The organism is Streptomyces sp. NPDC054961 (assembly GCF_053609145.1).
Genome location: NZ_JBSGWY010000025.1, coordinates 66,956 through 112,092, shown reverse-complemented (window position 1 = coordinate 112,092; position 45,137 = coordinate 66,956). Strand labels below are relative to the sequence as shown.

Below are 45,137 nucleotides of genomic sequence, written 5' to 3'. Positions count from 1 at the left end.
GGCCTCGCCTCCCCCGGCCGGGGCAGCGCGGAACTGAGCACCTGGCGCACCGCCATGGCCGCCGGGGGGGCCGGGCCCCCCCCCCCCGCCAGCCCCCCCGCCCGGCGGTCCCGCGCCCCCCCCCCCCAGGCGGGGGGCCCCCCGCGCGCGCCGCCCGCGCCCCCCCCCTTTCGCGTACGCGAAGCCGCGCGCCCGGACCTCAGAGCCCGGCGGTGTCCCGGCGGACCGACGGCCGGCGGCTCGCGATCACCCTGGCGGCGAGCGAGCGCGGGCTGGTCAGGAAGCCGTAGCCCCAGCACACGTGCATGGTGGCCAGGGCGACGGGGATCCGCAGCCGGGCCGCGAGCGAGAGGCCCTTGCCGGCCGGGACCGACCCGACGGTGATCGCCGCGAGGTAGCCGGCCGGGAGGACGAAGGCCCACGGGGTGACGGCCGCACCGACGACCACCCCGGCCGCGATGGCGCAGACGGCGGCCGGCGCCGCGAGGTAGCGCAGGTTGATGGAGCCCGCGTGGTAGCGGGCCACCACGTGGCGCCAGCGCCCGTAGTCCTTGTACTGCTTGGCGAGCGCCCGCACGGAGGGCCTCGGGCGGTACTGGACCTTGAGCTCGGGCGAGAACCAGATGAGCCCGCCGGCCTCGCGGATGCGGAAGTTCAGCTCCCAGTCCTGGGCGCGGATGAACTCCACGTTGTAGCCGCCGGCCTTCTCCAGCGCCTCGCGCCGGAACACCCCGAGGTACACGGTGTCCGCGGGGCCGGCCTTGCCTCCGGTGTGGAAGGCCGCGTTGCCGACGCCGATCCTCGAGGTCATCGCGGCGGCGACGGCGTCCTCCCAGGGGTTCTCGCCCTCGGCGTGCATGATGCCGCCGACGTTCTGCGCCCCGGTCTCCTCCAGGAGGCGGACCGCGGTGGCGATGTAATTGGGGGAGAGCATGCCGTGGCCGTCCACGCGCACCACGATCGGATGGCGCGAGGCCTTGATGGCGGCGTTGAGGGCCGCGGGCGTACGGCCGGTGGGATTCGGCACGGTACGGACGCGGGCTCGTGCGTGGGAGGCGGTTTCGCGCACGAGTTCGGCGGCGATCTCGTCGGTGCGGTCCGTGGACGGCCCGAGCGCGATCACCACCTCCATTTCGCCTGCGTACTCCTGTCCGAGGATGTGGCGGACCGAGTCACGCAGATAGCGCTCCTCGTTGAGCACCGGCATGATCACCGAGACTGCGGGCTGCTGGGCGGGCATGTGGTCCTTCAAGGTCGGGTATCGGTGTCACGTTACCGCGTACGGGGGAACCCGGTGCGCGCCGGATGAGCGGTAAGGACAGAGGTTGATCGTATGGACCTACTGTTCTGACGAATCAGCCGAATGTGGCACCTCCCCGATCCGTCCCGACCCGCTGCCCCCGCGGAGGTTTCCCCCGTGCCCCAGCCGCACCGTCCCACCCGGCCCGCCCGGCCGACGCAGCGCGCGCAGCGGGCCGGAAGACCGGCAGGAAACCGCGAGGGCTCCCCGCGGCCGCCCGACAAGCCCCGCTGGGGGGTCCGCATCGCGGCCGGGCTGTCGGTGGTGGTGCTCGGCTCCGGGGCCGTCGGGCACGCCGTGATGACCGGTCTGGACACCGGGATCCAGCGGGTCGACCCCTTCAAGGACATGAAGAACCGCCCGCAGGCCGGGCACGGGGTGAACTTCCTGCTCGTCGGCACCGACGGCCGGGAGAAGATCAGCAAGGACGAGAAGCGCGACTACCGGCTCGGCGGGGCCCCCTGCCACTGCACCGACACCGTCATGCTGGTCCACCTCTCGGCGGACCGGACCCGGGCGAGCGTGGTCAGCCTCCCCCGTGACAGCTACGTGGAACTGCCCGCGCACCTGGACGAGGCCGGCGGCAAGCAGCACGGTTCCCACCCGGTGAAGCTCAACGCCGCCTACGCCGAGGGCGGGCCCAACCTGACCGTGCGCACCGTGGAGAACATGACCCGGGTGAAGATCGACCACTACCTGGAGGTCGACTTCACCAGCTTCATGCGGACGGTGGACGCCATGGGCGGCGTGGACATCTGCACCGCGAAGACCATGCGCGATCCCAACACCGGCCTCGACCTGCTCCCCGGCACCCACCGGCTCAACGGTGGCCAGGCACTGCAGTACGTGCGCTCGCGCCATGTGGACGGGGCCTCGGACCTCGGCCGGATGCAGCGCCAGCAGCGGTTCATCGCCGCGCTGATCAGGCAGGCCACCCGGGGCGGGGTGCTGCTCAACCCGGTCAAGTTCAAGGAGGTCAGCTCCACCCTGCTCGGGTCCGTGCGGGCCGACAGGGACTTCGGCTCGGAGCAGATGCTGGCCCTGGGGCAGGCGATGCGCGATTTCACCCCGTCCTCCTCGGAGTTCGCCTCCGTACCCGTCGGCAACCCCTCCTTCCCGGTCAAGGGCCTCGGCTCCACCGTGAAGTGGGACGAGACCAAGGCCGCGAAGCTCTTCGAGGCACTGCGCGAAGACCGTCCGCTGGCCCCGGCGCCCACCCCCGGCCGGCCGGTGCACAAGCAGCCCGCGGTGGCCGTGGACGTGGCTCCGCAGCAGGTCCGGGTGCAGGTGGAGAACGGCACCCGCATCGACGGGCTGGGCACCCGGGTGGACTCGGCGCTGCGCGCCACGGGTTTCGACACCACCCGGGCTCCGGGGAACGGCTCGAGCCGCGAGGTCAAGCGCACGGTGATCACGTACGACCCGCGCTGGGACCGTTCGGCCCGTACGGTGTCCACCGCGCTGCCCGGGAGCGAGATGCGGGCCGTACCGGGCCAGGGGCGGACGGTCGTGGTCATCGCCGGGGCCGACTACCGCAAGGTGGTGGAGGTGCGTGCGGAGGACCCGTACCAAGGTGAATTCGGCGTGGTCACGGGCGATCAGGTGGTCTGCGGGACATAACCCTCCGGCCCCGGCCCGGCCCCCCGGTGGGGCGGCCGGGGCGGCGGGCGCCGGGTGGAGAGGCCCGGCGGAGAGGCCCGGCGGAGGGCCGGCGGGGGCCCGGGGGCGTCAGAGTCCCTCGGAACCCGTCAGAGCTCGTCGAAGCCCTGGGCGGCGCGCTGCTCGCGCAGCTCCATGATCGCCCGGCGGCGGGCGAGGCGGTGGGTGCGGCGGATCTGGGCCTCCTGGTAGCGCCGCTCGTCCTGCTCGCTCTCCGGGACGACCGGCGGGACCTGGCGGGGCTTGCCGTCGGAGTCCACGGCGGTGAAGACGAGGTAGGCGCTGCCGACCTGGGTGGCGGGGGTGGACTCGTTCCACCGCTCCGCGAGGACCCGTACGCCGATCTCCATGGAGGAGCGGCCGGTCCAGTTGCACTGGGCCTTCACGTGGACGAGGTCGCCGACGCGCACGGGGGCCAGGAAGGCCATCTCGTCCATGGAGGCGGTGACCGCGGGACCGCCGGAGTGCCGGCCCGCCACGGCGCCGGCCGCGTCGTCCACCAGCTTCATGATCACGCCGCCGTGCACGGTACCGAGGAGGTTGGTGTCGTTGGCGGTCATGATGTGGCTGAGGGTGGTGCGGGAGGCCGAGACCGGCTTCCGGGGCAGCTCGCCCGGTATCTCTGTCATGGAGCCACTCTAAGTGCGGTGCGCGGGCATCAGCTCTGCAACAGCAGCGGTACGAACCCGCCCCCGGGCTGTTCCGCGGCCCGCTCGGCCAGGCATTCTGTGCACATGAGTGACTGGGACGGGTGGAGCGGCGAGCGCGACGAGCGCGGCCGCCGCGATGACGGGTACGGACGCGGCAGCGGCCAGGCGGAGTCCGAGGGTGCGCGGCGGATGCGGCACGTCCAGCGGCCGGCCCCGCCCGCCCAGGCGGCGCAGCCCGCGTACCCGCCGCGCAGGCCCGCGCAGCCGCCCGTCGGGCCCGGCGGCCCGGCCCGCACCCCGTACGTGCCCCCGCAGCAGGGCGGCTCGTACAGCGGCAGCGGGGCCGGCGGCTCCGGTTCCGGTGAGGGCGGGTTCGACAGCGGTTACAACACGGGCCAGGTCTACGGTGGCGGCAGCCAGCAGCCTCCGGCCGGGCCCGGCAGACGCGACCGGGGCGGTCCGGCGGGTCCCGCGGGTCCGGCCCCGGACTGGCGCAAGCGGATCAAGATCGGCTCGATCGTGCTGGTCTCGGGCCTGCTCGTGACGGGCATCGGCACCTACTTCTGGGCCGATTCGAACGTGCGCCGCGAGGTCGACCTCTCCAAGGTCATCGAGCGCCCGAAGGAGGGCGACTGCACGACCTACCTGATCGTGGGCTCCGACAGCCGCGAGGGCATGTCCGCCGAGGAGAAGAAGAAGCTGCACACGGGCTCGGCCGAGGGCAAGCGGACCGACTCGATGATGATCCTGGCGAAGTGCTCCAGCGGGAACACGATGGTCTCGCTGCCGCGCGACTCGGACGTGGAGATCCCCTCCTTCGTCGGCTCGGAGTCGGGCAAGAAGTTCGCCGGCACGGGCAAGCGGACCAAGCTGAACGCGGCGTACGCCGAGGACGGCCCGGAGCTGCTGGTCCGGACGGTGGAGTTCAACACCGGCCTGCGCATCGACCACTACGCGGAGATCGGCTTCGCCGGCTTCGCGAACATCGTGGACGCGCTGGGCGGGGTGGAGCTGAACATCGAGAAGGGGTTCAAGGACGAGAAGTCCGGGGCCGACTTCAAGGAGGGCACGCAGACGCTGAACGGCGAGCAGTCGCTGGCCTACGTGCGCACCCGCTACGCCTTCGCCGAGTCGGACCTCCAGCGGACGAAGAACCAGCAGAAGTTCCTGTCGGCGCTGGCGAGCCAGGCGGCGACGCCGTCCACGGTCCTCAACCCGTTCACGCTGTACCCGGTGCTGGGCGCCGGCCTGGACACGCTGATCGTGGACAAGGACATGTCCCTGTGGGACATGGGCCAGATGTTCTTCGCGATGAAGGGCATCAGCAGCGGCGACGGGGTCTCGATGAACATGCCGATCTCCGGACAGCGCGGCGGGAACCTCGTCTGGGACAAGGCGCAGGTCCAGCAGCTCGTCCAGCAGATCCAGAAGGACCAGAAGGTCACCGTCCGCGGCAACTAGTGCCGTGACCGGAAGGGTCCGCGAGCGGCGGCGGGGCCGCACGGCACCCGCCGTCGGTCAGCGGTCCGAGGAGAAGCGGACCGCGCCGGCGGGGACCTCCGCCTCGCACCACACCCGTACCCCGGCGCGCAGCTCGTTGTCGGCGCCGACCACGGCCCCGTCGCCGATGACGGCGCGGTCCAGCACGGTGCGCGGGCCGACCGAGGCGCGCGCGCCGACCAGGCTGGCGTCCACCCGGGTGTCCGGTCCCACGACCGCGCCGTCGAGCACGATGGAGCCCCGGACGACGGCTCCCGCGCCGATGCGGGCGCCGGCTCCGACCACGGTCCCGCCCGAGAGCACCGCTCCGTCGGCCACCTCGGCGCCCGGGAGCACCAGGGATTCGCCGCGGGGGCCGGGGACCGCCGGGGAGGAGACGATCCCGCGCACGAGATCGGCCGAGGCCTGGACGAAGGCCTCGGGCTTGCCGAGGTCCAGCCAGTAGGTGCTGTCGGTGAATCCGCGCAGCCTGGCGCCGGAGGCGAGCAGGCCGGGGAAGGTCTCGCGTTCCACGGAGACGGCGCGGCCGGCCGGGATGGAGTCGATCACGCTGCGGCGGAAGACGTAGCAGCCGGCGTTGATCTGGTCGGTGGTGATCTCTTCGGGGGTCTTCGGCTTCTCGGTGAAGTCCAGCACCCGTCCCTCGGAGTCGGTGGGGACCAGCCCGAAGGCGCGGGGGTCCGCGACCCGTACGAGGTGCAGGGAGACGTCGGCGTCGGTCTTCAGGTGGGACTCGACCAGGCCGGCGATGTCCAGTCCGGTGAGGATGTCCCCGTTGAAGACGAGGACCGGGGAGTCCGGGCCGCCGGTCAGGCGTGCGGCGGCGTTGCGGATGGCTCCGCCGGTGCCCAGGGGCTCGTCCTCGACCACGTACTCGAGGCTGAGGCCGAAGGCGGATCCGTCGCCGAAGTAGGGCTCGAAGACCTCGGCGAGGTAGCAGGTGGCCATCACGACGCGGGTGACGCCGGCGGCGGCGGCCCTGGCTATCTGATGGGCGAGGAAGGGAACACCAGCCGCCGGAACCATCGGTTTGGGGGTGTTCACCGTGACGGGGCGCAGCCGCGTCCCCTGCCCGCCGACCAGCAGGATCGCTTCCGTCATGTGCCTTCTCCCCCAACCGGTCGGGCGTTCGAGACCCCAAGCTAGCCCATCGCGGGGACCGAGCCGTCCGGGGCGCCCCTCGTCGGGGGCGCCGGGGCCAGGGCCGGCCCGTACGAAAGGCCCCCGGCAGCGTGCCGGGGGCCTCCTCGTCCGCACCCGGACGCCTCCGGGCCCGTGCTGACCTGCGAAAATCCTGCTACGGCAGGTTCCTCGCCATGACGATCCGCTGGACCTGATTCGTGCCTTCATAAATCTGGGTGATCTTCGCGTCGCGCATCATGCGCTCCACCGGGTAGTCCCGCGTGTAGCCGTAGCCACCGAGGAGCTGGACCGCGTCGGTGGTGACCTCCATGGCCACGTCGGAGGCGAAGCACTTGGCCGCGGCGCCGAAGAAGGTGAGGTCCTCGTGGGGACCGCCGCCGGAGACGCGCTCCGAGCGGGCCGCCGCCGAGTAGGTCAGCTGGCGGGCCGCCTCGATCTTCATGGCCATGTCCGCGAGCATGAACTGCACGCCCTGGAAGTCGCCGATCGGCTTGCCGAACTGCTTGCGCTCCTGGACGTAGCCCTTGGCGTAGTCCAGGGCGCCCTGCGCGATGCCGAGGGCCTGGGCCGCGATCGTGATGCGGGTGTGGTCCAGGGTCTTCATCGCGGTGGCGAAGCCGGTGCCCTCGGCGCCGATCATGCGGTCGGCGGGGATCCGCACGTTGTCGAGGTAGACCTCGCGGGTCGGCGAGCCCTTGATGCCGAGCTTCTTCTCCGGGGCGCCGAAGGAGACGCCCTCGTCGCCCTTCTCGACCACGAAGGCCGAGATGCCCTTGGAGCGCTTCTCCGGGTCGGTGACGGCCATGACCGTGTAGTACTCGGAGACGCCCGCGTTGGTGATCCAGCGCTTGACGCCGTTGAGGACCCAGAAGTCGCCGTCGCGCACCGCGCGGGTCTTCATGCCGGCCGCGTCGGAGCCCGCGTCGGGCTCGGAGAGCGCGTACGAGAACATCGCGTCGCCCTTGGCGAGCGGGCCCAGGTACTTGGCCTTGAGCTCCTCGGAGCCGGAGAGGATCACCGGGAGCGAGCCGAGCTTGTTGACGGCCGGGATGAGCGAGGAGGACGCGCAGACGCGGGCCACTTCCTCGATCACGATCACGGTGGCGAGGGCGTCGGCGCCCGCACCGCCGTAGGTCTCGGGTACGTGCACGGCGTGGAGGTCGCTGGCCACGAGGGCGTCGAGGGCCTCCTGCGGGAAGCGGGACTCCTCGTCGACCGCCGCGGCGAAGGGCATGATCTTCGCCTCGGCGAGCGCGCGGACGGACTCGCGGAGCATGTCGTGCTCCTCGGCCGGACGGTACAGGTCGAAGTCGGCAGAACCCGCCAAGATTTCTCACTCCCCAGGTGGTGCGATGCTAACTACCGTTAAGTAACCCAATCTTAGTGTCCGGTAGCCGAGAGCGACACGGGCGTCGCACGTGAGCTGCGTGACAGCGGGTGCGACGGGTTGACGGCCCGGGGTCGTCGTCGGCGACGCGGGCGGAATGCGGACCCGGCGGATCGCGCGACTATGCTCGGTTGCCGCAAACGGCCCCGCACCTCCAGGAGCACGCATGGCCCCCCTGAAGATCACTGTGATCGGCACCGGATACCTCGGCGCAACGCACGCCGCGGCGATGGCGGAGCTGGGGTTCGACGTGCTCGGGCTGGACGTGGTCCCGGAGAAGATCGAGCTGCTGGCCTCCGGCCGCGTACCGATGTACGAGCCGGGACTGGAGGAGCTGCTGGCCTCGCACGTGGCGGGGCTGCCGGGCTCCACGGGCCGGCTGCGGTTCACCACCTCCTGGGAGGAGGTCGGCGCCTTCGACGGCGACGTCCACTTCGTCTGCGTGAACACCCCGCAGAAGCACGGCGAGTACGCGTGCGACATGAGTTACGTCGACGCCGCCGTGGAGTCGCTCGCCCCGCAGCTGACCCGGCCCACCCTGGTCGTCGGCAAGTCCACCGTGCCCGTCGGCTCCGCCGAGCGCCTCTCCGCGAAGCTGGCCGCCCTCGCCCCCGCGGGCGAGGAGGTCTCCCTCGCGTGGAACCCCGAGTTCCTGCGCGAGGGCTTCGCCGTCCAGGACACCCTGCACCCCGACCGGATCGTCATCGGCGTCCACGGGGAGCACGCGGAACGCGCCGAGAAGCTGCTGCGGGAGGTCTACGCGGCCCCCATGGGCGAGGGCACCCCGCTGGTCGTCACCGACTTCCCCACCGCCGAGCTCGTCAAGACCGCCGCCAACTCCTTCCTCGCCACGAAGATCTCCTTCATCAACGCGATGGCCGAGGTCTGCGAGGCCGCCGGCGGCGACGTGGTGAAGCTGGCCGAGGCCATCGGCCACGACGAACGCATCGGGAAGAAGTTCCTGCGCGCCGGCATCGGCTTCGGCGGCGGCTGCCTCCCCAAGGACATCCGCGCCTTCATGGCCCGCGCCGGCGAGCTGGGCGCCGACCAGGCCCTCACCTTCCTGCGCGAGGTCGACTCCATCAACATGCGCCGCCGCGGCCACATGGTCGAGCTGGCCCGCGAGGCCGTCGGCGGCTCCTTCCTCGGCAAGCGCGTCGCGGTCCTGGGCGCCACCTTCAAGCCGGACTCCGACGACGTCCGCGACTCCCCCGCCCTGAACGTCGCCGGGCAGATCCACCTCCAGGGCGGCCAGGTCACCGTCTACGACCCCAAGGGCATGGACAACGCCCGCCGGGTCTTCCCCACCCTCGGCTACGCCGACTCCGCGCTGGGCGCGGCGCGCGGCGCCGAGGTGGTCCTGCACCTCACCGAATGGCGCGAGTTCCGCGACCTCGACCCGGCCGCGCTCGGCGAGGTCGTCACCGACCGGCTCGTCCTCGACGGCCGCAACGCCCTCGACCCCGAGCGCTGGCGCGCGGCCGGCTGGACGTACCGCGCCATGGGCCGGCCCCGCGCCTGACCGGCGGCCTGACCCGCAGCTGACCCGCAGCTGGCCCGTGTCTGACCCGCGCCCGGGGCGGGCCCGGACCGGGCCCGGCCGGGTCTCGGGCCGCAAGTGATCCACTTCGTTGCGGAATGGGCGGTTTCGCATCTCGTCACCGGATTGTTGGACGGAGCCGCCGGGGGTCACAGAATGGATCGCTAGACTCACGGCCGATGACCAGTACGAGCACGAGAAGCCCTGTCCGCCCCACCGCAGGCGCGCCGGGGCCGGCCCCGCGTACCGGTCGGGGACCCTTCGACACCTTCCTGCGGAAGCGCGCCGGCCACATGGCCATGGCGGGTTTCTGGCTGGCCACCCGCGCCCTGATGGTGGTCCTCCTCGTGGTGAACCTGCACGGCACCTCCTCGGTGCGCGTGGAGATCACCGAGACCTACAACAACTGGTACGACGTCCTCGTCACCGGGACGATGCCGCACAACGACGTCATGTGGCAGTACCCGCCGGCGGCCGCGGCCGTCTTCCTCTCGCCCGACCTGCTGCCCTTCCTCAGCTACTTCCAGGCGTTCGTCGCGCTGACCGTCGTCTGCGACGCCCTGATCGCCGTCGGCCTGGTCCGCGCCGCCCGCCGCCCCGACGGCAGCATGGCCGGCGCCGTGCTGTGGCTGACCACGCTGCCGCTGCTGCTGTCGCTGCCCTTCGGGCGCTACGACCTCCAGGTCACCCTGCTCGCCGTCGGCTCGCTGCTGTGCCTGCGCTTCCGCCGCAAGCTCGGCGGGGTCCTCGCCGGTATCGGCGCCCTGGTGAAGGTGTGGCCGCTGCTCACCCTGATCGGCACCCCGCGCGGCCGGACCACCCGCGACGCGATCGTCTCGGCCGCGGCCGCCGCGGCCGTCCTGCTCGCGGTCCTCGCGCTGTTCTTCCGCGACACCCTCGGCTTCCTGGGCAACCAGGGCAACCGCGGCATCCAGGTGGAGTCGCTGGGCGGCTCGGCCCTGATGCTCGGCAAGCTCGTCGGCGCCTGGTCCGGGAAGACCGAGGTCCGCTACGGCGCCTACGAGTACCTGGGCCCGTACGTCTCCAGCGTCGCCGTGCTCTCCGTCGCGCTCACGGTCCTCGGATTCGGCTGGCTGCTGCTGTGGCGCGTCAAGGCCCGCCGCTGGTCGACCGCGACGCCGCTCGACGCGGCGCTGTGCGCCATCCTCGTCTTCACCATCACCAGCCGCGTGCTCAGCCCGCAGTACCTGATCTGGCTGGTCGGCCTCGCCGCGGTCTGCCTCACCTGCCGGCACACCACGCAGCGGCCGGTCGCCTGGCTGATCGTCGCCGCCACCGCGCTCAGCACGGCGATCTACCCGCTGACCTACGGCTCGGAGATCCTCCCGGGCACGGTCTTCGGAACGATCCTGCTCTGCGTCCGCAACGGCCTGCTCGCCTGGGCCGCCGTCTGGTCCTGCGTCCGCCTGTGGAGGGCCAGCGTCACCGCCGCCCCGGCGCCCGGGCCGGCGCCCGCCACGACGACCGCTGCCAAGCCCGGGGTTCCCGCGCGCGTCTGAGGCGCCCGGCGCGGTGGCCGGGAAGGTGCGCCGGTCACGGCACGGGCCGTCTAGGGGGTTCTACGGTGCTGCGCGGCGCGGGCGGTGAACTCCGCGTCGCGCAGCACCCGCTGGGCGTTGCCCCAGGTCAGCAAGGACAGGTCGGCCTCCGGCCAGCCCCGCTCCAGGAGCTCCGCGATCAGCCGCGGATAGCCGGAGGGGTCGGTCAGGCCCGACGGCCGGGGGATGCCCGGCTCGGCGCCGAAACCGGCGCCGAGGCCCACGCAGTGGGGGCCGGCGACGGCCCGTACGTGGTCCAGGTGGTCCGCGACCGCGTGCAGGGAGTCCCCGGTGCGCGCGCTGTCGAAGGTGACCATCGCCAGGCCGTTCGCGGCGCGCAGCGCGAGCAGCACCTCGTCCGTGACGTTGCCCGGGTGGGGATGGACCGCGGCCGCGGCGGTGTGCGAGATGATCACCGGCGCCTTGGAGGCCCCCGCGATCTGGCAGGCCGCGACCGGCGGGCAGCCGGTGAGGTCCAGCAGCATCGCCAGCCGGTTGGTCTCGCGCACCACTTCGTGGCCGAAGGCGGTGAGGCCGTCGGCGGCCCACGGGGCTCCGGCGGGCGCGAGGAGGCGTACCCCCAGGGCGTGGAAGGCGCGCAGCGCGCCGAGGGAGTCCGTCAGCGTGCGGCCGGGCACGGGGCCCAGGAACGAGGCGATGCGGCCGCGGTTGCGCGCGTCGGCCAGGGCGTCGGCGCTCAGGGCGAGGCAGAGGCTGTCGGGATAGCGGCGCATCAGGGCGAGCGCCACGTCGATCTGTTCGAGGGTGTCGGACACCACCTGGTCGGCGGGTCCGCTCTCGCGGGCCGGCCCGGACGCGGACGGCGTCATCAGGGACCAGAACTGGGCGCCCACGCCCCCGGCGCGCAGCCGCGGGATGTCGGTGTCGACGCCCGTGTCCGAGGTGTCGATGTCGTGGTACGGGCTCTGGCGCAGGGTCCATACGAGGGTGTTGCACCCGTCCGCGACGGGGTGGACGGCCAACAGCGCGGAAGCCCGGTCCAGGGCTCCCACCGGGGCGGCGGGGGTGTCCTCGGCCCCGAGGGGGCTCGGGCCCACGGGGGTCGCCGGGCTCGTGTGCGGTTCATCCTGCAGGTCGGCCATGGCATGCGCTCCGGTCTCGGCGGCAGCGGGAGAGAAGCAGGGAAGGTGGTGCCACCGTGACATGTGGGACGCGAAAGACGCCCGGCGGATGTGGCGTTCGGGTGAAACCGGCAGGTCACCGGGCCGGAGGGGCCGCCGGGCGGCGCTGCCGAGGGGCGGGCGGGCGCCGTGCGGACCGGGTGGGCACCCCGAGACCGGGCGGGCGGGCGCCGTGGAGACCGGGCACCCCGGAGACGGGTGCGGGCGGGCCCGGACCTCCGGACCCGCCCGCACCGCACCGCTCGAGCCCCTAGCTCTCCTGCCGCGCCGGGAGCACCGCGTTCGAGGGGCCCCGCGCGGCCGACTGCTCGCGCGCCACCGCTTCGGCGTCGCGCAGCACCCGTACCGCGTTCGACCAGGTCAGCTTCGCCAGGTCGGCCTTCGACCAGCCGCGGGTCAGCAGTTCGGCGACCAGGTTCGGGTACCCGGACACGTCCTCGAGCCCGGACGGGGTGAAGGCCGTGCCGTCGTAGTCCCCGCCGATGCCGATGTGGTCGACCCCGGCCACCTCGCGCATGTGGTCCAGGTGGTCGGCGACCGTGGCGGCCGTGGCCACCGGGCGGGGGCGCGCCTCCTCGAAGGCCCGGTGCAGCGCCATCGCCCCGGGGGTGGTGTCGAGGTGGTGGAAACCGTGCGCGCGCAGGTTCTCGTCCGCGGCCAGGGTCCACTCGACGGCCGTGGGGAGGATGAACTTGGGCACGAAGGTGGCCATCGCCACCCCGCCGTTGGCCGGCAGCAGCTCCAGCACGTCGTCGGGGATGTTGCGCACGTGGTCGCAGACGGCGCGGGCGGAGGAGTGCGAGAAGACCACCGGCGCCGCCGAGACCGCGAGCGCGTCGCGCATCGTCGTCGCGGCGACGTGCGAGAGGTCGACGAGCATGCCGACGCGGTTCATCTCGCGGACGACCTCGCGGCCGAAGTCGCTCAGGCCGCCGTGCCGGGGTTCGTCGGTCGCCGAGTCCGCCCAGTCGATGGTGTCGTTGTGCGTGAGCGTCATGTACCGCACGCCGAGCCGGTACAGGGCCCGGAGGGTGGCGAGCGAGTTGTTGATGGAGTGCCCGCCCTCGGCGCCCATCAGGGAGGCGATCCGGCCGTCCGCGCGGGCCGCTTCCATGTCGTCCGCCGTCAGGGCCCGTACCAGGTCGCGGGGGTAGCGCTCGATCAGCTGGGCGACGGCGTCGATCTGCTCCAGGGTGGCGCTGACCGCCTCGTCCCCCGTGTAGTCGGAGCGCACGTAGACGGACCAGAACTGCGCGCCGACCCCTCCGGCGCGCAGCCGGGGGATGTCGGTGTGCAGGTGCGCGGACTGGTCGGCGGCGATGTCCCGCCGGTCCAGGTCGTAGCGCACGGTCTCGCGCAGTGCCCAGGGCAGGTCGTTGTGCCCGTCGACGACCGGGAACTCGGCGAGCAGCTCGCGCGCCGCGTCCAGGTACCCGGCCGCGGCCGGGCCGTCGGCCGCGGCCGCCGCGCCCGCCGCGTTCACTTGCCGAACCCGAAGGACTCCTGGCCCGCGACCTTCGTACGCAGCCGCTTGCCCTTCTCGGTGGCCTGGTCGTTCAGCTCCTGCTGGAACTCGCGCATGCGGCCCAGCAGCTCCGGGTCGTGCGCGGCCAGCATCCGCACGGCCAGCAGCCCGGCGTTGCGGGCGCCGGCGATCGAGACGGTGGCGACGGGGACCCCGGCGGGCATCTGGACGATCGACATCAGCGAGTCCATGCCGTCGAGGTACCTCAGCGGGACGGGTACGCCGATGACCGGCAGCGGGGTGACGGAGGCGAGCATGCCGGGCAGGTGGGCGGCCCCGCCCGCGCCCGCGATGACCGCCTTCAGGCCGCGTCCGGCGGCCCGCTCCCCGTACGCGATCATCTCGCGCGGCATCCGGTGGGCGGAGACCACGTCGACCTCGTAGGGGATCTCGAACTCGTCGAGGGCCTGGGCGGCGGCCTCCATGACGGGCCAGTCGGAGTCCGAGCCCATGACGATGCCGATGACGGGAGCTGCTGCGGAGGTGCTCATTCGGTGATGGTTCCTCTGAGGTAGCCGGCTGCGTGACGTGCGCGCTCCAGCACATCGTCCAGGTCGTCGCCGTAGGTGTTGACGTGGCCGACCTTGCGGCCGTGTTTCACGTCCTTGCCGTACATGTGGATCTTCAGCTGGGGATCGTGGGCCATGCAGTGCAGGTACGCCGCGTACATGTCGGGGTAGTCCCCGCCGAGCACGTTCGCCATGACCGTCCAGCGGGCGCGCGGGCGCGGGTCGCCGAGGGGGAGGTCCAGGACGGCCCGGACGTGGTTGGCGAACTGGGAGGTGACGGCACCGTCCTGGGTCCAGTGGCCGCTGTTGTGCGGGCGCATGGCCAGTTCGTTGACCAGGATCCGGCCGTCGGAGGTCTCGAACAGCTCCACGGCCAGGTGGCCGGTCACGCCGAGCTCCTGGGCGATGCGCAGGGCCAGGGCCTGGGCCTCGCCCGCGAGCTCCTCGGAGAGGTGCGGAGCGGGGGCGATCACGGTGTCGCAGACGCCGTCCACCTGGACGGACTCCACGACCGGGTAGGCCACCGCCTGGCCGTGCGGGGAGCGGACGATGTTGGCCGCGAGCTCGCGGACGAAGTCCACCTTCTCCTCGGCCAGGACGGGGACGCCCGCCTTGAACGGGGCCTCCGCGTCCTGCGGCGTGCGGACGAACCACACGCCCTTTCCGTCGTACCCGCCGCGCACCGTCTTGAGGATGACGGGGAAGCCGCCGACCTCGTCCGCGAAGGCCGCCGCGTCCGCCGGATCGCTCACGATCCGGTGGCGGGGGCTGGGCACGCCGATCGCGTCGAGCTTGGCGCGCATCACCCCCTTGTCCGCGGCGTGCATCAGCGCGTCGGGACCCGGGCGGACGGGTACGCCGTCGGCTTCCAGGGCCCGCAGGTGCGCGATGGGCACGTGCTCGTGGTCGAAGGTGATCACGTCACAGCCGCGCGCGAAGGCGCGCAGGGTCTCCAGGTCGCGATAGTCGCCGATGACGACGTCGCTCACGACCTGGGCCGCCGAGTCCTGTGGTGTGTCACTGAGGAGCTTGAATCTGATGCCGAGGGGGATGCCCGCCTCGTGGGTCATGCGGGCGAGCTGTCCGCCGCCGACCATGCCGACTACCGGGAACGTCACTCCCCCAGGGTATCCGGCGGTATTGCGCCATATGGACGGGCCCTGGCCGGTACCGGCTCGCGGCGGGACGAAAGGGATGGGTGGGGTGGGGCGGGTGTGCCGTGGGTCGCACGGCTTCCCAAGGCGCAGACGTACGAGCGGGGCGACACTTAACATGTGGGGGCCGAAGACAAGTGTGATGCCTCATACGGGGGGCCCGAGGGACAGGACTGAAGCCTCTTATGAGCAAGCCGGAGAACGGATCTGCCCTCGACCGCGTGAGCTCGCTGCTCCGTGAGGTCGCCAGATTCGGCGCCGTCGGCGGGCTGGGCGTCCTGGTCAACCTCGGAGTCTTCAACCTGCTCCGCCAGGTGACCGACCTGCAGGTGGTGCGCGCGAGCGTGATAGCCACCCTGGTGGCCATCACCACGAACTACCTGGGCTTCCGCTACTTCGCCTACCGGGACCGCGCCGACCAGACCGGGGCGGGGCGTACCCGCGAGCTCGTCCTGTTCGTCGCCTTCAGCGCGATCGGCCTGGTCATCGAGAACGGCATCCTCTTCACGGCCACGTACGGCTTCCACTGGGACGGTCCGCTGGCCTCGAACTTCTTCAAGTTCACCGGCATCGGCATCGCCACCGTGTTCCGCTTCTGGTCCTACCGGAGCTGGGTCTTCAAGGCCCTGCCCGCGCCGGGCGCGTCCTCGCTGGTGGTCGAGCAGCGCGACGGGCAGGGCGAGGTCCCCTTGCGGACCCCGGAAGCCGCCGCGAACTAGGGTTCCCCTCCCCCGCGCCGCCCTTCAGCGGACCGTCTCCGCCGGCTCGGCGCGTTCCGGCGCGGTCCGGCTGAGAAACAGGGCGAACACCGGCGGCTGGGTCTGGAGCAGCTCCAGGCGGCCGCCGTCGGCCTCCGCGAGGTCCCGGGCGACCGCGAGGCCGATCCCGGTGGAGTTGCGGCCGCTGATGGCCCGCTCGAAGATCCGGTTGCCGAGGTCCGGCGGGACGCCCGGCCCTTCGTCGGTGACCTCGAGGACCGCCTGGTTCCCGATCACCCGGGTCCGCAGGGCCACGGTGCCGCCGCCGTGCATGAGGGAGTTCTCCACCAGGGTCGCCAGGACCTGCGAGACCGCGCCCGGGGTGCCCACGGCCCGCATGCCGGTCTTCCCCGAGCGCACGATGGCCCGTCCGGCGCTGCGGTAGGCCGGGCGCCACTCCTCCACCTGCTGTTTGACGACCTCGTCGAGGTCGAAGGGGACCGCGGAGCCCGTCCGGGGGTCCCGGGAGTTCGTGAGGAGCCGCTCCACCACGTCGGTGAGCCGCTCCACCTGGGTCAGGGCGATCGTCGCCTCCTCCCGCACGGTCTCCAGGTCCTCCGTGACGGTGATCTCCTCCAGCCGCATCGACAGGGCCGTCAGGGGGGTCCGCAGCTGGTGGGAGGCGTCCGCGGCCAGTCGCCGCTCGGCGGTCAGCATCCGTCCGATCCGTTCGGCGCTGGAGTCCAGTACGTCGGCGACCCGGTCCAGCTCGGGGACCCCGTACCGCTTGTGCCGGGGGCGCGGGTCGCCGGATCCGAGGCGCTCGGCCGTCTCGGCCAGGTCGGTGAGCGGGGAGGCGAGCCGGTTGGCCTGGCGTACGGCGAGCAGGACGGCCGCCACCACGGCGAGCAGGGCCACGGCGCCGACCACGGCCAGGGTCCGCCCGACCTCCCGGGTGACCGTGGAGCGGGACTCCTCGACGACGACGACCTCGCCCTGTTCGCCCCGGGCGGTGCCCCGGATGACGCTGCCCTCGATGCGCGACCCGACCTCGACGGGCGGCCGCCCCGGGAGCATGATCCGCGCGTAGCGGCCGGCGTCGAGCCGTGCGGCGACGGCCTCCGCGTCGACCGGCTTCTTCTCCAGGACGTCGCCCTCCATGCTGCCCACCAGTCTCAGGGCCTCGGACTCGATGCGGTCCTGGGCGCTGCTGGTGATGGTCCGGGTCTCCACGATGACGAGCGAGACGCCGAAGACGGCGATGACGACGAGCACCACGGCGAGCGTGGAGTTGATCAGGCGGCGGCGCATGGCTTAGAGGATGCCCTACGGCGGGCACGGGAAGCGGGCCGGCGGAAGCGGGCCGGCGGCGCCGCGGCCGCGCCCCGCGCCGGGTCGCCCGGCCGGTGCCGGGGCCCGTACGGCGGACCGCACCGCGGCTCGCCCGGCCGTACGGCGGACCGTACCGGGGCTCGCCCGGCCGTACGGCGGCTCGCCCGGGCCGTACCGCGGTCCCTCCGGCGGCCGGGCGGACCGGGGCGGCAGCGGCGGCCGCCGCTCGGCTCAGCTCTTCTCGAAGCGGAAGCCGACCCCGCGCACGGTGGCGATGTAGCGGGGGTTCGCCGCGTCGTCGCCGAGCTTCTTGCGCAGCCAGGAGATGTGCATGTCGAGGGTCTTGGTGGAGGACCACCAGGTGGTGTCCCAGACCTCGCGCATCAGCTGGTCGCGGGTGACGACCCGGCCGGCGTCGCGGACCAGGACGCGCAGCAGGTCGAACTCCTTCGCCGTGAGCTGGAGCTCCTCCTCGCCCATCCACGCGCGGTGCGACTCGACGTCGATCCGCACCCCGTGGGTGGCGGGGGTCTGGGAGGCCTCGTTGGCGCCGCGCCGCAGCAGGGCCCGGACCCGGGCGAGCAGCTCGGCGAGACGGAAGGGCTTGGTCACGTAGTCGTCGGCGCCGGCGTCCAGGCCGACGACCGTGTCGACCTCGTCGGCGCGGGCGGTCAGGACCAGGATCGGGAAGCCGTGGCCCTCGGCGCGCAGCCTGCGGGCCACCTCCAGGCCGTCCATGCCCGGCAGCCCCAGGTCCAGGACGACAAGATCGACGCCGCCCTGCAGTCCCGCGTCCAGGGCGGTGGGGCCGTCCTCCCGGACCTCGACCTCGTACCCCTCCCGGCGCAGGGCGCGGGCCAGGGGTTCCGAGATGGATGCGTCGTCCTCGGCGAGCAGTACACGCGTCATGTGGGTGATGGTAGTCCGCGGCGGGGGTCCGCAGAGGACCGCCCGCAAACCCCTGCCGATCTGCTCTTTCGATCTACTAACGACCTTAGAATGTAGCGCCGCGGTTCCTAGATCACCTGTGATCCATATCTCAAGTGCTTTCATATGCGCCGCTGTCGTGTCGTATGGTGTCGAGACGCCTGATGCACTACCTCAGAGACTTTCGCGCCAAACCAAGCCGGAAGTCTCCATTTCTGTCCAGACCGGACGGGCAGCCTTCTGGGAATGCCCGTCCAGGGCCTGGCCGCAGTCAATGACCTATGGGCCGGGCCCTGGCGCGATGGTGCGCCACAGGGCGTGGATCCCGGTTGTGGATGTCCTTCGCCTCCACCCTTACAGGAGCGAGACCCCAGGGCGTGGGGACGGGACACCGCCGCCGGTACCGGCCACCCTCACCGGGCGCTGATGAGCTCACGAAGCCAAGCGTCCCGAGCAAGCAAGGATCGACCATGGCTTCCAGCCTGACGAGGGACTCTGCGGATCCGTCCGCCGAGAAGACCTTCTTCGGCCACCCCCGTGGCCTGGCCACTCTGTTCATGACCGAGATGTGGGAGCGTTTCTCCTACTACGGCATGCGCGCCCTTCTCGTCCTGTACCTGGTCTCCGGTGGCGTCGACGCCGCGACCGGCAGCCAGGGCGGCGGTCTCGCCTTCACGATGGCCACGGCCACGGCGATCTACTCCGTGTACGTCGCGATGGTCTACCTCATGGCCATGCCCGGCGGCTGGTTCGGCGACCGCGTCTGGGGTGCCCGCAAGACGGTCGCCATCGCCAGCTTCGTGATCATGGCCGGCCACGTGTCGCTCGCCATCCCCGGCCAGGCGATGTTCTTCCTCGGCCTCATCCTGGTGGCGGTCGGCTCCGGTCTGCTGAAGGCCAACATCTCCACGATGGTCGGCCACCTCTACTCGGGCCCGGACGACCCGCGTCGTGACGGCGGCTTCACGCTGTTCTACGTCGGCATCAACCTCGGCGCCTTCGTCGCCCCGCTCGTCATCGGCAGCGTCGGCGAGACGGTGAACTGGCACCTCGGCTTCCTGCTGGCCGCGATCGGCATGGGGCTGGGCCTGGTCCAGTTCCTGCTCGGCAGCAAGCACCTGAGCGCCAAGAGCAGCCTGGTCCCCAACCCGCTGTCGGCGCAGGAGCGCAAGACCGTCATCACGAAGGTCCTCATCGGCGCGGGCATCGTCGCCGTCTTCTACGGCGTCGTCGCCGCCCTGGGCCTGTACACGCTGAACTGGGCGCTCGTCCCGATCACCGTCGCGGGTCTGGCCATCCCGGTGGCCGTGCTGATGAAGATCAAGCGCGACCGCGACCTCTCGGGCACCGAGCAGTCGAAGATGACCGCGTACATCTGGTTCTTCGTGGCCGCCGCCGCGTTCTGGATGATCTACGACCAGGGTGGTTCCACCCTGTCGCTGTTCGCCGCCTCCAAGACCGCGGACTCCGTCCTCGGCCTGGGCTTCCCGGCCACCTGGTACCAGTCGCTGAACCCGCTGTTCGTCATGGCGCTGGCCCCGGTCTTCGCCTGGCTGTGGCTCTGGCTCGCGCACCGGAACAAGGAGCCGAACACCATCGTGAAGTTCGCGATGGGTCTGGTCCTGATCGGCGCCTCGTTCTTCGTCTTCATCGTCCCGATGAACATGGCGGGCGACGGCACCAAGGTCTCCCCGATGTGGCTGGTCTCGATCTACATGATCCAGACCATCGGTGAGCTGTGCCTCTCCCCGGTCGGCCTCTCGCTCACCACGAAGATGGCTCCGCAGAAGTACGCCTCCCAGATGATGGGTGTCTGGTTCCTCGCCGTCACCGCGGGTGACTGCGTCACCGGTCTGCTCTCCATCGGTGGCGTGGACCTCAACGGCACCGGGGTGATCGCCCTGGAGGCGACGGCCGCCGTCGTCGCCGGTCTGGCGATCTACGCCTACCGCAAGAAGGTCCAGGCGCTGATGGGCACCGTCCACTAGCGGCGCTCCTTCGCAGGCAACGGCCCGGCACACCACTGGTGTGCCGGGCCGTTGCGTTTCCTACGCTCCCGTGGTTCAGCCGCGGCCGCGCAGGCGCCGCCACGGCGTGAAGGTGAACACGGCGGCACCGAGCAGGATCACCGTGCCGGCGACCAGGGCCAGGGCCCTGATGCCGCCGTCGTCCGCGGCGCCGGTCTCGGCGAGGTTGCCCGAGGAGGCGTTGCCCGCGGTGCCGGGCGAGCCCGTGCCGCCCTCCTGCGCGGTGACGTCCAGCTGCAAGGAGACCCCGGTGGTGGTCGCGGTGCAGGGCACCACGATCGGTTTGCCGCCCGGGACCATGAAGACCTCGATGGTCATCGCGTCGGGGCTCAGCGTCGCCTTGCCCGTCTTGCCCGGCTTGTAGGTGCCGGTCATATCGCTCAGCGTGACCGGATCGCCCGCGCCGATGGCCGTGGTGTTCGCGGGGCCGGAGACCTTGACCGTGCCGCTGTCACCGCCGCCGATCTTGATGTTCATCGAGGGCTTGAGGGCGCCCGCCGGCAGCGGTGCCGGGCTCTTCATCGCCCCCTCGGCCGTCTTGACGGTCAGGTCGTAGACGCCGCCGTTCTTCTTGGCGTTGACCGTGACCGGGGTCTTGATGCCCCCCTCGACGAAGTCGCCGCAGGTGTAGGCGACCTCGACGGCCTTGCCCGGGAAGTCGGTCTGGCCGCCGCTCCCGCCGGTGGTGCTGCCGCTGGTGGTGCTGCCGGTGGTGCCCGGGGCACCGGTGGTGGCCCCGGTGGTCCCGGTGGTCCCGCCGCCGCCCTCGGTGACCTTGATGGTGACGCCGACCCCGACCGACTCCTGCGGGGTGCAGTGGGTGAGCAGGCCGCTGAAGTCCACGTCGTACTTGCCCGGCGACACGGTGACGTCCCCGGCCTTGGTCAGCTTGAGCTTGGCCTTCATGTCGGAGATGGTCATGGGCGACTTCTTGGGGATCGGCGGATTGCTCCGCGCCCCCTCCATCTTCAGCTCGCCGCTCTGCGCCCCGCCGACCTTCGCGTAGCCGATCGGCTTGATGCTGTCCTTGGGCAGGTCCATCAGGTCGGTGTTGTTCGAAGCCGGTTTGACGGTCTTCCAGACCACCTCGACCTCGTCACCCACCTTCGCGGTGGCGGGGGCGGTGACCGAGGCGGTGGTCGTGCCCTGGACCGGGCCGCCACCGCCCGCGGGCGGAACGCACTCCACCTTGTAGGAGACGTCGGCCGCCTGGGCGGGGCTAGCCGCCAGCAGGATGCCCGCGCCGCCGAACAGCAGCGCGACCGCGGCCGCGCTCACCCTCCGTTGGGTCCTCACGATTGTCCCTTCGTCGTCGGACTGTTCTCAGACGGTGCGGACGTCTGTGGTGCCTTTGATTCCTGTGATTCCTGTGGTGCCTGTGGTGCCTGTGGTGCCTTTGGTGCTGGTCGTCCGGATGGAGCGTCCGTCCCCGGCGCGCTGTCCGGGGTGAACCACGGCAGTACCGCCGTGGTCGTCTGTGGGGGTTCGTCCGCCGCCTCGGCGCGGACGGGCGCGAGGCCGCGTACGGGTCCGCGCGCGGAGCCCCGTACCGCCGGGATCCTCGGCAGCCGGGCGGTCACGGCGGCCGCCGGCTCGGGCGGGCGGGGGCCCCGGTGGCGGCCGGCCGCCTCGCGGGGGCGGACCTTGTCGACGACGGCCATGCCGACGCGGAAGACCGCGGCCGGGATGACCACGAGGAGCAGGCCCCAGAACAGCAGCACCCCGTACGGGCGGTCCACGCCCCAGGGCTGGGTGGCCACGACCGTCTCCCCGTACTTGAGCGAGAGCGTGTAGTCGCCGTGGGCACCCGCCGACAGCGCGGCGTGGAGGGAGACCTCGGCCTTGCCGCCGGGCGGGATGGTGCCCTTCCAGCGGACTTCCTCCCACAGGGGCGCGAACACCCCGTGCGCGGTGCCGAGCTGGAAGACCGGGTCCTTGACCGGGGCGGAGCCGAGATTGCCCACGGTGACCGTGAACGTGCGGCTCGGCGGGGCCCCGAACCAGGTCAGCACGGAGTCCTCGCCCTTGAGGCGGACCCCGGTGAGCAGGGCCAGGCGGGCGGTGCCGCCCTCGGCGGGCAGCTCGGCCACCGGGTGGTCGGTGATCTTCAGCGGGGCGGCCACGGTGGACTGGTCGCCGTTGACCGAGGTCACGTTCACCACGCACGGGCAGGGTTTGGGCGGGGCGACCACCGGGAGCCGGGCGGCGAAGTGCCCGTCGTCGGCGACCGAGACGGCGACGCCGTCGGCGTTGGCGCAGCTGTTGGTGCCCCCGATCATGTTCTGCCCGCAGACCAGCAGCATCACCATGGTCTTGCCCCGCCAGCCGGTACCGGTGACCGACAGCTCGGTTCCCTTGGCGGCCTCGCCCAGCGAGAGCGCCACGGCGGGCTTGGGTGCGTCGTCCGCGGCGGCCCCGGCCGCCGGGAACAGCGCCAGCACACAGGCCGCCGACCCCACCAGTCCCGCGAGCCCCGCCGCGACGAGGGCCCTGACCTTGCCGCCGCGTGTCCCACCGGCCTTGGCGCTCACCTGGATGCTCCCGTCAACTCGTGTTCCGGTGCTGCGGACTGGTCGGGTACGGCGGTGCCCCGCCGCGGCGGCCCGCCGTCCCCGTCCCGGGTCCGCCGCTTGCGTACGAGGAACAGCGCGGCCGCCGTGGTCGCGCCGAGGCCGAGCAGGCCGACGCCGGTCCGGCCCGCGATCCCCCAGGGCAGGAACCACCGCGAGGTGCTCCCCGTGGCGCGGGCGCCGCCGGGGGCGGTGACGGTGAGGTCCAGCGCCACCCGGTCGAAGACGGGGGCGCCGGGCCAGGGTTCGGTGAGCTCCACCCGCTGGCCGGGGAGCACCTCGACGGCCACGGGGTGGGCGCCGCGGCCCGCGACCTTGCCGAAGGCGCCGTCGGCGCGGACGGACAGCTCGGGCGTGAGCGCCACGTTGCCGCGGTTGACCAGGGTGTAGGCGACGCGGGCGGACGCGCCCTTGCCGCGTACGGAGACGTCCTCGACGGTGAGCGCCGCCAGCGTCGGGCCGCCGACCCGCAGGTGGACCCGTACGCCCACCTCGTGCCCGGCCTCGGTGGCGACCACGGCGGCCGGGTGGTCGCCGGGCGGAGAGTCGGGCGGCACGGTGACGGTGAAGGGGACCACCGCGCGGGTGTGCGCGGGGACCTTGACCGTGGTGCCCGCGCCGAAGCTGATCCAGACGCCCGCGCCCTTGGACTCCTGGGCGGAGCGCACCGCGAAGGCGCCGCCCGCCGTGTTGTAGGCGTCGGCCCCGCGCAGGGTGATGGTGCGGTCCCGGTCGCTGGTGTTGTCCAGGGCCAGGCGGTCCTCCAGCACCGTGCCGGAGGTGCCCGCGAGGTAGAAGTACGGACGGGCCCCGGCCTTCGGCGGCGCCGCCGGGGCGCTGCCGGCGACGGGTTCGGCCGTCCAGCCGGGCTCGTCGGCGGTGGCCGCGGTAGTAGTCGCGCCGAGGAGCGCGGCGGCGGCCGCGGCCGCGCCGAGCAGGTGTGCGGCGCGCCTGCGGGGGGTGTGGTGCACGGGCATGACCGGGGGCGCTCCGTTCAGGACCGGGCCCGCTGGCCGCGCCGGGTCAGCCAGAGCACGCCGGCGGCGCCGGAGAGGACCACGGTGGCGCCGAGGGTGCCGAGCGCGATGGCGGAGTCTTCGGGACCGGTCTGCGGGAGCGTTCCGTCGGTGGGGGCCTCGCCGGCCTGGGGGGCGGCGCCCTCGGTGCCCGTCACGTCCAGTTCGAGGGACGGCTTGGGGCTGTTGCCGGGGGTGCAGGTGGTGGTCGTGCTCATCGCCTTGATCGTGAGGACACCGGGGGTGAAGGTGACCTTGCCGCTCTTCTTGGGCGTGTAGGTGCCCGAGAGGTCGGTGATCTTGATGGGTGTGTCGGCGGGCGCGGCCTCGGGATTGGGCGGCCCGGAGACGGGGACGGAGACCTTCTCCGCTCCGTCGACGAGGATGACGGCGCTGGGGCTCATGGCGCCCTTGCCGAGCTCGATGGGGCTGGAGGAGACGCCCTTCTGGAAGCTCATGGTGAGCTTGTAGGCGCTGCCCTCCTTGACGGCCTTGATGTCGATGGGCGAGACCGCCGACTTGTCCCCGATGGGGGTCTTGCAGTCGTACTGGACGTCGATCACGGCGGCGTGGGCCGCGGGGGCGGCCAGCAGGAGCGCCGGTCCCGCCAGTGTGGCGGCCAGCGCGAACGCGGTGCGGGCGGTGGAGCGTTTCCGGTCGGACACCTTCGTCTTCCCCTCGAACCTCGGCCACAAGTTACTGACGGCACATCAGATTGGTGGCTCAAGGTACGCCGGGGGCCTTACGGAGGGAAGACAAAGGACGGCGCCGGATCAACAGCCCCTCCGGGGACCGCGATCGGCGCCGACGCCGTCCTGATGTGGTGGGTTTCAGGCCACCTTGCGGCCCTTGTGCCAGACGCCGGAGACCAGCGGGACGCCCGGCCGGTACGCGAGGTGGACGTGGCTGGGGGCGTCGAGCAGGGCCAGGTCCGCGCGGGCCCCGGGGGTAACGGCCCCGATGTCGGTGCGGCGCAGGGCGCGGGCGCCGCCGGCGGTGGCGGACCACAGGGCCTCGTCCGGGGTCATCCGCATGTCGCGGACGGCGAGGGCGATGCAGAACGGCACGGAACTCGTGTAGGAGGAGCCCGGGTTGCAGTCCGTGGACAGGGCCACGGTGGCGCCCGCGTCGATCAGGCGGCGGGCGTCGGGCCACTGGGCGCGGGTGGAGAACTCGGCGCCGGGCAGGAGGGTGGCGACGGTGGTCGCCGAGGCCTGCGCCAGCGCGTCGACGTCGGCGTCGGTGAGGTGGGTGCAGTGGTCGGCGGAGGCGGCTTCGAGCTCGACGGCGAGCTGCACGCCGGGGCCGTACGAGAGCTGGTTGGCGTGGACGCGCGGGATGAGCCCGGCGGCCGCTCCGGCGGTGAGGATCGCGCGGGCCTGGTCCCCGTCGAAGGCGCCCTTCTCGCAGAACACGTCGACCCAGCGGGCGTACGGGGCGCAGGCGGTCAGCATCTCGCCGGTGACGAGGTCCACGTAGCCCGCGGGGTCCTGCGCGTAGTCCGGGGAGACGATGTGCGCGCCGAGGTAGGTGACCTCCTCGGTGTGCGCGGCGGCGATCCGCAGGGCGCGGGCCTCGTCGGCGACGGTCAGGCCGTAGCCGGACTTCGTCTCGAAGGTGGTCGTGCCCTGGCGGCGGGCCTCGTCGAGGTGGCGCACCAGATTGGCCTCGAGCTCCGCGTCGGAGGCGGCGCGGGTGGCGGCGACGGTGGTGCGGATGCCTCCGGCGGAGTAGCTGAGGCCGGACATGCGGGCGTTGAACTCGGCGGTGCGGTCGCCCGCGAAGACGAGGTGGGAGTGGGAGTCGACGAAGCCGGGGATGACGGCGCGGCCGTCCGCGTCGAACGCGGTGTCGGCGGCGGGGGCTTCGGCGGCCGGGCCGACCCACGCGATCGTTTCGTCCTCGATGACGACGGCCGCGTTCCGGATCAGGCCGAGGGGGGTGCCGTCGCCGAGCGCGGGGTCATTGGTGACGAGGCTGCCGATGCGGGTGATGAGGGTGGTGGTCACGGGTTCCTCTCGGGAGAACGACGGCGTCAGCCGCGGACGGCTGCGATCGACTCGGCAAGGGCCGCGGCGACGTCGCCCACCCGGGTGTGCGCGCCGTCGCGGACGATGTGGCGGCCGGCCACGACCGTGTGCCGCACGTCCGCGGCCGTGGCCGCGAAGACGGCCGTCTCGGCGCCCAGGCGGGGCAACGGGCCGGCGGTCCGGACGGAGTCCAGCGCGATCGTGGTGAAGTCCGCGAGCGCGCCCGCCTCCAGGCGTCCCGCGTCCGGCCGGCCGAGGGACGCGTGCCCGTCGGCGGTGGCCGCGGCGAGGAGGGCGTTCGCCGTCCAGTGGCCCCGGGTACGGCTGCGCAGGCGCTCGTTCAGCTCCATCGCGCGGGCCTCTTCGAGCAGGTCGATGACGGCGTGGCTGTCGCTGCCGAGCGAGAGCGGGCTGCCCGCGCGCTGCAGTCGGGTCGCCGGGCCGATGCCGTCGGCCAGGTCGCGTTCGGTGGTGGGGCACATGCAGGTGCCGGTGCCGCTCCCGCCGAGGAGCGCGATGTCGGTGTCGGTGAGGTGCGTGTTGTGCACGCCGGTGGTGCGCGGGCCGAGCACGCCGTGGTCGGCCAGCAGTTGTGTCGGGGTCCGGCCGTGGGCGGCCAGGCAGGCGTCGTTCTCGGCGGTCTGCTCCGAGAGGTGGACGTGCAGCGGGGCCCGGCGCTCCTCGGCCCAGCGGGCCACGGTGGCCAGCTGACCGGCCGGCACGGCGCGCACCGAGTGGACCGCCGCGCCGATGGTCGCGTGCCCGCGCGGCGTGAGGGCGCTGACCCGCTCCGCCCACGCGTCGGCGGTGCCGTCGGAGAAGCGCAGCTGGTGCGGGTTCGGAGCCTCGCCGAAGCCCGCCGAGAGGTAGGCGGTGTCGAGGAGGGTGATCCGGATGCCGGCCTCGGCGGCGGCCTCGATCAGGGCCTCGCCCATGGCGTTCGGGTCGGCGTACCGGGCGCCGCCCGGCGCGTGGTGGACGTAGTGGAACTCGCCGACGTTCGTGATGCCGGCCAGCGCCATCTCGGCGTACACGGCGCGGGCGAGCGCGAAGTACGTGTCGGGGGTGAGGTTCTGGGCGACCTTGTACATGACGTCGCGCCAGGTCCAGAAGGTGCCGCTGCCGACCTGGACGGTGGACCGCAGGGCCCGGTGGAAGGCGTGGCTGTGCGCGTTGGCCAGGCCGGGGACCGTCAGGCCGCGCAGGACCTCCGCGCCCGGGGGCGGGGCGTCGACCCCGGTGCGCAGGGCGGTGATCCGCCCCTCGGCGGGGCCCTCTGCGGAGCCCTCGGCGGAGCCGTCGGCGGCCCCTGCGGCGGAGCCGTCCGTGGACACCGTCAGGGCTACGCCCGGCTCGACGTGGGTGCCGAGCCAGGCGTGCTCCAGCCAGTACGTGATCAGCGGCACGCGAGGCCTTCCAGTACGTCGGCGAGGGCGAGGACTCCGGCGACGCAGTCGTCCTCGGCGGCGAACTCCCGCGGGGAGTGGGAGACGCCGGTGGGGTTGCGCACGAACAGCATCGCGGTCGGGACGGCCGCGGAGAGGATTCCGGCGTCGTGTCCCGCGCCGGTTCCCAGGACGGGGACGGCGCCGCCGAGGAGCCGGTTCAGCTCGTCCCGCAGGGCGTGCTCGAACTCGACGACCGGGGTGAAGGACTCCCGGACGACGTCGAGGTCGATGCCGTCCTGGTCGGCGCGTTCGCGGGCGGCCTTCTCGATCGCGGTCACGACCGTGTCGAGGGTGGCCTGGTCGGCGGCGCGGGAGTCGAGCCAGCCGCGGACGAGGGACGGGATCGCGTTGACCCCGTTGGGCTCCACGGAGATCTTCCCGAAGGTGGCGACGGCCCCGGCGAGGGCCGCCTCGGCGCGGGCCGCGAGCACGGTCTGCGCGTACGTGATCATCGGGTCGCGGCGGTCCACCAGGCGGGTGGTGCCCGCGTGGTTGGCCTCGCCGCGGAAGTCGAACCGCCAGCGCCCGTGCGGCCAGATGGCCGAGGCGATGCCGACCCGGTCCCCGGACAGGTCCAGGGCGCGCCCCTGCTCCACGTGCAGTTCGACGAAGGCGCCGATGCGGGCGAGCCGTTCGGGGTCGGCCCCGATGGTCCCGGGGTCGTACCCGGCCGCTTCCATCGCCTGCGGCAGGCGGATCCCGTCCGCGTCGCGGAGCTCGTACGCCTTCTCCTTGGTCAGCTGCCCGGCGCTGAGCCGGGAACCGACGCAGGCGAGGCCGAAGCGGGCCCCTTCCTCGTCGCCGAAGTTGGTGATGGCGAGTGGCCTGGCGAACTCCGCGCCCCTCCTGCGGAGTTCGTCCAGGGCCGCGAAGGAGGACACCACTCCGAGGGGGCCGTCGAAGGCCCCGCCGTCGGGGACGGAGTCCAGGTGGGAGCCGGTGACGACGGCGTCACCGGCGAGGGGGTCGCCGAGCCAGGCCCACTGGTTGCCGTTGCGGTCGGTCTCGTACGCGAGCCCGCGCGCCTCGGCCTGCGCCTGGAACCAGGTCCGGCAGTCGACGTCGGCCCCGGTCCAGGCGTACCGGCGGTACCCGCCGCTGCCCTGGTCCCGGCCGATGGGCCGGAGCTCGGCCCACATCGTGTGGAACGAGGCTCCGGCGGCGGCTTCCTGGGTCACGCCGAGTCGCCTTCGCGCATCGGGACGCGGACGCCGCGCTCGTCCGCCACGGACTCCGCGATGTCGTAACCGGCGTCGACGTGACGGATGACGCCCATGCCCGGGTCGTTGGTCAGGACGCGGCGGATCTTCTCGCCCGCGAGCTTCGTGCCGTCGGCGACGGTGACCTGGCCCGCGTGGATCGAGCGGCCCATGCCGACGCCGCCGCCGTGGTGGATGGAGACCCAGGAGGCGCCGGAGGCCACGTTGACCATGGCGTTGAGCAGCGGCCAGTCGGCGATCGCGTCGGAGCCGTCGAGCATGGCCTCGGTCTCGCGGTACGGGGAGGCCACCGAACCGCAGTCCAGGTGGTCGCGGCCGATGACCAGCGGCGCGGCGAGCGTGCCGTCGGCCACCATCTCGTTGAAGCGCTCGCCGGCCTTGTCGCGCTCGCCGTAGCCGAGCCAGCAGATGCGCGCGGGCAGGCCCTGGAAGTGGACCCGCTCGCCGGCCATCTTGATCCAGCGGTGCAGGGACTCGTTCTCCGGGAAGAGCTCCAGCATCGCCTTGTCGGTCTTGTGGATGTCCGAGGCCTCGCCGGACAGCGCCGCCCAGCGGAAGGGGCCCTTGCCCTCGCAGAACAGCGGCCGGATGTAGGCGGGGACGAATCCGGGGAAGGCGAAGGCGCGGTCGTAGCCGGCCAGCTGGGCCTCGCCGCGGATGGAGTTGCCGTAGTCGAAGACCTCGGCGCCGGCGTCCATGAAGCCGACCATCGCCTCGACGTGCGTGGCCATCGACTCGCGGGCGCGGGTGGTGAACCCGGCCGGGTCCTTGGCCGCGTAGGCCGCCATGTCGTCGAAGTCGACGCCCACGGGCAGGTAGGCGAGCGGGTCGTGGGCGGAGGTCTGGTCCGTCACGATGTCGATCGGGGCGCCTTCCGCGAGCATCTGCGGGAGGAGCTCGGCGGCGTTGCCGAGCAGGCCGATGGAGAGCGGCTTGCGGGCGTCGCGCGCCTCGACGGCGAGGGCGAGGGCGTGGCGCAGGCTGTCGGCCTTGACGTCCAGGTAGCGGTGCTCGATGCGGCGGTCGATGGCGCGCGGGTCGACGTCGATGCAGATGGCGACGCCGTCGTTCATCGTCACGGCCAGCGGCTGGGCGCCGCCCATGCCGCCGAGGCCGGCGGTGAGGGTGATGGTGCCGGCGAGGGTTCCGTTGAACTTCTTGGCCGCGACGGCGGCGAAGGTCTCGTAGGTGCCCTGGAGGATGCCCTGGGTGCCGATGTAGATCCACGAGCCGGCGGTCATCTGGCCGTACATGGTCAGGCCGAGGTGCTCCAGGCGGCGGAACTCCTCCCAGTTGGCCCAGTCGCCGACCAGGTTGGAGTTCGCGAGCAGGACGCGCGGGGCCCACTCGTGGGTCTGCATCACGCCGACCGGGCGGCCGGACTGGACGAGCATCGTCTCGTCCTGCTTCAGGGTCTGGAGCGTGCGGACCATCGCGTCGTACGAGCGCCAGTCGCGCGCGGCCTTGCCGGTGCCGCCGTAGACGACGAGCTTGTCGGGGTGCTCGGCGACCTCGGGGTCGAGGTTGTTCTGGAGCATCCGCAGCGCGGCCTCCTGCTGCCATCCCAGGGTGCTCAGGTCGGTACCTCGTGCGGCACGTACGGGGCGGGGTCCTGACATGGCGGTGCCTCCTCCAGTGTTGGTCAATTCCATTCACATCCTCGCGCCCTGAATAGATTCAGTCAACAGCTGCGGTCGGACGCGCCGGATGATGGGATGAAGAACATGGCCGAGACCGCTGACACGCCCGAGACCGCCGGGGGCCCCCCCGGCCCCCCCCCCGATGCCGTGGAGCACGCCGTGGAGAGCGCCGTGGGGGACGCCGTGGAAGACGCCGGCCGCCGGACGCGGCGGCGCGACCTGGCCGTACGGGCCGCCGTCGAGCAGGGCCTGATCGACACCGGTTCCCCCCTGGTCTGCCTGCTGGACACGGCCGGCATCCGCGCCTCCGCCGCCGCCCTGACCTCCGCCTTCGCGGCCGCCGCCGCCCCCGGCACGCCCGTCCTGCACGCCTTCGCCGTCAAGGCCGCCCCGCTCGTCCCCGTGCTGCGGCTGCTCGCCGACGCCGGGCTGGGCTGCGAGGTCGCGAGCCCCGGCGAGCTGGCCCTGGCCCGCGCCGCCGGGATCGGCCCGGAGCGCATCGTCCTCGACTCGCCCGCCAAGACCGCCGCCGAACTGCGCGAGGCCCTCACCCTCGGCATCGCCGTCAACGCCGACAACCGGCAGGAACTGGACCGCCTCGACGCGCTCGTCGCCTCGGCCCCGACCCGGTCGCCGATCGGCGTACGGATCAACCCGCAGACGGGCGCGGGCGCCATCGACGCCCTCTCCACCGCCACGGCGACCTCGAAGTTCGGCATCGCCCTGCGCGATCCGGGCGCGCGCGCATGGCTCGTACGGGCGTACCTGGACCGGCCGTGGCTCACCCGCCTGCACACCCATTCGGGCTCCCAGGGCGTCCCGCTGGCGCTGATCGCGGAGGGGGTGCGGGAGCTGTACGCGCTGGCCGAGGAGATCAACGCGGCGGCCGGCCGGCGGCAGGTCGACACGCTGGACATCGGCGGCGGCCTGCCGGTGAACTTCGCCTCCGACACCGAGACCCCGGTCTACGCGGAGTACGTCTCGGCCCTGCGCTCCGCCGTCCCCGGGCTCTTCTCCGGCGCGTACGGCCTGGTCACGGAGTTCGGGCGGTCACTGCCGGCCAAGCACGGGCTGGTGCTGTCCCGCGTCGAGTACACGAAGACCACCGGCGGCCGGGCGATCGCCCTGACCCACGCGGGGGTCCAGCTGGCCACCCGTACGGTCTACGCCCCCGCGGCCTGGCCGCTGCGGATCCTCCCCTACGACGCCAAGGGCGTCCCCCTGACGGGCCCGCCGGTCGCCCAGGACGTCGCGGGGCCGGCCTGCTTCGCCGGAGACCTCCTGGCGAGCGCGCGGGAGCTGCCGCTCCTGTCCCCGGGGGACCTGATCGCCGTGCCCGACACGGGCGCGTACGCCTTCACGGCGCACTACGGCTACAACAGCCTGCCGCGGCCGGCGGTGTACGGGTACGCGGTGACCCCCGAGGGCGGCGTCCGCTTCGCCCTGGCCCGCCCGGCGCAGTCGCTGTCCGACCTCACCGCGGAAGCGGGCGGGGCCCTGCGCGACGCCCTGCTCTGACACTCCGCCCGCCCGCGGGGGATCCACGGCGGATCCGCGGGGGCCGGGACGTCCCCCGGCGGGCGGTCCGGGGGATCCGCCGCGGCCCCTCCCCCGGACCGCCACGGGGGGGGCGGCTCAGCCGGCCGCCAGGGTGGCGGCCAGCGCCGGGGTCAGCCCCGCCACCACCGCGTCGGGCGTCAGCGCCGTCACCGCCGGCAGTTTCAGCAGGTAGCGGGTCAGGGCCAGGCCCAGCAGCTGGGCGACGACCGGGCCGGCCGCGCGGGCGGCCCGGCCGGGGCCGAGGGCCGCGACCAGGGCGGGTGCGACCTGGGTCGCGAAGACCTCCCGCATCCGCGCCGCCGCCTCGTTGGTCACCGCGGAGGGGCGCCAGGGGGTGCCTGCCGCTGCCGCGCCTGACGCGCCCGCTTCGACCGGCCCCTACTCCACGAACAGGCCCCGCGCGGCGGCCCGGGCGTCGAAGGCCTCCAGACGGGCCTGCGCATCCGGAAGGGCGTCGGCCATCGACTCCAGCAGCACCCGCCCCAGCAGCATCGGCGCACACGCGGTGTCGAACGCCAGACCCGTCCCGACCGGGGCCGGAATCAGCAGGTCCGAGGACCGGGCCACCGGAGCGAAGGCCGAGTCGGCGACCGTCACCACCGTCAGCCCGGCCGCCCGCGCGTGCTCCAGGGCCTCCGCGACCTCCTTCGGGTGCCGCGGCAGCGCGAAGCACAGGAGCGAGGACGCCCCGGCGGCGCGGGCCGCGTCGATCCGGTCGGCGAGCATCGAGCCGCCCTCATCGAGCAGCCGCACGTCCGGATGGACCTTCGCCGCGAAGTACGCGAACCCGCGCGCCTGCGAGGAGGCCGCCCGCAGCCCCAGGACGGGCAGGGGGCTCGACGCGGCCAGCAGCCGCCCCGCCTCCTGGACCGGCGCCGGGTCGGCGAGCATCGCGGACAGCTGCCGCAGGTTCTCGATCTCGCCCTGGACCGCCTGCTGGTACTCGTTGTACGCGTCCTCGTGCTCGGCCCCGGCCCGCTCCGCGGGGGCCACCTCCCGCAGGTGCTTGCGCAGCGCGGGATAGCCGTCGAAGCCGAGCGCCACCGCGAACCGGGTCACCGACGGCTGGCTCACGCCGGCCAGCTCGGCGAGCTCCACGCTCGACAGGAAGGGCACCTCCGCGGCCCCGCGCACCATGCAGTGCGCGATGCGCCGCTGGGTCGGCGTCAACCGGTGCCCCTCGAACAGCTGCTGCAGCCGCGCTGCCGGGCTCTCGCTCATCCCGTCCCCCTCCGTCCCGTCCGTACCGGTGAGATATTCAGTCACGGAGCACTCTGCATGCGGTTATGCAGCACGGCAACCCGCACCCGCGATCCGAGACCCCCGGGAGAGCCGCTCCCCGCGCTCGGGCGTACCCGCCCGCCCCTGGTCCTCACGGGCCGGACGCCGCGCGCCGCCCGGTCAACACCCCTGTCCGCCGGGGTGAGTTGACTGTCCCATGATGCCGTCCGGCCTCCGTCCCGTACGAGGCCGGGGGTCCGGCCCCCGCCCTTCCCGCCGGTGCCGGCGGCCCGATACGGGGGCTAGCCCCAGTGCGGGCGCGAGGGCCTGGTTCCTAGGGTGTCGGTATGGAGTCCCAGGAGCTGAAGAAGGAACTCGCGGCCACGCTGGACGCCCGGCGGGAGCTGGGTCCCGAGTACGAGGCCGCGCTGCTCGACTCGTTCGTCGAGAAGGTCGACACCCAGGTGAGGCGGCGCCTCGCGGAGGAGCGGCTGTCCGCGGCCCGCCCCCGGCGCGCCGCGGAGCCGGTGGACGGCAACTTCGGGGAACGCTTCGGCTTCGCGATCATCACCCTGGTGCTGGCGATCCCGCTCTCCGCGATCGGCGCCGCCCAGGCCAGGCTCAGCGGCCTGATCGTCGTCTGGCTGGGCATCCTGGGCGTGAACTACGTCCACTCCGTCAGGTTCCGCCGCCGCTCCGCTCCCGAGTCCCGGGACTGACCCGGCCGGGACCGACCCGCCCCGACCCGCCCCGGACGACCCCGGCCCGCCGCCGCGCCGGCACGGCGTACGGCGGCGCGGGCCGGCGAGGAAGCGGGGGCGGGGCCGGCGAGGAAGTAAGCGCGGGGACCGCCGCACCCCGGTTGCCCGGGGGCGGGACGACGGCGGTCCCCGCGAAGGACACGGGCCGGGTCAAGGGCCGTCCGCGCGTCCGTGCGTCCACGCGGTCCGGGAGCCGCTCCGGAGGCGCGCCGACGCCGTTCGTGGTGCCGGCCGGGTCCCGGTTCCCCGGGTCTTCCCTGCCGACGACCACCACTGTGCCGCAGCCGTGTTAAGCCGGTGCTGCCGTCACGTGACGGCACCGTGCCGATTACGCGTCGGCCAGGACACCGGCCCCCGGAGGACCTACTTCGCGCTCTTCGCCAGGAACGCCAGCAGGTCCTGGCGGCTCACCACGCCCGTCGGCTTGCCCTCGACCAGGACGATCGCCGCGTCCGCCTCGCCCAGGACCGCCATCAGCTCGGACACCGGCTCGCCGGAGCCGACCTGCGGGAGCGGCGAGGACATGTGCTTCTCCAGCGGGTCGCCGAGGGACGCCCGCTGCGCGAAGAGCGCCGCCAGCAGTTCCTTCTCGACCACCGAGCCGATGACCTCGGCCGCCATCACGTCGGGGTGGCCCGCGCCCGGCTTGACGATCGGCATCTGCGAGACGCCGTACTCGCGCAGCACCTCGATGGCCTCGCCGACGGTCTCCTCGGGGTGCATGTGGACGAGGGAGGGGATGCTGCCCCCCTCCTTGTCCGCCAGCACGTCACCGATCCGCGCCGCGGGACCGGCCTCCTCCAGGAAGCCGTGCCCGGCCATCCACTCGTCGCTGAAGATCTTGCTGAGGTAGCCGCGCCCGGAGTCCGGGAGCAGGACGACGACCACGTCGTCCGGGCCGAGCCTCTCCGCCGCGCGCAGCGCCGCGACGACCGCCATGCCGCAGGAGCCGCCGACGAGGAGACCCTCCTCCTTGGCGAGGCGGCGGGTCATCTGGAAGGAGTCCTTGTCGGACACCGCGATGATCTCGTCCGTCACGTTGCGGTCGTAGGCGCTCGGCCAGAAGTCCTCGCCGACGCCCTCGACCAGGTACGGGCGGCCCGAGCCGCCGGAGTAGACCGAGCCCTCGGGGTCGGCGCCGATGACCTTGACCTTGCCGCCGGACACCTCCTTGAGGTAGCCGCCGGTGCCGGAGATCGTGCCGCCCGTGCCGACGCCGGCCACGAAGTGGGTGATCTTCCCGTCCGTCTGCTCCCACAGCTCGGGACCGGTGGTCTCGTAGTGCGAACGGGGGTTGTTCGGGTTGCTGTACTGGTCAGGCTTCCAGGCGCCCGGCTCGCGCGCGAGGCGGTCGGACACGTTGTAGTACGAGTCCGGGTGCTCCGGGTCCACGGCGGTCGGGCAGACCACCACGTCGGCGCCGTACGCGCGCATCACGTTGATCTTGTCCATGGACACCTTGTCAGGGCAGACGAAGATGCACTTGTAGCCCTTCTGCTGGGCCACGATGGCGAGTCCTACACCCGTGTTGCCGCTCGTCGGCTCCACGATGGTGCCACCGGGCTTGAGGGCTCCGCTCTGCTCTGCGGCCTCGATCATCCTGACGGCGATCCGGTCCTTCACGGATCCGCCGGGATTGAAGTACTCGACCTTGGCAAGGACGGTGGCCTGGAGGCCTTCGGTCACACGGTTGAGCTTCACCAGCGGGGTATTGCCGACGAGGCTGATCATCGAGTCGTGGAATTGCACCATGTTCTCCAAGGAGGGGACTCCACGGGTTCTCCGGGAGGCTCGGCCAGAGTATGCGCAAAGGGATTGGCCGACCGGCAGTACGGGGCAGGTAGGTCAACAGGACCAGGTACCGAGGAGGTGGCACGAGGGTGTCCAGGGCGAGGACGGCCCGCCGGATCGCGGCGGGCGCGGCGTACGGCGGGGGCGGGCTCGGGCTCGTCGGGGCCGCCGCGGTGGGGTTGTTCGTGGCCGAGCTGCAGTTCGCCAAGCGGACGGTCGGCACCGGGCTGGCGGATCCGCCGCGTGCGGACGGGCTGTACGGGAGCGAGTTCGGCGGGCCTGAGCTGAGCCCGGGCCCGCTGCGGCTCGGCATGCTGGGCGATTCCACGGCCGCCGGGCTGGGGGTGCACCGGGCGAGGCAGACCCCGGGCGCGCTGCTGGCCTCGGGGCTGGCAGCGGTGGCCGAGCGGCCGGTGGAGCTGCGGAACGTGGCGCTGTCCGGGGCCATGTCCGACGACCTGGACCGGCAGGCGGGGCTGCTGCTGGACGGGGACGAGCCGGCTCCCGACGTGTGCGTGATCATGATCGGCGCCAATGACGTGACCCGGCGGATGCCGCCGACCCAGTCGGTCCGGCTGCTGACCGGGGCCGTCCGCCGGCTGCGGCTCGCGGGCTCCGAGGTCGTGGTCGCCACCTGCCCGGACCTGGGGACGATCGAGCCGGTGTACCAGCCGCTGCGGTGGCTGGCCCGCCGGGTGTCGCGGCAGCTGGCGGCAGCCCAGACGATCGGGGTGCTCGCGCTGGGCGCCCGTACCGTCTCGATGGGCGACCTGCTGGGGCCCGAGTTCGCGGCGAACCCCCGCGAGATGTTCGGCCCGGACTCCTACCACCCCTCGACGGAGGGCTACGCGACCGCCGCGATGGCCGTGCTGCCGACCCTGTGCGCGGCCCTGGAGCTGTGGCCCGAGTCGGACCGGCTGGACGTGTCGCGCAACGAGGACATGCTCCCGGTCGCCAAGGCCGCCTCGGCGGCGGCCGGACTGGCGGGCACGGAGGTCACGGGGGCGCGGGGTCCGTGGGCCCTGCTCAAGTACCGGCGCAGGCGGCGGGTGCCGGGCGAGGACCTCGCGCGGGAGCCCGGAGGCACCGACGGGACGGGCCGGCCCCCGCGGGGGGACGGAAAGGCGGGCGGGAGCACGGCCAGAGCGACCGGAGTCACATCGAAAGGGCCGTGACCTCGACGGTACGGGGCGGTAACTTCGCATGCGGTCCCGGTACGACACCACCTCCCTTGGAGCCCCGATGCCCGAAGCCGTCATCGTTTCCACCGCCCGGTCGCCCATCGGCCGCGCCTTCAAGGGATCCCTCAAGGACGTCCGACCGGACGATCTGACCGCCACGGTCATCCAGGCCGCCCTCGCGAAGATCCCCGAGCTGGACCCGCGCCTGATCGACGACCTGATGCTGGGCTGTGGCCTCCCGGGCGGCGAGCAGGGCCACAACCTGGGCCGCATCGTGGCGGTGCAGATGGGCATGGACCACCTGCCCGCCACCACGATCACCCGCTACTGCGCCTCCTCGCTCCAGACCTCCCGGATGGCGCTGCACGCCATCAAGGCGGGCGAGGGCGACATCTTCATCTCCGCGGGCGTGGAGATGGTGTCGCGGTCCGTGAACGGCTCCTCCGACGGGATCCCGGGCACCCACAACCCGTTCTTCGCCGAGTCCGAGGCCCACACCGCCTCGGTGGCCCAGAGCACCGGCTCCTCCTGGCACGACCCGCGCGAGGACGGCCGGACCCCGGACGCGTACATCCAGATGGGCCAGACCGCCGAGAACCTGGCGCGCCTGAAGGGCGTGACGCGCCGCGACATGGACGAGTTCGGCGTGCGCTCGCAGAACCTGGCCGAGGAAGCCATCAAGAACGGCTTCTGGGCCCGCGAGATCACCCCGGTCACCACGCCGGACGGCACGGTCGTCTCCACCGACGACGGCCCGCGCGCCGGGGTCACCCTGGAGGCCGTCGAGGGCCTCAAGCCGGTCTTCCGCCCCGACGGCCTGGTCACGGCCGGCAACTGCTGCCCGCTCAACGACGGCGCCGCGGCGCTGGTCGTCATGAGCGACACCAAGGCCCGCGAGCTGGGCCTGACCCCGCTGGCCCGGATCGTCTCCACCGGCGTCACCGGCCTCTCCCCCGAGATCATGGGCCTGGGCCCGGTCGAGGCCTCCCAGCAGGCGCTGCGGCGCGCGGGCCTGACCGTCGGCGACATCGACCTCTTCGAGATCAACGAGGCCTTCGCGGCCCAGGTCATCCCCTCCTACCGGGACCTCGAGATCCCGCTGGAGAAGCTGAACGTCAACGGCGGGGCCATCGCCGTCGGTCACCCCTTCGGGATGACCGGTGCGCGCATCACCGGCACGCTGATCAACAGCCTGCAGTTCCACGACAAGCAGTTCGGCCTGGAGACGATGTGCGTCGGCGGCGGCCAGGGCATGGCCATGGTCATCGAGCGCCTGAGCTGAGTGCGCCGAGCCGGTCGCGAGGACGCGGCCGAGGAGGATGCGCGCCCTGAGCGCTCCGCGACCGGCCGAACACGGCTCGGCCGGCCGCGGACGGACCGATCAAGGCCCGAGGGCAGGCGCCGCACGGGATCCGCTCGATCCCGGGCGCCGTACTGACAGCGAATCTAATCCTGTCGCGGCCAATCTGTGACCAAATGTCCCCCAGGATGTGACCTTCGTCTTGGGGGATCGTCATATCCCCAGGTCAGACCATGTTCCGGCGGGGGCTCCGGGACGAAAGGCCTGTCCAATTCATGACGTAATGCACTGCCGGCCATTCCCAGGTGAGGACAAGCTGATGTAGGAAGTCGGGGGATCGAATCAACCAGGAGCTAGTCAGTGAGCGCCATGTCTCTTGCCCTACTGCTGACCACGGCCGCTGCCACGGCCGTCGGCGCGGCTGCGCTGCACGCCGTCCACGGCCTGCGCAAGCAGGTCACGGCGCTGCGCGGTGAGCTGGTCGTCTCGGCACACCCGCGCGGCGCGTCCGTGCCGCACGCCCGTGCCGCCGTGGAGTCCCCCGCAGCCGAGATACGAGCCGCCGTGGCCGAGGCCCTCGCCGAGGAGCGCGAGCGCGAGCTCGCCGAGGCGCGTGCGTTCTGGGCCGCCCAGGAGGCCCGCGACGCCGCCGACGCCCCCTCGCTGCTGGGCGGGCCGTCCGGACTCGGCGACGACAGCCCGGTCTTCCTGCCCCGCCAGGTGGACCTGGTCGGTCTGGAGCCGCTGCTCGGCGACGAGCCGGCCGACGAGTACCAGGACGCCGGTCTGGGCGCGGAGTCGGCCGAGCTGGCCGCCGCCCGCCGACGCCACCCCTCGCACCCCGACTTCGTACCGGTCCAGTCGCACCCCGGCGTCGACCACGAGCGCACGGTCAGCCGCCTGGAAGAGCTCGCGCTGGCCCGTACGGCCCTCGCGGACGTCCGCCCCGGCCCGCTGGGCACCCTGGACGTGTACGTCTTCACCGACGGCACGACGCTCTGCATGACCCCGGGCCACCGGGAGACCGCGGAGCGCCTGGCCGACGCCCTGCGCTCGGGCAGCGCCCCGGTCCTGCTGGGCGGCTCGGGCATCTCCGGCGCCTACGCCCTGACCTTCTCCTGCGGCGACGCCGAGGACCCGGACAGCAACGTCTACATCCTCGCGGACCGCGTCATCGCATCGCTCTGACTTCCGCCAGCTCCACCAGCCGTACGGCCTCGTCCAGCATTCCGGACGGGGCCTTCGTGCCGTCCGGGGCCGTCGCGGTGTCCGGGGCCGTCGCGGTGTCCGGGGCCGTCGCGGGTCCCCCGGCGGACCGGGACCCGGACCCGGCCGCGGAGCGCAGTGCCTCGGCGAGGTCCAGCCCGGCCACGGCCACCTGGTCGCCGACGACGAAGATCCCCGCATCCGGCATCTCGCGCGCCGGAGCCGCCCCCTGGGCGTCCGCGGCGCCCCGGGCGGCCGCCTCCAGCCGCTGCGCCCGTACGGAGAGTTCCCGGGCCAGTTCCAGCGCCGCCTCGGCGGCACCCTGCTGGAGCCGGCTCTGCGGCGCGGCCCGCAACCGGTCGGCGAAGCGTTCCACGGCGACGGTCAGGGGTGAGGTATCGAGCACCCGGCCGACCTTACGCGCCGCCACGGCACCATTGCCAACGGGCGAACTCTCCGGCACGGTGGCGTGACGAGAGCAGACCGGCGATACCTCCGGAGGCGCCCATGTCCGTAGAGTTCTCCGAGCAGACCCACCGCAACATGATCGACAGAATCCCCGGGACCACCGGTCGTGAGCTGTCCGACTGGCTGCGCACCGTGGATGACGGCCCGTCCCTCTTCCGGTTCGAGGAGAAGGTCAGCTGGCTACTCGGCGCGCACGAACTCTCGTACGGCCAGGCCAAGGCGATCATCCACGAGCACGATCTGCGCAGGGCCGCCCGCAAGTTCGGCTGAGCGAGCCCCTGCCCCTGTCCGAAGTCCCCCGATCCCGTTGACCCCCGACACGCGGGAAGGCCCCGCGAGCTCTTGCTCGCGGGGCCTTCCTCGGCTCATCGGGTCCAGCCGGTCCTGCTGCTAGTCACCCTTGAGGATGGAGATCAGGCGCAGCATCTCCATGTAGATCCACACCAGGGTCATGGTGAGGCCGAAGGCCGCCAGCCAGGACTCCTCGCGCGGGGCGCCGTACGTCACGCCGTCCTCGACCTGCTTGAAGTCCAGGGCGAGGAAGCAGGCACCGAGGATGATGCCGATGACGCCGAAGAGGATGCCGAGGCCGCCGCTGCGGAAGCCCAGGCCGTCGCCGCCGCCGAAGACGGCGAACAGCAGGTTGACGGCCATCAGGAGCATGAAGCCCATGGCGGCGGCCATCACGAAGCCGACGAAGCGCCGGTTCACGTTGATCCAGCGCATCCGGTAGGCGATCAGCACGCCGGCGAAGACGCACATCGTGCCCATCACGGCCTGGATGACCACGCCCGGGCTGATGTAGGTGCTGACAGCCGAGCTGATGACACCGAGGAAGACGCCCTCGAACGCCGCGTAGGCCAGGATCAGCGCCGGTACGGGCTTGCTCTTGAACGACTGCACCATCGCGAAGACGAACGCGATGAGCGCGGCGCCGATGGCGATGCCGTAGGACTTGTTGATGTTGGCCGGGTCGACGGGCAGTGCGATCCAGGAGATGACCGCCGTCAGGACGACCGTGCCGAGCGTCATGGCCGTACGGCTCACGACGTCGTCGATGGTCATCGCATTTCCGCGGACCGGAGCCTGCGGCATACCCGTGGCCGGGTCGGTCGCGTAGGGGTTGGTCGCGTACGGGTTGGTCGTGGTCCCGGCCTGGGGCTGCTGCGTGCCGAAGCCCGCGTAAGCGCCGTTGTCGCGGCTGAACCCCCGTCGCGAGAAGACCGGGTTGCTGCTCCTCATCTCACTCCTCCGTGGCCACCGTGCGCGGCCTCGCGTCAAGAGTAATGCGGTAGCAAAGGAATCGCCCTACTGCTCGAGGAGGATCTTTCCGGGACAGGACCGGCAAAGCGCACGGAATCCCGCCCGTGGTCCTGCCCGGCGCCGCCCGGCGGCGGGAGTACGGGGGGACGGGGGTCGCTCAATGGCGGCGGCGGGGGCCCCTCGGGCGCCCCCGCCGTTCGCACGTTCCGGTCCGGCGGAACGTCGTCGTGCCCGAAGCCGGACTTGAACCGGCACGACCCGAAGGTCAGCGAGGTTTAAGCTCGCCGTGTCTGCATTCCACCATCCGGGCGCAGGGCGTAGCGGCCCCCTTGGAAAAACCTTGAACGCTACGGTCGAGCCTATCCGCAACACCCGCACCCCGACCTGGGGTTCTCGCCGATGTTGTCTGATTTTATTGGTGATTGATGGAGCGTCAGGACGCAGAACGCACGGTCCGCCCCTTGCCCGCGTCGATCATGGCGCCGTGGGATTGACGGGATTTCGATGGCTCGCGCCACCCCCGCGCCACCCCTCGCGCCACCCTCCTCGCACCGTGCCCCGTTGCGCGCCCCTCTCCGCGCCCCGCCGTACGCCCCATGACGCCCCGCCGCCCGCCCCACGACGCTGCGCCGCACGCCCCGTACCGCCCCCGCCGCGCGCCCCGCACCCACCCCGCGGCCCCGCCGCCCGGGGCGCCCGCGCGGGCCCCCGAGCGGGCCGCGGGCGGCTCCCGCACACCTGAGCCGCGACCCCACCGGCCCCCGCCCGCCCCCTCCTTGGGCCCGACGGCTGTCATCCCAAAGGAGGAGGCGGACCCGTCCGCGTCAGACTCCAGTGGGCCGGAGAACGGGCACCACGGCTGATCCGCGGGAGGGGTCGGCGCCCCGACGATGGGAAGGTCCCGCCCACCGCGGACCGTGAGCCCGGTCCGCAGCCCAAGGAGCAGCTCCCGTGACCACCATGAACTACGCCCCGCACACCACCCAGGCCGTCGCCGCGCGCGCCACCGGCCTCTCCAAGGTGTACGGCCAGGGCGAGACCCAGGTGGTCGCTCTCGAGAACGTCTCCGTGGACTTCGCCGCGGGCCAGTTCACCGCGATCATGGGCCCCTCGGGCTCCGGCAAGTCCACGCTGATGCACTGCGTCGCCGGCCTGGACACCTTCTCCGCCGGGTCCGTCCGGATCGGCGAGACCGAGCTCTCCACCCTGAAGGACAAGCAGCTCACGCAGCTGCGCCGGGACAAGATCGGCTTCATCTTCCAGGCCTTCAACCTGCTGCCGACGCTGACGGCCCTGGAGAACATCACGCTCCCCATGGACATCGCGGGCCGCAAGCCCGACCGCCAGTGGCTCGACTCGGTGATCTCGATGGTCGGCCTCTCCGACCGCCTCGGCCACCGCCCCACCCAGCTCTCGGGCGGCCAGCAGCAGCGCGTGGCCGTCGCCCGCGCCCTGGCCTCCCGCCCCGAGATCATCTTCGGCGACGAGCCGACCGGAAACCTGGACTCGCGCTCGGGCGCCGAAGTCCTCGGCTTCCTGCGCAACTCGGTCCGCGAGCTCGGCCAGACCGTGGTGATGGTCACCCACGACCCGGTCGCCGCCTCCTACGCGGACCGCGTCATCTTCCTCGCCGACGGCCGCATCGTCGACGAGATGCTCAACCCGACCGCGGACGGCGTGCTCGACCGCATGAAGGCCTTCGACGCCAAGGGCCGCACCAGCTGAGGGACGCCCGCTCCCTTCGCCGACGCCCGTCCCCGCCGACCCCTGACCACCTGGACTCCTCCACCATGTTCCGTACCGCCCTGCGCAACGTGCTCGCGCACAAGGCCCGGCTGTTGATGACGGTGCTCGCCGTCGTCCTCGGCGTCGCCTTCGTCTCCGGCACGCTCGTCTTCACCGACACCGTCGGCAAGGCGATGTCGAACCAGTCCGCCAAGAGCTTCGAGGGCGTAGCCGTCTCGGTCACCTCCTACGGCCCCTCCCGCAACGAGCAGGGCGTCAAGGAGGGCGAGCCGGGCATCAGCCAGCAGACCCTCGACAAGGTCAAGGCGCTCGGCGGCGTGGACGCCGCCTCGGGCCGCGTCCACGGCTTCGCCGCCGTCGGCGACCAGGACGGCAAGCTGATCGGCACCGGCTGGTCCAACACCGGCGCCAACTTCGTCCCGCTGAAGGACGGCAAGGACCCCCGCTACGCCTTCTTCGAGGGCAGTGGCCCGGCCGGCGCCGACCAGATCGCCCTCGACAAGGAGACGGCCCAGCGCGGCAAGTACCAGGTCGGCGACAAGGTCCGGGTGGCCGAGAACGGTCCGGCCAAGGAGTACACCCTCGCCGGCGTCTTCACCACGGAGGACGGCGCGGTCAACGCGGGCGGCTCGCTGGTCCTGTTCGACACCCCGACCGCCCAGCAGCTCTACCTGAAGCCCGGGTTCTACGACGAGCTCTCGGTCAGCGCCAAGGCCGGCGCCGACGCCGACGCGCTGCTCGCCGAGATCAAGCCCCTCATCGGCAAGGACGCCAAGGCCCAGACCGGCGCGCAGCTCGCCGACGAACAGGCCAAGAACATCAGCGCGGGCATGAACAGCATGAACCAGATGCTGCTGACCTTCGCGCTGATCTCGCTCTTCGTCGGCGTCTTCCTGATCTACAACACCTTCACCATGCTGGTCGCCCAGCGCACGAAGGAGCTGGCCCTGCTGCGCGCCGTCGGCGCCAACCGCGGCCAGGTCAAGCGCTCGGTCCTGGCCGAGGCCGTGGTCGTCGGCGTGGTCTCCTCCGCCATCGGCCTGATCGCGGGTGTCGGCCTCGCCGTCGGCATGCGCTCCGCGATGGGCGCCTTCGGCGCCAAGATCCCGGCCGGCCCGCTGGTCGTCGCCCCCCTCACCGTCGCCGCCGCGATCGGCATCGGCGTCTTCGTCACGATGCTCGCCGCCTGGCTGCCCGCCCGCCGCACCGCGAAGATCGCCCCGGTCGCCGCCATGGGCAGCGCCCACCTGCCGGCCACCGCGAAGTCCCTGGCGCTGCGCAACAGCATCGGCGGCTCGGTCACCCTGCTCGGTCTGCTCGCCATCCTCGGCGGCGCGATGACCGGCAAGGACGGCAAGATGATGATCGGCACCGGCGCCTTCTTCACGATGATCGGCATCATCATCCTGCTGCCGGCGCTCTCCCGTCCGGTCATCACCGCCGTCCGCCCGCTGCTGGAAAAGGCCTTCGGCGTCGCCGGCAAGCTCGCCGCGCAGAACGCGGTCCGCAACCCGCGCCGCACCGCCGTCACCGCCGCCTCCCTCGCCATCGGCCTGACCCTGGTCACCGCCCTGTCGGTGCTCGGCATCACCATGGGCAAGGCCATCGACCGGGTGACGACGGACCACCTCAAGGCCGACTACAAGGTCTCCATGGGCAACACGATGGGCAGCCTGGACCCCTCCGTGCTCCCGGTCCTGGCGAAGGCCCCGGGCGTCAAGGCGGTCTCCCCGCAGCAGGACGGGTACCTGCGGACGGGCACCGGTAACGACGAGGAGTTCCACTCCGTCTCCGGCGTCAACCCGGCCACCATCGGCCAGCTCCTCCGCTTCGACGTGGTCAGCGGGCAGATGGACAGCCTCACCAAGGGCGAGGTGGCGGTCGCCGAGAAGACCGCGAAGAGCGCCGGCCTGTCGGTCGGCTCCACGCTGAAGGCCACCTTCGAGGACGACCGGACGGCGGACCTCAAGGTCGGCGCGATCTACAAGGACATGGAGGGCATGCTCTCCCCCTACGTGATCGACCACACCATCCTCGACCAGCACAGCGAGGAACCGCACATCCGCGAGGTCTACGTCAAGACGGACGGCGGCGCCTCCGAGAAGGCCGAGAAGTCGCTCGTCGACGCCCTCGGCAAGAACCCGGCGATCACCTTCGCCACCCAGCAGGACATCCGCAACGAGATGGGCGGCCTGATCAACACCGCCCTGAACATCATGTATGGCCTGCTCGGCATGGCCCTGATCATCTCGGTCCTCGGCGTCGTCAACACCCTGGCGATGTCCGTGTACGAGCGGACGCAGGAGATCGGCATGCTGCGGGCGATCGGCCTGGACCGCGGCAAGGTCAAGAACATGATCCGCCTGGAAGCCATCGTGATCTCGCTCTTCGGCGCGGTGATCGGCGTGGTCCTCGGCACCTTCATCGCCTGGGCCGTCGGCGAGACCCTCAAGTCCTCGATCCCGGACTACGCCCTGGTCATCCCCTTCGACCGGATCGCGATCTTCATGCTGCTGGCCGGCATCGTCGGCGCCCTGGCGGCCATGTGGCCCGCCCGCAGCGCGGCCCGGCTGAACATGCTGACCGCCATCAAGACGGAGTAGCCGGCCGCCGCCGTACGAAGGCGGTCCGCACGGGGGCCGGGGGCCCCGCGACGTGATGTCG

Annotated in this window: 37 protein-coding genes and 1 tRNA gene; 14 read left to right on the top strand and 24 right to left on the bottom strand. The window is 72.5% G+C overall.

What is annotated here, in order from left to right:
* Positions 1-199: 199 nt before the first annotated feature.
* Positions 200-1,240 carry a glycosyltransferase family 2 protein gene (locus tag ACWF9Z_RS22620; RefSeq protein ID WP_453604606.1) on the bottom strand — a complete coding sequence of 347 codons (1,041 nt, stop codon included), beginning with the start codon at positions 1,238-1,240 and terminating at the stop codon, positions 200-202.
* A gap of 123 nt (positions 1,241-1,363) precedes the next feature.
* On the opposite strand from ACWF9Z_RS22620, the gene ACWF9Z_RS22615 reads away from it, so the two are divergent.
* A complete protein-coding gene (locus tag ACWF9Z_RS22615; RefSeq protein WP_453604604.1) occupies positions 1,364-2,920 on the top strand; it encodes an LCP family glycopolymer transferase in 1,557 nt (518 codons plus the stop codon).
* A 128-nt stretch (positions 2,921-3,048) separates the two neighbouring features.
* Here ACWF9Z_RS22615 and ACWF9Z_RS22610 read toward each other — a convergent pair whose 3' ends face one another.
* A complete protein-coding gene (locus tag ACWF9Z_RS22610) occupies positions 3,049-3,588 on the bottom strand; it encodes an acyl-CoA thioesterase (RefSeq protein ID WP_453604603.1) in 540 nt (179 codons plus the stop codon).
* Between the two features lie 105 nt (positions 3,589-3,693).
* On the opposite strand from ACWF9Z_RS22610, the gene ACWF9Z_RS22605 reads away from it, so the two are divergent.
* Positions 3,694-5,070: an LCP family protein gene (locus ACWF9Z_RS22605; RefSeq protein WP_453604601.1), complete on the top strand. Its 1,377-nt coding sequence runs from the start codon at positions 3,694-3,696 to the stop codon at positions 5,068-5,070.
* A 57-nt stretch (positions 5,071-5,127) separates the two neighbouring features.
* Here ACWF9Z_RS22605 and ACWF9Z_RS22600 read toward each other — a convergent pair whose 3' ends face one another.
* Together ACWF9Z_RS22600 and ACWF9Z_RS22595 are read right to left on the bottom strand one after the other, a co-directional pair.
* Positions 5,128-6,210: a sugar phosphate nucleotidyltransferase gene (locus tag ACWF9Z_RS22600; RefSeq protein ID WP_453604599.1), complete on the bottom strand. Its 1,083-nt coding sequence runs from the start codon at positions 6,208-6,210 to the stop codon at positions 5,128-5,130.
* Positions 6,211-6,406: 196 nt separating this feature from the next.
* On the bottom strand, positions 6,407-7,579 hold the full coding sequence (locus ACWF9Z_RS22595; protein ID WP_356655534.1) for an acyl-CoA dehydrogenase family protein: 1,173 nt from the start codon (positions 7,577-7,579) through the stop codon (positions 6,407-6,409).
* Between the two features lie 226 nt (positions 7,580-7,805).
* Between ACWF9Z_RS22595 and ACWF9Z_RS22590 the strand changes: the two genes are divergently transcribed.
* Positions 7,806-9,161 (top strand): UDP-glucose dehydrogenase family protein, encoded by a 1,356-nt coding sequence (locus ACWF9Z_RS22590; RefSeq protein ID WP_453604596.1) that lies wholly within the window; start codon positions 7,806-7,808, stop codon positions 9,159-9,161.
* Between the two features lie 197 nt (positions 9,162-9,358).
* Entirely contained in the window at positions 9,359-10,699 is a 1,341-nt protein-coding gene (locus ACWF9Z_RS22585) for a glycosyltransferase 87 family protein (RefSeq protein ID WP_453604594.1), read from the top strand.
* A gap of 50 nt (positions 10,700-10,749) precedes the next feature.
* Here the strand turns inward: ACWF9Z_RS22585 and ACWF9Z_RS22580 are convergent, their stop codons facing one another.
* The 4 genes from ACWF9Z_RS22580 to ACWF9Z_RS22565 all read right to left on the bottom strand — a co-directional run bounded on the left by ACWF9Z_RS22580 (position 10,750) and on the right by ACWF9Z_RS22565 (position 15,032).
* Positions 10,750-11,841, bottom strand: coding sequence for a membrane dipeptidase (locus tag ACWF9Z_RS22580; protein ID WP_453604593.1), 1,092 nt, complete (start codon positions 11,839-11,841; stop codon positions 10,750-10,752).
* A 289-nt stretch (positions 11,842-12,130) separates the two neighbouring features.
* The gene (locus ACWF9Z_RS22575) at positions 12,131-13,363 is read right to left on the bottom strand and encodes a dipeptidase (RefSeq protein ID WP_453604591.1); all 1,233 of its coding nucleotides are present in this window, start codon (positions 13,361-13,363) and stop codon (positions 12,131-12,133) included.
* Complete coding sequence (gene purE, locus ACWF9Z_RS22570; RefSeq protein WP_453604589.1) at positions 13,360-13,896, bottom strand: 5-(carboxyamino)imidazole ribonucleotide mutase; 537 nt, start codon at positions 13,894-13,896, stop codon at positions 13,360-13,362. Before purE ends, ACWF9Z_RS22575 begins: the two co-directional genes overlap by 4 nt.
* Positions 13,893-15,032, bottom strand: a complete 1,140-nt coding sequence (locus ACWF9Z_RS22565) for a 5-(carboxyamino)imidazole ribonucleotide synthase (protein ID WP_453604587.1) — start codon at positions 15,030-15,032, stop codon at positions 13,893-13,895. Before ACWF9Z_RS22565 ends, purE begins: the two co-directional genes overlap by 4 nt.
* Positions 15,033-15,253: 221 nt before the next feature.
* Between ACWF9Z_RS22565 and ACWF9Z_RS22560 the strand changes: the two genes are divergently transcribed.
* Positions 15,254-15,787 carry a GtrA family protein gene (locus ACWF9Z_RS22560; protein ID WP_453604585.1) on the top strand — a complete coding sequence of 178 codons (534 nt, stop codon included), beginning with the start codon at positions 15,254-15,256 and terminating at the stop codon, positions 15,785-15,787.
* 24 nt (positions 15,788-15,811) lie between these two features.
* Here ACWF9Z_RS22560 and ACWF9Z_RS22555 read toward each other — a convergent pair whose 3' ends face one another.
* Together ACWF9Z_RS22555 and ACWF9Z_RS22550 are read right to left on the bottom strand one after the other, a co-directional pair.
* A complete protein-coding gene (locus tag ACWF9Z_RS22555) occupies positions 15,812-17,077 on the bottom strand; it encodes an ATP-binding protein (RefSeq protein ID WP_453604583.1) in 1,266 nt (421 codons plus the stop codon).
* Between the two features lie 252 nt (positions 17,078-17,329).
* Positions 17,330-18,007, bottom strand: coding sequence for a response regulator transcription factor (locus tag ACWF9Z_RS22550; RefSeq protein ID WP_267753822.1), 678 nt, complete (start codon positions 18,005-18,007; stop codon positions 17,330-17,332).
* A gap of 488 nt (positions 18,008-18,495) precedes the next feature.
* Here ACWF9Z_RS22550 and ACWF9Z_RS22545 point away from each other — a divergent pair, with 488 nt between their 5' ends.
* Positions 18,496-20,013, top strand: coding sequence for a peptide MFS transporter (locus ACWF9Z_RS22545; RefSeq protein ID WP_453604580.1), 1,518 nt, complete (start codon positions 18,496-18,498; stop codon positions 20,011-20,013).
* A gap of 75 nt (positions 20,014-20,088) precedes the next feature.
* On the opposite strand, the gene ACWF9Z_RS22540 is transcribed toward ACWF9Z_RS22545, so the two are convergent.
* The 8 genes from ACWF9Z_RS22540 to hutU all read right to left on the bottom strand — a co-directional run bounded on the left by ACWF9Z_RS22540 (position 20,089) and on the right by hutU (position 29,955).
* Positions 20,089-21,330 (bottom strand): hypothetical protein, encoded by a 1,242-nt coding sequence (locus ACWF9Z_RS22540; RefSeq protein WP_453604579.1) that lies wholly within the window; start codon positions 21,328-21,330, stop codon positions 20,089-20,091.
* A 14-nt stretch (positions 21,331-21,344) separates the two neighbouring features.
* The gene (locus ACWF9Z_RS22535; RefSeq protein ID WP_453604578.1) at positions 21,345-22,583 is read right to left on the bottom strand and encodes a hypothetical protein; all 1,239 of its coding nucleotides are present in this window, start codon (positions 22,581-22,583) and stop codon (positions 21,345-21,347) included.
* Positions 22,580-23,599, bottom strand: coding sequence for a COG1470 family protein (locus tag ACWF9Z_RS22530; RefSeq protein WP_453604576.1), 1,020 nt, complete (start codon positions 23,597-23,599; stop codon positions 22,580-22,582). Before ACWF9Z_RS22530 ends, ACWF9Z_RS22535 begins: the two co-directional genes overlap by 4 nt.
* A 17-nt stretch (positions 23,600-23,616) precedes the next feature.
* The gene (locus ACWF9Z_RS22525; protein WP_453604574.1) at positions 23,617-24,303 is read right to left on the bottom strand and encodes an LPXTG cell wall anchor domain-containing protein; all 687 of its coding nucleotides are present in this window, start codon (positions 24,301-24,303) and stop codon (positions 23,617-23,619) included.
* 165 nt (positions 24,304-24,468) lie between these two features.
* Positions 24,469-25,647, bottom strand: a complete 1,179-nt coding sequence (hutI, locus tag ACWF9Z_RS22520; RefSeq protein WP_453604572.1) for an imidazolonepropionase — start codon at positions 25,645-25,647, stop codon at positions 24,469-24,471.
* 26 nt (positions 25,648-25,673) lie between these two features.
* Complete coding sequence (locus ACWF9Z_RS22515) at positions 25,674-27,074, bottom strand: formimidoylglutamate deiminase (RefSeq protein ID WP_453604570.1); 1,401 nt, start codon at positions 27,072-27,074, stop codon at positions 25,674-25,676.
* Positions 27,065-28,255: an allantoate amidohydrolase gene (locus ACWF9Z_RS22510; RefSeq protein WP_453604613.1), complete on the bottom strand. Its 1,191-nt coding sequence runs from the start codon at positions 28,253-28,255 to the stop codon at positions 27,065-27,067. Before ACWF9Z_RS22510 ends, ACWF9Z_RS22515 begins: the two co-directional genes overlap by 10 nt.
* Before the next feature lie 35 nt (positions 28,256-28,290).
* Positions 28,291-29,955, bottom strand: a complete 1,665-nt coding sequence (gene hutU, locus ACWF9Z_RS22505; protein ID WP_453604569.1) for a urocanate hydratase — start codon at positions 29,953-29,955, stop codon at positions 28,291-28,293.
* Positions 29,956-30,060: 105 nt separating this feature from the next.
* Between hutU and ACWF9Z_RS22500 the strand changes: the two genes are divergently transcribed.
* Positions 30,061-31,494 (top strand): diaminopimelate decarboxylase, encoded by a 1,434-nt coding sequence (locus tag ACWF9Z_RS22500; RefSeq protein ID WP_453604567.1) that lies wholly within the window; start codon positions 30,061-30,063, stop codon positions 31,492-31,494.
* A 117-nt stretch (positions 31,495-31,611) separates the two neighbouring features.
* Here the strand turns inward: ACWF9Z_RS22500 and ACWF9Z_RS22495 are convergent, their stop codons facing one another.
* Positions 31,612-31,851 carry a TetR/AcrR family transcriptional regulator gene (locus tag ACWF9Z_RS22495; RefSeq protein WP_453604566.1) on the bottom strand — a complete coding sequence of 80 codons (240 nt, stop codon included), beginning with the start codon at positions 31,849-31,851 and terminating at the stop codon, positions 31,612-31,614.
* 63 nt (positions 31,852-31,914) lie between these two features.
* Positions 31,915-32,757 (bottom strand): MurR/RpiR family transcriptional regulator, encoded by an 843-nt coding sequence (locus ACWF9Z_RS22490; protein WP_453604564.1) that lies wholly within the window; start codon positions 32,755-32,757, stop codon positions 31,915-31,917.
* Positions 32,758-33,104: 347 nt separating this feature from the next.
* On the opposite strand from ACWF9Z_RS22490, the gene ACWF9Z_RS22485 reads away from it, so the two are divergent.
* Positions 33,105-33,476 carry a hypothetical protein gene (locus ACWF9Z_RS22485; protein WP_453604563.1) on the top strand — a complete coding sequence of 124 codons (372 nt, stop codon included), beginning with the start codon at positions 33,105-33,107 and terminating at the stop codon, positions 33,474-33,476.
* 405 nt (positions 33,477-33,881) lie between these two features.
* Here ACWF9Z_RS22485 and ACWF9Z_RS22480 read toward each other — a convergent pair whose 3' ends face one another.
* Positions 33,882-35,267 (bottom strand): cystathionine beta-synthase, encoded by a 1,386-nt coding sequence (locus tag ACWF9Z_RS22480; protein WP_453604611.1) that lies wholly within the window; start codon positions 35,265-35,267, stop codon positions 33,882-33,884.
* 131 nt (positions 35,268-35,398) lie between these two features.
* On the opposite strand from ACWF9Z_RS22480, the gene ACWF9Z_RS22475 reads away from it, so the two are divergent.
* The 3 genes from ACWF9Z_RS22475 to ACWF9Z_RS22465 all read left to right on the top strand — a co-directional run bounded on the left by ACWF9Z_RS22475 (position 35,399) and on the right by ACWF9Z_RS22465 (position 38,978).
* A complete protein-coding gene (locus ACWF9Z_RS22475; RefSeq protein WP_453604562.1) occupies positions 35,399-36,484 on the top strand; it encodes an SGNH/GDSL hydrolase family protein in 1,086 nt (361 codons plus the stop codon).
* A gap of 67 nt (positions 36,485-36,551) precedes the next feature.
* Positions 36,552-37,772 carry an acetyl-CoA C-acetyltransferase gene (locus ACWF9Z_RS22470; protein ID WP_453604560.1) on the top strand — a complete coding sequence of 407 codons (1,221 nt, stop codon included), beginning with the start codon at positions 36,552-36,554 and terminating at the stop codon, positions 37,770-37,772.
* Positions 37,773-38,159: 387 nt separating this feature from the next.
* Complete coding sequence (locus tag ACWF9Z_RS22465; RefSeq protein WP_453604558.1) at positions 38,160-38,978, top strand: hypothetical protein; 819 nt, start codon at positions 38,160-38,162, stop codon at positions 38,976-38,978.
* Here ACWF9Z_RS22465 and ACWF9Z_RS22460 read toward each other — a convergent pair.
* Complete coding sequence (locus ACWF9Z_RS22460) at positions 38,962-39,402, bottom strand: hypothetical protein (protein WP_453604557.1); 441 nt, start codon at positions 39,400-39,402, stop codon at positions 38,962-38,964. The genes ACWF9Z_RS22465 and ACWF9Z_RS22460 overlap by 17 nt on opposite strands.
* A gap of 101 nt (positions 39,403-39,503) precedes the next feature.
* Here ACWF9Z_RS22460 and ACWF9Z_RS22455 point away from each other — a divergent pair, with 101 nt between their 5' ends.
* A complete protein-coding gene (locus tag ACWF9Z_RS22455; protein ID WP_453604555.1) occupies positions 39,504-39,734 on the top strand; it encodes a DUF4287 domain-containing protein in 231 nt (76 codons plus the stop codon).
* 120 nt (positions 39,735-39,854) lie between these two features.
* On the opposite strand, the gene ACWF9Z_RS22450 is transcribed toward ACWF9Z_RS22455, so the two are convergent.
* Positions 39,855-40,706 carry a Bax inhibitor-1/YccA family protein gene (locus tag ACWF9Z_RS22450; RefSeq protein WP_453604553.1) on the bottom strand — a complete coding sequence of 284 codons (852 nt, stop codon included), beginning with the start codon at positions 40,704-40,706 and terminating at the stop codon, positions 39,855-39,857.
* 249 nt (positions 40,707-40,955) lie between these two features.
* Positions 40,956-41,037, bottom strand: a tRNA-Leu gene (locus ACWF9Z_RS22445).
* Positions 41,038-41,687: 650 nt separating this feature from the next.
* On the opposite strand from ACWF9Z_RS22445, the gene ACWF9Z_RS22440 reads away from it, so the two are divergent.
* Both ACWF9Z_RS22440 and ACWF9Z_RS22435 read left to right on the top strand, forming a co-directional pair.
* Positions 41,688-42,452: an ABC transporter ATP-binding protein gene (locus tag ACWF9Z_RS22440; protein WP_356655550.1), complete on the top strand. Its 765-nt coding sequence runs from the start codon at positions 41,688-41,690 to the stop codon at positions 42,450-42,452.
* Between the two features lie 65 nt (positions 42,453-42,517).
* Positions 42,518-45,076, top strand: a complete 2,559-nt coding sequence (locus tag ACWF9Z_RS22435; RefSeq protein ID WP_453604551.1) for an ABC transporter permease — start codon at positions 42,518-42,520, stop codon at positions 45,074-45,076.
* The last annotated feature ends 61 nt before the right edge of the window (positions 45,077-45,137 follow it).

Coding starts and splice junctions, on each gene's coding strand:
- ACWF9Z_RS22620 (WP_453604606.1), bottom strand. CDS start 1,240: ATGCCCGCCCAGCAGCCCGCAGTCTCGGTGATCATGCCGGTGCTCAAC.
- ACWF9Z_RS22615 (WP_453604604.1), top strand. CDS start 1,364: ATGTGGCACCTCCCCGATCCGTCCCGACCCGCTGCCCCCGCGGAGGTT.
- ACWF9Z_RS22610 (WP_453604603.1), bottom strand. CDS start 3,588: ATGACAGAGATACCGGGCGAGCTGCCCCGGAAGCCGGTCTCGGCCTCC.
- ACWF9Z_RS22605 (WP_453604601.1), top strand. CDS start 3,694: ATGAGTGACTGGGACGGGTGGAGCGGCGAGCGCGACGAGCGCGGCCGC.
- ACWF9Z_RS22600 (WP_453604599.1), bottom strand. CDS start 6,210: ATGACGGAAGCGATCCTGCTGGTCGGCGGGCAGGGGACGCGGCTGCGC.
- ACWF9Z_RS22590 (WP_453604596.1), top strand. CDS start 7,806: ATGGCCCCCCTGAAGATCACTGTGATCGGCACCGGATACCTCGGCGCA.
- ACWF9Z_RS22585 (WP_453604594.1), top strand. CDS start 9,359: ATGACCAGTACGAGCACGAGAAGCCCTGTCCGCCCCACCGCAGGCGCG.
- ACWF9Z_RS22580 (WP_453604593.1), bottom strand. CDS start 11,841: ATGGCCGACCTGCAGGATGAACCGCACACGAGCCCGGCGACCCCCGTG.
- purE (WP_453604589.1), bottom strand. CDS start 13,896: ATGAGCACCTCCGCAGCAGCTCCCGTCATCGGCATCGTCATGGGCTCG.
- ACWF9Z_RS22560 (WP_453604585.1), top strand. CDS start 15,254: ATGAGCAAGCCGGAGAACGGATCTGCCCTCGACCGCGTGAGCTCGCTG.
- ACWF9Z_RS22555 (WP_453604583.1), bottom strand. CDS start 17,077: ATGCGCCGCCGCCTGATCAACTCCACGCTCGCCGTGGTGCTCGTCGTC.
- ACWF9Z_RS22550 (WP_267753822.1), bottom strand. CDS start 18,007: ATGACGCGTGTACTGCTCGCCGAGGACGACGCATCCATCTCGGAACCC.
- ACWF9Z_RS22545 (WP_453604580.1), top strand. CDS start 18,496: ATGGCTTCCAGCCTGACGAGGGACTCTGCGGATCCGTCCGCCGAGAAG.
- ACWF9Z_RS22530 (WP_453604576.1), bottom strand. CDS start 23,599: ATGCCCGTGCACCACACCCCCCGCAGGCGCGCCGCACACCTGCTCGGC.
- ACWF9Z_RS22510 (WP_453604613.1), bottom strand. CDS start 28,255: ATGTGGGCCGAGCTCCGGCCCATCGGCCGGGACCAGGGCAGCGGCGGG.
- hutU (WP_453604569.1), bottom strand. CDS start 29,955: ATGTCAGGACCCCGCCCCGTACGTGCCGCACGAGGTACCGACCTGAGC.
- ACWF9Z_RS22500 (WP_453604567.1), top strand. CDS start 30,061: ATGGCCGAGACCGCTGACACGCCCGAGACCGCCGGGGGCCCCCCCGGC.
- ACWF9Z_RS22490 (WP_453604564.1), bottom strand. CDS start 32,757: ATGAGCGAGAGCCCGGCAGCGCGGCTGCAGCAGCTGTTCGAGGGGCAC.
- ACWF9Z_RS22485 (WP_453604563.1), top strand. CDS start 33,105: ATGGAGTCCCAGGAGCTGAAGAAGGAACTCGCGGCCACGCTGGACGCC.
- ACWF9Z_RS22470 (WP_453604560.1), top strand. CDS start 36,552: ATGCCCGAAGCCGTCATCGTTTCCACCGCCCGGTCGCCCATCGGCCGC.
- ACWF9Z_RS22465 (WP_453604558.1), top strand. CDS start 38,160: ATGTCTCTTGCCCTACTGCTGACCACGGCCGCTGCCACGGCCGTCGGC.
- ACWF9Z_RS22455 (WP_453604555.1), top strand. CDS start 39,504: ATGTCCGTAGAGTTCTCCGAGCAGACCCACCGCAACATGATCGACAGA.
- ACWF9Z_RS22450 (WP_453604553.1), bottom strand. CDS start 40,706: ATGAGGAGCAGCAACCCGGTCTTCTCGCGACGGGGGTTCAGCCGCGAC.
- ACWF9Z_RS22440 (WP_356655550.1), top strand. CDS start 41,688: ATGAACTACGCCCCGCACACCACCCAGGCCGTCGCCGCGCGCGCCACC.
- ACWF9Z_RS22435 (WP_453604551.1), top strand. CDS start 42,518: ATGTTCCGTACCGCCCTGCGCAACGTGCTCGCGCACAAGGCCCGGCTG.